This is a genomic window from Blastococcus capsensis (genome assembly GCF_030165005.1).
Lineage (GTDB): Bacteria > Actinomycetota > Actinomycetes > Mycobacteriales > Geodermatophilaceae > Blastococcus > Blastococcus capsensis.
In genome coordinates this window covers 57,187-101,641 of sequence record NZ_JASNNW010000018.1, presented here as the reverse complement: position 1 = coordinate 101,641, position 44,455 = coordinate 57,187, and the positions used below count along the sequence as shown (strand labels likewise).

The 44,455-nt window shown below is 72.6% G+C and carries 45 protein-coding genes and 1 pseudogene (1 of these 46 cut by a window edge); 15 read left to right on the top strand and 31 right to left on the bottom strand.

Annotation, left to right across the window (positions count from 1 at the left end; genetic code table 11):
* Nucleotides 1-298 precede the first annotated feature (298 nt).
* Both QOZ86_RS15525 and QOZ86_RS15520 read right to left on the bottom strand, forming a co-directional pair.
* On the bottom strand, nucleotides 299-652 hold the full coding sequence (locus QOZ86_RS15525) for a hypothetical protein (protein WP_284492885.1): 354 nt from the start codon (nucleotides 650-652) through the stop codon (nucleotides 299-301).
* Between the two features lie 178 nt (nucleotides 653-830).
* Nucleotides 831-1,463, bottom strand: a complete 633-nt coding sequence (locus QOZ86_RS15520; RefSeq protein ID WP_284492884.1) for an alpha/beta fold hydrolase — start codon at nucleotides 1,461-1,463, stop codon at nucleotides 831-833.
* Between the two features lie 121 nt (nucleotides 1,464-1,584).
* Between QOZ86_RS15520 and QOZ86_RS15515 the strand changes: the two genes are divergently transcribed.
* The 3 genes and pseudogenes from QOZ86_RS15515 (at nucleotide 1,585) to QOZ86_RS15510 (ending at nucleotide 4,183) form a co-directional block, all read left to right on the top strand.
* Nucleotides 1,585-3,012, top strand: a complete 1,428-nt coding sequence (locus tag QOZ86_RS15515) for an NAD(P)/FAD-dependent oxidoreductase (RefSeq protein ID WP_284492883.1) — start codon at nucleotides 1,585-1,587, stop codon at nucleotides 3,010-3,012.
* A gap of 123 nt (nucleotides 3,013-3,135) precedes the next feature.
* A pseudogene (locus QOZ86_RS21255) lies at nucleotides 3,136-3,366 on the top strand (DUF2254 family protein); the annotation flags it as partial.
* Nucleotides 3,367-3,379: 13 nt separating this feature from the next.
* Nucleotides 3,380-4,183, top strand: coding sequence for a DUF2254 family protein (locus tag QOZ86_RS15510; protein ID WP_431521226.1), 804 nt, complete (start codon nucleotides 3,380-3,382; stop codon nucleotides 4,181-4,183).
* 4 nt (nucleotides 4,184-4,187) lie between these two features.
* Here the strand turns inward: QOZ86_RS15510 and QOZ86_RS15505 are convergent, their stop codons facing one another.
* From QOZ86_RS15505 to QOZ86_RS15490, 4 genes are read right to left on the bottom strand one after another with little or no spacing between them, the layout of a single operon-like run.
* Entirely contained in the window at nucleotides 4,188-4,868 is a 681-nt protein-coding gene (locus QOZ86_RS15505; protein WP_284492881.1) for an alpha/beta hydrolase, read from the bottom strand.
* Nucleotides 4,865-6,148: an erythromycin esterase family protein gene (locus tag QOZ86_RS15500; RefSeq protein WP_284492880.1), complete on the bottom strand. Its 1,284-nt coding sequence runs from the start codon at nucleotides 6,146-6,148 to the stop codon at nucleotides 4,865-4,867. Before QOZ86_RS15500 ends, QOZ86_RS15505 begins: the two co-directional genes overlap by 4 nt.
* A gap of 4 nt (nucleotides 6,149-6,152) precedes the next feature.
* The gene (locus QOZ86_RS15495) at nucleotides 6,153-7,259 is read right to left on the bottom strand and encodes a carboxylate-amine ligase (RefSeq protein ID WP_284492879.1); all 1,107 of its coding nucleotides are present in this window, start codon (nucleotides 7,257-7,259) and stop codon (nucleotides 6,153-6,155) included.
* 16 nt (nucleotides 7,260-7,275) lie between these two features.
* Complete coding sequence (locus QOZ86_RS15490; protein WP_284492878.1) at nucleotides 7,276-8,079, bottom strand: SDR family oxidoreductase; 804 nt, start codon at nucleotides 8,077-8,079, stop codon at nucleotides 7,276-7,278.
* Between the two features lie 81 nt (nucleotides 8,080-8,160).
* On the opposite strand from QOZ86_RS15490, the gene QOZ86_RS15485 reads away from it, so the two are divergent.
* The gene (locus QOZ86_RS15485; RefSeq protein ID WP_284492877.1) at nucleotides 8,161-8,796 is read left to right on the top strand and encodes a CAP domain-containing protein; all 636 of its coding nucleotides are present in this window, start codon (nucleotides 8,161-8,163) and stop codon (nucleotides 8,794-8,796) included.
* A gap of 1 nt (nucleotide 8,797) precedes the next feature.
* Here QOZ86_RS15485 and QOZ86_RS15480 read toward each other — a convergent pair whose 3' ends face one another.
* Nucleotides 8,798-9,745, bottom strand: coding sequence for a coiled-coil domain-containing protein (locus QOZ86_RS15480; protein ID WP_284492876.1), 948 nt, complete (start codon nucleotides 9,743-9,745; stop codon nucleotides 8,798-8,800).
* Between the two features lie 81 nt (nucleotides 9,746-9,826).
* Nucleotides 9,827-10,306 carry an ArsI/CadI family heavy metal resistance metalloenzyme gene (locus QOZ86_RS15475; protein ID WP_284492875.1) on the bottom strand — a complete coding sequence of 160 codons (480 nt, stop codon included), beginning with the start codon at nucleotides 10,304-10,306 and terminating at the stop codon, nucleotides 9,827-9,829.
* A 104-nt stretch (nucleotides 10,307-10,410) separates the two neighbouring features.
* Between QOZ86_RS15475 and QOZ86_RS15470 the strand changes: the two genes are divergently transcribed.
* From QOZ86_RS15470 to QOZ86_RS15455, 4 genes are all read left to right on the top strand, one after another.
* Nucleotides 10,411-10,773, top strand: a complete 363-nt coding sequence (locus QOZ86_RS15470) for an ArsR/SmtB family transcription factor (protein ID WP_284492874.1) — start codon at nucleotides 10,411-10,413, stop codon at nucleotides 10,771-10,773.
* Nucleotides 10,774-10,846: 73 nt separating this feature from the next.
* Nucleotides 10,847-11,971 (top strand): ACR3 family arsenite efflux transporter, encoded by a 1,125-nt coding sequence (gene arsB / locus QOZ86_RS15465; protein ID WP_284492873.1) that lies wholly within the window; start codon nucleotides 10,847-10,849, stop codon nucleotides 11,969-11,971.
* On the top strand, nucleotides 11,968-12,384 hold the full coding sequence (locus QOZ86_RS15460) for an arsenate reductase ArsC (RefSeq protein ID WP_284492872.1): 417 nt from the start codon (nucleotides 11,968-11,970) through the stop codon (nucleotides 12,382-12,384). Before arsB ends, QOZ86_RS15460 begins: the two co-directional genes overlap by 4 nt.
* Nucleotides 12,385-12,486: 102 nt before the next feature.
* On the top strand, nucleotides 12,487-12,723 hold the full coding sequence (locus QOZ86_RS15455; protein ID WP_284492871.1) for a hypothetical protein: 237 nt from the start codon (nucleotides 12,487-12,489) through the stop codon (nucleotides 12,721-12,723).
* A 70-nt stretch (nucleotides 12,724-12,793) separates the two neighbouring features.
* Here the strand turns inward: QOZ86_RS15455 and QOZ86_RS15450 are convergent, their stop codons facing one another.
* Nucleotides 12,794-14,491 carry a hypothetical protein gene (locus QOZ86_RS15450; protein WP_284492870.1) on the bottom strand — a complete coding sequence of 566 codons (1,698 nt, stop codon included), beginning with the start codon at nucleotides 14,489-14,491 and terminating at the stop codon, nucleotides 12,794-12,796.
* Between the two features lie 172 nt (nucleotides 14,492-14,663).
* Between QOZ86_RS15450 and QOZ86_RS15445 the strand changes: the two genes are divergently transcribed.
* From QOZ86_RS15445 to QOZ86_RS15435, 3 genes are all read left to right on the top strand, one after another.
* Nucleotides 14,664-16,091, top strand: coding sequence for an MFS transporter (locus QOZ86_RS15445; RefSeq protein ID WP_284492869.1), 1,428 nt, complete (start codon nucleotides 14,664-14,666; stop codon nucleotides 16,089-16,091).
* A gap of 229 nt (nucleotides 16,092-16,320) precedes the next feature.
* Nucleotides 16,321-17,970, top strand: a complete 1,650-nt coding sequence (locus QOZ86_RS15440) for a hypothetical protein (protein ID WP_284492868.1) — start codon at nucleotides 16,321-16,323, stop codon at nucleotides 17,968-17,970.
* Nucleotides 17,967-19,337 (top strand): amidase, encoded by a 1,371-nt coding sequence (locus tag QOZ86_RS15435; protein WP_284492867.1) that lies wholly within the window; start codon nucleotides 17,967-17,969, stop codon nucleotides 19,335-19,337. The genes QOZ86_RS15440 and QOZ86_RS15435 overlap by 4 nt, the downstream gene beginning before the upstream one ends.
* A 21-nt stretch (nucleotides 19,338-19,358) precedes the next feature.
* Here the strand turns inward: QOZ86_RS15435 and QOZ86_RS15430 are convergent, their stop codons facing one another.
* The gene (locus QOZ86_RS15430) at nucleotides 19,359-21,062 is read right to left on the bottom strand and encodes a PucR family transcriptional regulator (RefSeq protein WP_284492866.1); all 1,704 of its coding nucleotides are present in this window, start codon (nucleotides 21,060-21,062) and stop codon (nucleotides 19,359-19,361) included.
* Between the two features lie 164 nt (nucleotides 21,063-21,226).
* Between QOZ86_RS15430 and QOZ86_RS15425 the strand changes: the two genes are divergently transcribed.
* Entirely contained in the window at nucleotides 21,227-21,679 is a 453-nt protein-coding gene (locus QOZ86_RS15425) for a GlcG/HbpS family heme-binding protein (protein ID WP_284492865.1), read from the top strand.
* Between the two features lie 99 nt (nucleotides 21,680-21,778).
* Here QOZ86_RS15425 and QOZ86_RS15420 read toward each other — a convergent pair whose 3' ends face one another.
* The 7 genes from QOZ86_RS15420 to QOZ86_RS15390 all read right to left on the bottom strand — a co-directional run bounded on the left by QOZ86_RS15420 (nucleotide 21,779) and on the right by QOZ86_RS15390 (nucleotide 28,279).
* Nucleotides 21,779-22,210: a RidA family protein gene (locus QOZ86_RS15420; RefSeq protein WP_284492864.1), complete on the bottom strand. Its 432-nt coding sequence runs from the start codon at nucleotides 22,208-22,210 to the stop codon at nucleotides 21,779-21,781.
* Nucleotides 22,203-23,759 (bottom strand): gamma-glutamyltransferase, encoded by a 1,557-nt coding sequence (locus QOZ86_RS15415; RefSeq protein WP_284492863.1) that lies wholly within the window; start codon nucleotides 23,757-23,759, stop codon nucleotides 22,203-22,205. Before QOZ86_RS15415 ends, QOZ86_RS15420 begins: the two co-directional genes overlap by 8 nt.
* 65 nt (nucleotides 23,760-23,824) lie before the next feature.
* The gene (locus QOZ86_RS15410) at nucleotides 23,825-24,241 is read right to left on the bottom strand and encodes a Rieske (2Fe-2S) protein (protein WP_284492862.1); all 417 of its coding nucleotides are present in this window, start codon (nucleotides 24,239-24,241) and stop codon (nucleotides 23,825-23,827) included.
* A 23-nt stretch (nucleotides 24,242-24,264) separates the two neighbouring features.
* On the bottom strand, nucleotides 24,265-25,731 hold the full coding sequence (locus tag QOZ86_RS15405; protein WP_284492861.1) for an aldehyde dehydrogenase family protein: 1,467 nt from the start codon (nucleotides 25,729-25,731) through the stop codon (nucleotides 24,265-24,267).
* Nucleotides 25,731-26,960, bottom strand: a complete 1,230-nt coding sequence (locus QOZ86_RS15400) for an NAD(P)/FAD-dependent oxidoreductase (RefSeq protein WP_284492860.1) — start codon at nucleotides 26,958-26,960, stop codon at nucleotides 25,731-25,733. Before QOZ86_RS15400 ends, QOZ86_RS15405 begins: the two co-directional genes overlap by 1 nt.
* A 5-nt stretch (nucleotides 26,961-26,965) precedes the next feature.
* Nucleotides 26,966-27,382, bottom strand: a complete 417-nt coding sequence (locus tag QOZ86_RS15395) for a Rieske (2Fe-2S) protein (RefSeq protein ID WP_284492859.1) — start codon at nucleotides 27,380-27,382, stop codon at nucleotides 26,966-26,968.
* A 150-nt stretch (nucleotides 27,383-27,532) separates the two neighbouring features.
* Nucleotides 27,533-28,279, bottom strand: a complete 747-nt coding sequence (locus tag QOZ86_RS15390) for an iron-containing redox enzyme family protein (protein WP_284492858.1) — start codon at nucleotides 28,277-28,279, stop codon at nucleotides 27,533-27,535.
* 157 nt (nucleotides 28,280-28,436) lie between these two features.
* Here QOZ86_RS15390 and QOZ86_RS15385 point away from each other — a divergent pair, with 157 nt between their 5' ends.
* A complete protein-coding gene (locus QOZ86_RS15385) occupies nucleotides 28,437-29,183 on the top strand; it encodes a DUF1275 family protein (protein WP_284492857.1) in 747 nt (248 codons plus the stop codon).
* A gap of 404 nt (nucleotides 29,184-29,587) precedes the next feature.
* On the opposite strand, the gene QOZ86_RS15380 is transcribed toward QOZ86_RS15385, so the two are convergent.
* The 8 genes from QOZ86_RS15380 to mgrA form a co-directional block, all read right to left on the bottom strand.
* A complete protein-coding gene (locus QOZ86_RS15380; protein ID WP_284492856.1) occupies nucleotides 29,588-30,130 on the bottom strand; it encodes a GXWXG domain-containing protein in 543 nt (180 codons plus the stop codon).
* A gap of 11 nt (nucleotides 30,131-30,141) precedes the next feature.
* Nucleotides 30,142-30,351, bottom strand: a complete 210-nt coding sequence (locus tag QOZ86_RS15375; RefSeq protein ID WP_284492855.1) for a DUF4177 domain-containing protein — start codon at nucleotides 30,349-30,351, stop codon at nucleotides 30,142-30,144.
* 76 nt (nucleotides 30,352-30,427) lie between these two features.
* Nucleotides 30,428-32,545: a glycosyltransferase gene (locus tag QOZ86_RS15370; protein WP_284492854.1), complete on the bottom strand. Its 2,118-nt coding sequence runs from the start codon at nucleotides 32,543-32,545 to the stop codon at nucleotides 30,428-30,430.
* 109 nt (nucleotides 32,546-32,654) lie between these two features.
* Nucleotides 32,655-33,248, bottom strand: coding sequence for a hypothetical protein (locus QOZ86_RS15365; protein ID WP_284492853.1), 594 nt, complete (start codon nucleotides 33,246-33,248; stop codon nucleotides 32,655-32,657).
* Nucleotides 33,245-33,790 (bottom strand): hypothetical protein, encoded by a 546-nt coding sequence (locus QOZ86_RS15360; RefSeq protein WP_284492852.1) that lies wholly within the window; start codon nucleotides 33,788-33,790, stop codon nucleotides 33,245-33,247. Before QOZ86_RS15360 ends, QOZ86_RS15365 begins: the two co-directional genes overlap by 4 nt.
* 121 nt (nucleotides 33,791-33,911) lie before the next feature.
* Nucleotides 33,912-35,171, bottom strand: coding sequence for a hypothetical protein (locus tag QOZ86_RS15355; protein WP_284492851.1), 1,260 nt, complete (start codon nucleotides 35,169-35,171; stop codon nucleotides 33,912-33,914).
* A complete protein-coding gene (locus QOZ86_RS15350; RefSeq protein WP_284492850.1) occupies nucleotides 35,168-35,458 on the bottom strand; it encodes a hypothetical protein in 291 nt (96 codons plus the stop codon). The genes QOZ86_RS15355 and QOZ86_RS15350 overlap by 4 nt, the downstream gene beginning before the upstream one ends.
* Before the next feature lie 54 nt (nucleotides 35,459-35,512).
* A complete protein-coding gene (gene mgrA / locus QOZ86_RS15345; protein ID WP_284492849.1) occupies nucleotides 35,513-36,547 on the bottom strand; it encodes an L-glyceraldehyde 3-phosphate reductase in 1,035 nt (344 codons plus the stop codon).
* Between mgrA and QOZ86_RS15340 the strand changes: the two genes are divergently transcribed.
* Nucleotides 36,546-36,794, top strand: a complete 249-nt coding sequence (locus QOZ86_RS15340; RefSeq protein ID WP_284492848.1) for a DUF7554 family protein — start codon at nucleotides 36,546-36,548, stop codon at nucleotides 36,792-36,794. The two genes, mgrA and QOZ86_RS15340, sit on opposite strands and share 2 nt — an antisense overlap.
* A gap of 19 nt (nucleotides 36,795-36,813) precedes the next feature.
* Here QOZ86_RS15340 and QOZ86_RS15335 read toward each other — a convergent pair whose 3' ends face one another.
* Nucleotides 36,814-36,987, bottom strand: a complete 174-nt coding sequence (locus QOZ86_RS15335; RefSeq protein ID WP_284492847.1) for a hypothetical protein — start codon at nucleotides 36,985-36,987, stop codon at nucleotides 36,814-36,816.
* A 180-nt stretch (nucleotides 36,988-37,167) separates the two neighbouring features.
* On the opposite strand from QOZ86_RS15335, the gene QOZ86_RS15330 reads away from it, so the two are divergent.
* Nucleotides 37,168-39,279: a M14 family zinc carboxypeptidase gene (locus tag QOZ86_RS15330; protein ID WP_284492846.1), complete on the top strand. Its 2,112-nt coding sequence runs from the start codon at nucleotides 37,168-37,170 to the stop codon at nucleotides 39,277-39,279.
* Nucleotides 39,280-39,338: 59 nt separating this feature from the next.
* Here the strand turns inward: QOZ86_RS15330 and QOZ86_RS15325 are convergent, their stop codons facing one another.
* The 5 genes from QOZ86_RS15325 to nrdR form a co-directional block, all read right to left on the bottom strand.
* Entirely contained in the window at nucleotides 39,339-39,761 is a 423-nt protein-coding gene (locus tag QOZ86_RS15325) for a VOC family protein (RefSeq protein WP_284492845.1), read from the bottom strand.
* Between the two features lie 127 nt (nucleotides 39,762-39,888).
* Nucleotides 39,889-40,467: an MBL fold metallo-hydrolase gene (locus QOZ86_RS15320; protein WP_284492844.1), complete on the bottom strand. Its 579-nt coding sequence runs from the start codon at nucleotides 40,465-40,467 to the stop codon at nucleotides 39,889-39,891.
* Nucleotides 40,468-40,645: 178 nt separating this feature from the next.
* Nucleotides 40,646-40,909, bottom strand: coding sequence for a hypothetical protein (locus QOZ86_RS15315; RefSeq protein ID WP_284492843.1), 264 nt, complete (start codon nucleotides 40,907-40,909; stop codon nucleotides 40,646-40,648).
* Between the two features lie 428 nt (nucleotides 40,910-41,337).
* The gene (locus QOZ86_RS15310; protein ID WP_284492842.1) at nucleotides 41,338-44,220 is read right to left on the bottom strand and encodes a vitamin B12-dependent ribonucleotide reductase; all 2,883 of its coding nucleotides are present in this window, start codon (nucleotides 44,218-44,220) and stop codon (nucleotides 41,338-41,340) included.
* A 144-nt stretch (nucleotides 44,221-44,364) separates the two neighbouring features.
* Nucleotides 44,365-44,455 carry the 3' end of a transcriptional regulator NrdR gene (nrdR, locus tag QOZ86_RS15305; RefSeq protein WP_284492841.1) on the bottom strand. 464 nt of this gene lie beyond the right edge of the window, so the window shows 91 of its 555 coding nt (coding positions 465-555); its start codon lies beyond the right edge, outside the window; its stop codon occupies nucleotides 44,365-44,367.

Genomic DNA, 44,455 nt, shown 5'->3' with positions numbered 1-44,455 from the left:
AGCCGGCCCGGCGCTTTCGTGAGTGGGCGACAGTCGCCGTGCCCTGGGTACTGCCGCGTCTGCCCTGGCGCGCAGGTGATGACCCGGGCTCGGACACGACAACGCCAGTCGCACCCGCCTGGAGATCTACGGCGGCGGTAGGGCCAACGGAACAGAGCTACCGGCCGCTGAGGAACTGCAGCTTCTGCCGCCCGACCAAGACGACTCTCCGGCGGCAGCTAGCCCGTAGCGGCCCACCAAGGGACAGGCGACCGACTCTTCCCGTCGAGTGCGTCGCGTGAGCCAGGTCTCCGCCCGCTCAGTCCCGGCGGATGTCCGCTTGCTCGGTGCGCGTCAGCGGGATCCGTGGACGACCCGCCACGACGTCAAGGTCAAGCGCCTCGTCCGGGCGGAGGAGAAATCCGGTGAACGACTGGGCGCGCAGGTCAACGCGGGCTCGAAGCGTCTCCCTCCCCCCGTCTTCGAGTTCCACATCGACGGGTGCGCTGGCCTGCCATGCCATGCCGACGCGCACTGTGTGCCGTCCTGCGCCAGCGGTGATGTCGACAGCGCTGTTGCTGCGCAGAGCGGACACCAGGGTTCCGTCTATGAACACCTTCATCCGGCCGACGAGGGGTATGCCGTACTCCCGGTAGACCGTGATGGTGCCCATAGCGATCATCACGTTAGAGCCGATGCGTCGCACACGTGTGTCGGCGTCGTCCGATCGAGGGATCGCCGCACTGCCTGTCCCATAAGCCGCCTTCAGGGCGAGTGCCGGCAGGGGCAGTAGGCCAGCTGTACGGCCGTTGACGGACAACCGAACACTCACAGGCCCTTCGACGCCGAGCTCAGAGCGACCGGACGACAGCGGCCACGTCGCGGGGGTGGGTCTGCACGGTCATGTGCGCCGCGCCCGGCAGCTCGACCAGGCGGCCGTGCGTGGCGGCCGCCGTCACCTGCTGCGCCCAGTCGGCGGGGCACAGCGCGTCGCGCGTACCCCGCACGACGACCACCGGGACCCGGAGCCCGTGCAGCCGGGCGTCGATGCGGTCGGGCGCGGCGGTACGCCACAGCGCCGTCATGGCGCGCGGCCCGGTGCGCAGCCACTGCCGCAGCACCAGCGGCACCTGCCACCACGGCTCGGCGACGGCGGTGCGCAGCCAGCGCCACGCCAGCACGCGGAACCGGCGCATCCGCGGATCCGTCGTCGGGCCGCACAGCACGATGCCGGTGACCCGGGGGTCGATGGCGGCCGCGGCGACGACCTGGCAGCTCTGCGAGTGCCCGACCAGGACGACCGGTCCGGCCGGCAGCGCGGTCATCAGCCGGGCGGCGAGCTCGTCGACCCCCGGCACCGGTTCGGCCGACCCCATGCCGGGGAGCGGGACGACCGTGGCGGAAAGTTCTTCGCGCAACCCGCGCGAGGAACGTTCATCCAGGCCCAGACCGGGCACGAGGACGACGGAGACCGAAGGTGGCACCCCGACGGGTCTACCGGCCCGGCCGGCAAGCCGCGAGCGCACGCCGCACCAGCGGGTGTGTCCTGCTTTTCACAGTCGTCGCGGACGAGCGGGCCGGGCCGAAGTGGAAGGATGAATCATCATGACGACATCACCAGCGCAGGCGCCCGCCCCGTCCGACTCCCCCGGCGGCCGGCCGCGCGTCGTCATCATCGGCTCCGGTTTCGGCGGCCTGTTCGCCGCGCAGGCGCTGAGGAAGGCCCCGGTCGAGGTCACGCTCATCGGCAAGACCGCCCAGCACCTGTTCCAGCCGCTCCTCTACCAGGTGGCCACCGGCATCCTCTCCGAGGGCGAGATCGCGCCGGCCACCCGGGAGATCCTCCGCCGGCAGAAGAACGTCCGCGTGGTGCTCGGCGAGGTCACCGAGATCGACGTGGCCGCCGGCACGGTCACCTCCGAGATCCTCGGCCGGCGCCTGGTGCACCCCTACGACGAGCTGATCGTGGCCGCCGGTGCTGGTCAGTCATACTTCGGCAACGACCAGTTCGCCGAGTTCGCGCCAGGCATGAAGAGCATCGACGACGCCCTCGAGCTGCGCGGCCGCATCTTCGGCGCCTTCGAGCTGGCCGAGATCGCCAAGGACCCGGCCGAGGTCGACCGGCTGCTCACCTTCGTCGTCGTCGGCGCCGGCCCCACCGGGGTGGAGATGGCCGGCCAGATCGCCGAGCTGGCCCGCCGCACCCTGCGCCGGGACTTCCGCAACATCAACCCCACCGGCGCCCGGATCATCCTGCTCGACGCCGCCCCGGCGGTGCTGCCCTCCTTCGGCGAGAAGCTCGGCGAGGCCGCCCGGCGGCAGCTCAACGAGATCGGTGTCGACGTGCAGCTCGGGGCGATGGTCACGGACGTCGACGCCGACGGTCTCGAGGTCAAGGACTCCGACGGCCAGGTCCGCCGCATCCAGGCGGCGACGAAGATCTGGGCTGCCGGGGTGCAGGCCAGCGAGCTCGGCCGGGTCCTGGGTGAGCAGACCGGCGCCGAGGTCGACCGGGCCGGCCGCATCTCGGTGCAGCCGGACCTCACGCTGCCGGGCCACCCGGAGATCCACGTCGTCGGCGACATGATGGCGCTGGGCAAGCTGCCCGGCGTCGCCCAGGTCGCGATCCAGGGCGGGCGCTACGCCGCCGAGGCGATCGAGCGGCGGGCCACCGGCAAGAAGCCGCAGGAGCCGTTCGAGTACTTCGACAAGGGCTCGATGGCCACCATCTCCCGGTTCTCGGCCGTCGCCGACATCTGGAAGTTCAAGTTCAGCGGTTTCATCGCCTGGCTGCTGTGGCTGGTCGTGCACCTGATGTACATCGTCGGCTTCAAGAGCCGCATCACCACGGTGCTGCACTGGGTGGTCAGCTTCCTGGGCCGTGGCCGTTCCGAGCGGGTGGCCACCCAGCAGCAGGTCTACGGCCGGCTGGCGCTGGAGCAGCTCGGGCCGCGGTGGGAGGTCTCCAAGACCGGCGGCCCCAAGGACACCGACCCCGCGGACGAGGACGTCACCAACCGCGATTCGGCCTGACCGACTGCACCCGGGGGAGGGACAAGGCGCGCCGCCGGGTGCATACGCCAGAGGGCACGGGTAGCCGCTGCCCATGGCTCGCCGTCGAGGTCAGGGCAGTGCCGCGCGCTCCCGCGGGCCGCTGTGGTGCTGGCCCGCGGTGGCCGGCGTGGTCGCGGCGGCGGCCTCGTGGGCACTCGGTCAGGTCGAACCCCGGGGGGCCTCCTGGCGGCCCTGTGGCCGGCCGACACGAACGCGGCGAGCACGCTGCTGCAGCTGGTGGCGACCGCGGCGGTCACCATCACCACCCTCACCTTCAGCATCACCATCGTGGCGCTCCAGCTGGCCTCGCAGCAGTTCTCGCCCCGGCTGCTGCGCGACTTCGGCGATCGAGCAGTTCTACCCCGGGTACGACGACCAGCGACCGCGGTCGCCCGACGAGATCGACCTGGACACTGCCGGCGCACGGCCGGTCGCCGCGTCCTGCAGCGGCTTCGTCGAGGTGGTGGACGTCGGGTCGCTGGTCGACGCCGCGCAGGAGCACGACGCCACGGTCCGCGTCGAGGTGCGGCCCGGTGACCAGGTCACCGTCGGCACACCCGTCGCCACGGTGTGGGGCTCCGCCGGCCATGCGGGCCGGCTCGACGACGTGCTCCGGTCGGCGGTGGTGCTGAACAACGAGCGCACGATCGACCAGGATGCCGCCTTCGGCTTCCGCCAGCTGGAGGACATCGCGGTGCGGGCCATGTCCCCGGCCATCAACGACCCGGTCACGGCCTCGACCGCCGTCGGGCACATGGCCGACCTGCTGGTCCGGCTCACCGACCGGCGCCTGGGCCGCACCCTGCACGAGGACGAGGACGGCATCGGTCGCGTGATCGTCCCGGACCGGGACCTGCGCTACTACCTCGACCTCGCCTGCGCACAGCTGACCCGCTTCGGCGGTCAGGAGCCGACCGTGGTGGTGGCGCTCCTGCGGATGCTCAGGGACATGGCGGTGGCCTGCCGGAACGACCAGCAGCGCGCCGAGATCGTCCGGGCCGCCGATCTGGTCGCCGGCGAGCTGTCCCCGGAGTGGAGCCCGACGGACACCGCCGGGGTGCAGGATCACCGCCGGCGCGTGCACGCCGCCCTGGCGGGGCGGACCGTGGAGGCGTTCGCCGACCGCGCCGGTGAGACCCGCTCCATGTGACGGCTCAGGTCGGGTCCAGCCACCAGTCCAGCGCCGCGACCACGCCCTCCGGCCGCACCACGTGCCCGCCGTCGAACTCGTCGTAGCTGACGTCGTAACCGGCGTCGCCGAACGCGGCGGCCAGCCGGCGGCCGCAGCGGTCCACCGGGAGCACGCGGTCGCCGGTGCCGTGCGTGATCCACAGCCGCGGCCGGCCGACCGTGGCCGGCGGGGAGGCGAACCCCGGCGAGAACGCGAGGACACCGTCGAACAGGTCGCCGTTGGCCGGGCCGAGGGACAGCGCGTAGGAGGCGCCGTCGGAGAACCCGCCGATCCCGCAGCCGCTGACCGGTACCCGTTCGGTGACCTGCGCCAGTGCGGCGTCGAGGACGGCGACGTCGCGGCCCAGCCGGCCGGCGAGCAGGTCCCAGGTCGCTGCGCCGGACTGCGGCGCCAGCACCAGCACCCCCCGGTCGGTGACCGTGCGCCCCAGCGCAGCCAGGCTCTGCGCCGGGTTCCCGCCCGCGCCGTGGAAGAACACCAGCAGCGGCCGCGGGACCGGCTCACCCGGCGGGACGGCGAGCAGCACCTCCGCTCCCCCGCCGAGATCCAGGTCGTGGACCCCGGTCGGCAGCGCCGCACCGGTCGGCGTGGCCGTCGGCCGGCTGTCGAGGCGGCCGGACGAGGCGTGCCCCCGCACGGTCACTGCCCGTATGCGTCGACGGGGACGTGTTCGTCGGCGCGCTCGAGATGGAGGGGCTGCAGTGGGGTGGTGTCCTCGAGGTACAGGAACGCGTCGTACCGCTCCCCGAGCACCGTCGGGACGTAGTTGCCCCAGCGCTCGCGCTCCGGCCGGTACACGACGCCGATGGCCCGGTGGTCCAGCCGCCGGTGCAGCCACTCCGGGCGCTCGTCCTGGGGGACGACGAACAGCGCGTCGTCGCCCACGGCCTCGTGGATGTGCGCCTCCACGCTGCCCGCGCGCGCCGGCGGTACCGGCATGCGGGCCATCTGCGCGCCCCACTCCTCCCCCGCGACCACCCCGCCGCGGTACCCGCCGAAGCCGACCAGGACGACGTCCTCGGTGCCGTACCGCTCGCGCAGCAGCTGACCGACGTTGGTCATCCCGGCGTCGGCCATGTCGGTGGCCCGGGCGTCGCCGATGTGGGTGTTGTGCTCCCAGAGGACCGCCTTGGGGCCCGCGTGGTGGAGCAGCCGGTCGAGAGTGTCCACCATGTGCTCGTCGCGGACGTTCCACGACTCCGCCGAGCCGCGGATCATCGCCCGGTAGTACCGCTCGGCATCGACCACGACGGCGGCGTTCTGCTCGGCGGAGAACCGCGCGTCGGCGTCGATACCGGCCTCCGCGCGGCCCCGCTGCTCGCACAGCGAGCGCAGCAGGTCCACCGCCGCCTGCTCGCAGGACGTGGGGGCGAACCGGCTGGCGAACGCGTATTCCGCGCCGTCCTCCCCGAAGGGCTCGAAGCAGGCCAGCGCCCGCTTGGCCTGGTCGACGTGCCCGGGCTCGTGCTCGGTGAGCCAGTCGAGCAGCGCGTGCATCGAGTCCCAGAGGCTGTACACGTCGAGGCCGTAGAAGCCGACGCGGTCGCCCTCGGGCCGGCCGGCGTTGCGGTCGCGCAGCCAGCGGCAGAAGTCGACGACGTCGTCGTTGGCCCACATCCAGGTGGGCCACCGGGAGAACGCGTCCAGGGCGTCTCGCGGGTCCTCGTCGGCTCCAGGCCGCAGCCGCACGCTGCGGTCGACCCGGTAGCAGTCGGGCCAGTCGCCCTCGACGGCGACGACGGTGAACCCCTTCTCCTCGATCAGCCGCCGGGTCAGCGCCGCCCGCCAGGCGTAGTACTCGTGAGTGCCGTGGCTCGCCTCCCCGATCGCCACGACCCGGGCGTCGCCGATCCGCTCGAGCAGCGGGTCGAGGTCGTCCGCCGTCCGCAGCGGCCGGGCCAGGTCCTGGATCTGTTCAGCCATCGAATCAGCCATGGGTGCTGCCTTCCCGGACGATCGCGGCGGCAACCTCCCGCAGGTCACCGGTGCGCTGCCAGACCGCGCGCTGGCGCGCCGCCGAGGTGCCGCGGTCGAACAGCTGCCGCACCAGGCGGCGCACCTCGTCCTCCTCGCCCCGGTCCGCGAGGTCGTCGGCGAGCTCGGCCAGCAGATGCTCGACGGCAGTGCGCGCGTCGACGAGCACCCCGGCGACGGGGTCGAACAGCCGGCCGCCGATGCCGTCGCGTGCGGCCCGCCAGCGGGCGGCGCGCAGCAGCTCGGCGCGGACCGGTGGCACGGGCCCGCCACGCTGCGCGCGGGCGGCGAGCACCCGCACCAGCGACCGGGCCAGCGCGGCGTACAGGACGGCGTCGTCCAGGTCGGTGCACAGGTCGGCCAGCCGGAACTCCAGCGTGGGCAGGTGCGACGACGGCCGCACGTCCCAGTACAGGTGCGAGGCGTCCCCGATGACGCCCGCGGTGACCAGCCCGTCGACGACCTCCCGGTAGCGGGCCGCGGTCCCGAGCGCCTCGGGCATCCCGGTGTGCGGCCAGCGCCCCCACCACAGCGTCCGGTAGCTCTCGTAGCCGGTGTCGGCGCCGTCGTGGAACGGGGAGCTGCCGGTCATCGCCAGCAGCACCGGCAGGTAGGGGCGCACGCGGTCCAGGACGGCGACCGCCGTGTCCAGGTCGGGCACGCCCACGTGCACGTGGCAGCCGCAGATGTCCTGCCGCTGCGCGAGCCCGGCCCACCGCTCGACCATCGCCACATAACGCGGGCCGGGGGTGATGACCTGCTCCCGCCAGCCGGCGGAGGGGTGCGTCGAGGCCGGCAGCAGCGTCACCCCGGCATCGGCGGCCGCGGCTCGCGCCTGCGCCCGGGTCGCCCCGAGCTCGGCACGCAGCTCGGCCATGGTGCGGCAGACGCCCGTCGCCGTCTCCAGCTGGGTGGTGGTGATCTCCGGGTGCACGCGTTCGCCCAGCTCGTGCCGCAGCGCGGCGCCGACCAGCCCGGGACTCGGGGTGAGGTCGAAGGTCTCCGGGTCGACGAGGTGGAACTCCTCCTCCACGCCGAACGTGGACCCGATGTCGGTCACGGCCGCACCGCCGGGCTCATCCGCGGCGCCAGTCGTCGCTGTCCAGGTGCGAGCCGGCCATCGGACCCATCTGCAGCATGCCGCCGTCGACCGCCCAGGACGCCCCGGTGACGTAGCCCGCCCCGGGCGAGGCGAGGAAGGCGACGACGGCGGCGACCTCGCGGGCATCCCCCGGCCGGCGGAGCGGGACACCGGGTCGCTCGTGGCCGGCCGCGGTGGGGTCCTCGTCCTCCTGGCCGGTCATCGGGGTCGCGATCTCGCCCGGAGCCACCGAGTTGACGGTGATGCCGTGCTCGGCCAGTTCCAGCGCGGCTACCTTGGTGAGCAGGCCGAGCCCGCCCTTGGCCGCGCAGTAGCCGGCGGCGCCGACGCGCGGCGCGTGCTCGTGCACGCTGGTGATGTTCACGATCCGGCCACCGTTCCCCGCGGCGACCATGCGGCGGGCCGCGCGCTGCAGGCAGAGGAGCGCCCCGTCGAGGTCGGTGGTCAGGACCTCGCGCCAGGTGGCGAAGTCCAGGTCGAGCAGCGGGGTCAGGTGCCCGGTGCCGGCGTCGTTGACCAGGACGTCGACCCCGCCGAGTGCGTCGGCCAGCTCGTCGACGACCTCCGCGGCCTCGGGGAGGCCGGTCAGGTCCAGGTGGCGCACCTCGGCGCGCCGGCCGAGGGCCCGCACCTCCTCGGCGGTGGCCTCACCGGCGTCGTGATCGCGGTACCAGGTGATGCCGATGTCGCAGCCCTGCTCGGCCAGGGCGACGGCGGTCGCCCGGCCGATGCCCGACTCGGAGCCGGTGACGATCGCGATCCGCGAAGTGCCCGCCATGACGCCACGCTAGGTCTGCTGGGCGGTCCCCGCAGCTTCGCGACGTGTCGGCTGCCCGGCCCGAACGGGTACGGGACCGTCATGACCACCCATCGACATGCCCGGCACCGCACGCTCCTGGGGGTGCTCTACGCCCTGGCCCTGACCACGACGGGCTGCGTGGTCGTGGACACCACCGACGGCTCGATCGGCGCGGCCACGGGGCCGGCCCCCCAGACCCCTCCCGCGGCGGGCAGCGAGGCGGCACCCGAGGAGAGGATGGCCCGCGAGATCTTCGACCGGGTGAACGACGAGCGCCGGGAGCGAGGGATCGAGCCGGTCGAGTGGAACGAGGAACTCGCCGGCGTCGCCCGCGACTGGAGCGCCGCCATGGCCGAGCGCGGCGTGCTCGAGCACCAGGACGTGCAGGAGGTGCTCTCCCGCGACGCGCTGTCCGGCTTCGCCGGCATGGGCGAGAACATCTTCACCGCCTCGGGCCCGGTGCCGGCCGGCTTCGCGCACGTGGGCTGGATGCGGTCGGACGGTCACCGGGTGAACGTGCTGAACCCGGGCTGGAACCGGCTCGGGGTGGGGATCTACTGCGCGCCGGACGGGTCGGTGTGGGCGGCGCAGGAGTTCGGCCGGACGGTGGACGCCGACCGCCCCGAGGTGAGCCGGGAGACCCCGCCGGTCGAGCCGATCGCCCGGCCGCAGGAAGACGGCCCGTCGTGCGCCTGAGTCAGTCGCCGGCGGCGAGCTCCGCCACGCGCGCCACGGCGGCGGCGTGGGCTGTTGCCGCGTCCGCGGCCTCCCGCTCGGCCGCCGTCCGGCGCCGCTCCTCGCGCTTGAGCGCCGCCGCCACGTCGCCGGCCTCCCGCTCGGCCTCGGCCAGCTGGTCGGCCAGCTCCTCGACACGTACCTGCAGCTCCGCCCGGCGGGCGGCCAGCTGCTCCGAGGCGCGCCGGTGCTCCTCGAGCGCGACCTGCGCCTCCTCCGCCACCGCCCTCGTCTCGTCGGCCGCCTGCTGCGCCGCCGCCAGCTCGCGGCGGCGTTTCTCCTCGGCGACCCGTCGGCGCTCCTCCTGCTCGCGGCGACGACGGTCGGCCGCCGCTTCCGGATCCGGCCCCTTCCGGACCGCGGGCTCCGACGGCGCCCGGGCGGGTCTCGCGGCCGGCTCGGCCGGCGGGACGAGACGGAGCTCCGGGCGGGCGGTTACCCCGCCCAGCCCGCTGTAGGACATCGCCGAGGTGAGCCGGCCGCCGAGCAGCGCCTCTCCCGCCGCCGGGTCGCTCATCGCGGCACGCAGCGTCTCCTCCACCTGCCCGGCGATGGCCGTGCTCACCGCGTGCCCGCGAACGCGTGCGAGCGCGGCGGCCTGCCGGGTGAGGGCGGTGAGCAGCTGGGCCCGCTGCCGGTTCAACGCCTTGAGCGCGTCGCCGGCCAGGTTCTGCTGGGCATCGCGCAGCAGGTCCCCGAGCTCGACCAGGCCCTCGATCTCCGCGCGGTGGGCGCGCACCAGCAGGTTGCACACCCAGGCGGCGGTGGACGGCTTGGGCAGCGCGCCGATCGCCTTGGCCAGCGCCCTGTCCCCCGCCGCCTTCGCCTCGTCCTGCCGGGCGGCGCGGACGGCGACGAACTCCTCGGGCGGGACCTCGTACAGCTCGCCGGCCACCTCGTCGAGATCCATCCCGCACCTCCGCGACTGCGACGAACTCGGGGTGATCAGTGGCTGATCACCCCGAGTTCGTAGCACTCGCGCTGAGGCGGTTCAGCAGCAGACGCCGACGCGCGCGTCAGTGCCGGACCCCTCCGGCGTGCAGCACGCGCCGTCCCCGGCGACGGCGGAGAGTTCGGCCGCCGTCTCGCCCTCGAGGTCGGGGCGGGCGTCACCGGTGACGGTGTACACCTCCCACGGCTCACCGCCCGGGCCGGAGACCCACACCTTGTCCTGGACGGCGTAGCAGCAGGTGGTGCCGTCCTCGACGCGCGTCGCCAGCCCGGCATCGGTCAGCCGGCCGGTCGCGGCGGTGACCTCGTCGGTGGAGCCGACCTCGACGCCCAGGTGGTCCATGCGGGTGGGTTCGCCGGCTGTGCCCTCCAGCAGCACCAGCTTCAGCGGCGGCTCGGCGATGGCGAAGTTGGCGTAGCCGGGACGCCGCTTGGCCGGCGGGGTGTCGAACAGCCGGGAGTAGAAGTCGACGGCGGCATCGAGGTCGGCGACGCGGAGCGCGAGCTGGACACGGGACACGGGATCCTCCTGAGGGCAGACATCGACGGTTGTCGATGCCTTCGGACCGTTCCACTAGGCATAGATGCTTGTCAATACGATGCCCGTCGTTATGATCGGCGGCGATGTCCACGAACGAGGAGACGACGATGAGCGAGCCCGGCCTGGCGTGCTGCACGCCGCTGTCCGGCACGGCGATGTCCGCCGAGCAGGCCGAGCAGGTGGCCCCACTGCTCAAGGCGCTGGCCGACCCGGTGCGGCTGCGCCTGGTCAGCCTGATCGCCTCGAGCGCGAGCGGTGAGGCCTGCGTCTGCGACCTGAACGACGCCTTCGACCTGACCCAGGCCACGATCAGCCACCACCTCAAGGTGCTGCACTCGGCCGGGCTGCTGGACCGGGAGAAGCGCGGGGTGTGGGTCTACTACGCCCTCCGCCCGGCCGCGCTCAGCGCTGTCGCCAACCTCTTCGGCACGGCGGTGCCGGCGTGAGCGAGCTTGCGAGCTCACGCATGGGCACAGCAGCGCCGCGAACGCGGCCGACGAGCGCCAGCGAGGAGGACTCGTGAGCGACGCCGTCCGCGAGACCGCGCGCGCGGGCGTCCCGGCCGACGCCCCCGTGCTGCAGAAGCTCTCGACGCTCGACCGGTTCCTCCCGGTCTGGATCATCGCCGCCATGGCGCTCGGCCTGGCCCTGGGCCGCTGGATCCCCGGCCTGGACGACGCGCTGGGAGCGGTCGAGGTCGGCGGCATCAGCCTGCCTATCGCCATCGGGCTGCTGCTGATGATGTACCCGGTGCTGGCCAAGGTGCGGTACTCCGAGCTCGACCGGGTGACCGGCGACCGGAAGCTGCTCGCTGCCAGCCTGGTGCTCAACTGGCTGGTCGGCCCCGCGCTGATGTTCGCCCTGGCCTGGTTGCTGCTGCCCGACCTGCCCGAGTACCGCACCGGCCTGGTCATCGTGGGGCTGGCCCGCTGCATCGCGATGGTGCTGATCTGGAACGACCTCTCCTGCGGCGACCGGGAGGCCGCCGCCGTCCTCGTGGCGATCAACTCGGTGTTCCAGATCGCCGCCTTCGCCGCCCTGGGCTGGTTCTACCTGCAGGTGCTGCCCGGCTGGCTGGGTCTGTCTACGACGTCGGCGGAGTTCAGCGTCTGGGCGATCGTGGCCTCGGTGCTGGTGTTCCTCGGCATCCCGCTGCTGGCGGGCTTCCTCACCCGCACGCTGGGCGAGCGCCGCAACGGCCGCGCCTGGTACGAGCAGCGGTTCCTCCCCCGCATCGGCCCCATCGCCCTCTACGGGCTGCTGTTCACCATCGTCATGCTCTTCGCGCTGCAGGGTGCGGCGATCACCTCTCAGCCGTGGGACGTCGCCCGGATCGCACTGCCGCTGCTGGCCTACTTCGCGCTGATGTTCGGCAGTTCCTTCCTGCTCGGCATGCGACTCGGTCTCGGTTACGCCAAGACGGCGACGCTGGCCTTCACCGCGGCCGGCAACAACTTCGAACTCGCCATCGCCGTCGCCATCGGGACCTTCGGCGTCACCAGCGGACAGGCCCTGGCCGGCGTCGTCGGGCCGCTGATCGAGGTGCCCGTGCTGGTCGCCCTGGTCTACGTCTCGCTGTGGGCCGCGCGCCGCTGGTTCCCCGGCGATCCCACCGTCCCCGCCACGATCCGGAGCGCCCGATGAACCCGTCCGTCCTGTTCGTCTGCGTGCACAACGCCGGCCGCTCGCAGATGGCCGCCGGCTGGCTGCGGCACCTGGCGGGCGACGCCGTCGAGGTGCGCTCGGCCGGGTCACTACCCGGCGACCGGGTGAACCCGGCCGCGGTGGAGGTCATGGCCGAGGTGGGCATCGACATCTCCGACCAGCGGCCGAAGGTGCTCACGACCGACGCCGTCGAGAGCTCCGACGTGGTCATCACCATGGGCTGCGGTGACGCGTGCCCCGTCTTCCCCGGCAAGCGCTACCTGGACTGGGCGCTGGACGACCCGGCCGGCAAGGGCGTCGAGTCGGTCCGGCCGATCCGCGACGAGATCGAGCGGCGCATCCGCGGGCTGTTGACCGAGCTCGTCCCGCCGACGAAGCCCTCTAGCGGGTGACTGAGAGCGCCGTCACGCGATGGCAGTGAAGCTGCTCTCATCCGTTCCCTAGAACGCTCCGAGACCGTGGAGCCGGCCGCCCGGCGCGGTATTACTGAAGACATGCCTGCTCGGACCGCGCCGCACGGCTCTGTCGCCCGCAACAGCCTCGGGGACCGAGTCCTCGTCACCGCCGTGATCGCGGTGACCCTGGGCGTTCTTCCTGTCGCCTGGGATGCGCCGGTGGTCTGGCAGGTGCTCGGCCCGCTCGTCGCTCTCGTGTACGTGGTGCGCACCGCGCTGGTCGTGTGGCAGGAGATCTTCAGCACCGACCCCAGGCACCTGCGCGCCCGCCCCTAGCCGGACGACGGACAGCAGCCCCGGACCGCCGTCGCGATCCGGGGCTGCTGCGCCTCCTGAGCCAGGCCGGTCAGCCGAAGATGAGCACCCCGGCCACCGTGGCCACCGCCAGCCCGGCGATGACCGGGATGAACAACCGCCGGGCCAACTCCACCGCCGGCACCCGGACGAAGCCGGCCACCGCGAGCAAGGACGACCAGGCGACGAGCGTGCCACCGCCGGACCAGATGTTGCCCATCTGGCCGATCGCCGCGAGCGTCGGGCTGCTGACCCCGGAGCCCTCCGCCAGCGAGCCGGCCAGCGAGCCGGTGAGGGGCAGGCCCGAGAAGCCGGACCCGTCGAGGCCCGCCACGATGCCGACGACCATGATCCCGAAAGCGGTGATCAGGGCGTTGGCAGGCAACTGCTCCTGTCCCGCGACGACCAGGTCGAAGAGCAGGTTGGGGGCCGTCACACCCTCCGGGACGGAGAGGATCGTCGCGGCGAACTCGCCGTTGCCGATGAAGAAGAACCCGGCGATCGGCAGAACCACACCCATCGCCTTGAAGGCGAACACCAGGCCGTCGATGATGTGGTCGGCCGCCGTCTCCAGGAACGTGGGGCCGCTGCGGGCGAAGGCAGCTCCGAACATGACCAGGAGCGCGATGCCGCCGACGAGCGCCGCGGCGTCACCGCCCGCCAGGTCCGGGACGGTCTCCGAGACGCTCGCCACGACCAGGTACACGATCAGCGCAAGGTAGGCCAGCGGCACCAGCACCGCGAAGGCCTTGGAGGCGAGCGGCTTCTCCACCGGCGTGATCGTGTGCTGCTCCGCTGGGACGATCCCGCCGGCCGGCGTACCGATCAGCGCGCGGCCCTTGCCGAGCCGCGTGGCGATCGCCTCGGCATCCTCGCGCGACCGCCCCGCCGGCCCGCTCCCGACACCGACCAGCTCGCGCTGCCCCTCCACGGAGGGACCCCCGCCGCCGGTTCCGTCGATCGGCAGGTCGTCGCCGGATCCCCCGGCTGCCGACGCCCCCGCCGAGCGGGGCGGCCCACCGAGGTGCGCGGCCTCCTGCCGGGCCTCGGCGTCGGCGCTCCCGGTCCGGCGGTCGGCGCTGCCCTCCCACTCCGCCAGCAGGTCGTCCGATGGCCGGCGCATCTTGCGGAACTCCATAGCGTAGCCGATCGCCAGCGCGACGCCACCGACGATCCACGAGAGCACGAGGGCCCGGTCGGCCACGACCGAGGCGTCGACACCCGCGGTCGTCGCCGACAGCTGGGGCGCGACCCCGATGATGTAGTCCGAGGACAGGGCCATCCCCTGACCGGCGACCGCGATCGTGAAGCCGACGGCGAGCGGTCGGAGCCCGGCACGGATCGCCACCGGAACCAGCACCGCACCCACCAGCGGCACCGCCGGCGTGGGCCAGAAGAACAGCGAGATGAAGTAGGTGACGATCACCAACGTCCACCAGGACAGGTGGGCGTTCCGCATGACCTTCCGGAACGGCGCCACCATCCGCTTGTCCGACCCGAGGCCCTCCAAAGACCTGAGCATCGCGGTGACCATGGCGATGATCAGGAAGATGTTGAACAGGCTGGTCGCGGCCACGAGGCTGGCGTTGAAGACCGACGAGAGCCCGGTGGCGAGGTTGCCGGACCACACCAGCGCGGTGAGGAACGTGGCCACGACAGCGGGAACCACGATGTTCTTGCGCATGATCATCGTGGCGAGGATGACGACCACCCCGGCCAGGAAGACCCAGTGCGCTGCTGTGAGTTGCATCGATGCCCCTACGTGTGAGCCCAACGTGATGGACGCAAAAGGTCTCGGACCGGCGGGGGTGAGTCCATGAACGAAGTGCACACTCGGCCCTCTTCCGAATGTGCATCGTGCCGTAGGAACGTTCGCTGAGGGTTGGCACGCTGTCCCGCACATGGCAACCGGGAGGACGACTGTGGCGGGCACGTCGATCGACCGGGCGACGTCCGCACAGCCGTCCGAGAGCTCGGAGCCCCTCGCTGCACCACCCGGCGCCTGGCTCCTGGCCGCCCTCCTCGGGGCCACCTTCCTCGGGACCGTCAGCAACAACATCGTCAACGTCCCCCTGCGGCAGATCACCGACGACTTCGCCGCACCGGTCGCGCAGGGGGTCCTGGTCGCGGCGGCCTCCGTGCTCGTCCTGGCCGTCGCCATGCCGGTCACCGGTTGGATCACCGACCGGTTCGGGCGGCGCCGCACCCTGGTGGTCGCCCTCGTCGTCCTCCTGGCCGGCACGGTGGGTTCCGCCGTCTCACCGACCCTGGACCTGCTGGTGGCCGGGCGGGCGGTGCAGGGACTGGGCTGCGCCCTCGTGCCGACCGCGGTCATGGGCACCCTGGCGCGGCGGTGGCCGGCGCACCGGCGCAACCGGGTCATGGGGGCGTGGGGCGCGGCCAACGGGATCGGCCAGGCCGTCGGCCCGCCGATCGGTGGCCTTCTGGCGGACGCCCTCGGGTGGCGGTCGATCTTCTGGCTGCTGGTGCCGGTAACCGTGGCCGTACTGCTCCTGACGATCTGGCGCATGCCCCGCGACCAACCTCAGCCCGCGCCGATCGATCTCCCCGGAGTCGCCTCCCTGACCCTCGGGGTGGCTGCGCTCATGGCGGCGATCACCCTCGCCCCTCAGGTCGGCGTGCCTCCGTGGGCGGCGCCGCTCGGCGTGCTCGTCGGGGTGGTCGCGCTGACCGTGTTCGTCGTCTCGGGGCTCCGCCGGCCGAAGGCCTTCATCGACCCGCGGCTGCTGATCGAGATCCGCTGGTTGCGCAGCGCGGTCGGCGTCTTCGTCCAGCAGGTGACGCTCTTCTCGGTGCTCGTCGCCGTACCCCTGCACCTCACCGGTGTCGTCCAGCTGTCGGGGACGGCGACCGGTCTGCTGGTCTTCCTGCTCCCCGCCGTCTGGGCCACGTCGGCCCCCCTGGTGGGGCTGCTCGCCGATCGGATCGGGCCACGGTCGGTGCTCCGCACCGGGCTCGGCGTCCTGTTCACCGTGGACGTCGGCCTCGGCGTCCTGCTCGGATCCCGCTCCACGGCGGTCGGCGCGGTCGCGGTGCTGCTCGTGGTCGCCGGCCTCGGTGTCGCGCTCGTCCAGACGCCGTCGCTGACCGGGGCGACCCGCTCACCGGCCGGGCAGAAGGGCGCCGGACTGGGCCTGTTCAACATGATGCGGTTCATCGGCGCATCGGTCGGTGCCGCCGGGGTGGCCGCGACCTTCCCCGAGCACCTCGCCTGGCTCTTCGGCGGCTGCGCCGCTGTGGCGGTGCTGGGCCTGGCACTGAGCTTCGCCGGGCGGGAGATGCTCGACGCTCCGGCCGCCGCTGCGCCACCGGAGCTGCGGGCCGACTGACCGCACCACCGGCCGGGGCGGTGGCGGGCCGGAAGGCCCCGATGTCTGGGCAGGGTGCACAACCAGCGAGGTCAAGGCTGAGCACAGTGCCGGTGATCTGCGTCACCCGCGTCGCTACCTTCTGCAAACGATCACCACCGCATCCCGGTGATCAGCAGGCTGTTCCGCTCGGCTCTCCGCAGTACCACGGACGGACCGCCGGGCCCGGCGCACGGACCTCGGAGGCACCATGGAGTTGACGGTTGCACATTGGGTGTACATGGCGGGCGTGGCATCGCTGCTCGTCGTGATGGTCATGCGGAAGAACGTGATCGTGCCCGCGATCATCGCCACGTTCGTCACGACGTGGCTCTACACCGGGGACTTCCTCAACGGCCTCGGCTCGGTGTTCAGCGCGAGCATGGTGGCGACCACACAGTTCCTGAACATCTTCCTGGTCCTCGCCGTCGTGACCGCCCTGCTGGGTGCGCTGCGCACGATCGATGCCGATCGGCGGATGATCGCGCCGATCGCCAAGCTGATGAAGAACGGCCCGATCTCCTACGCCGTGCTCTTCGTCGGCACCTACCTGCTCTCCCTGGTGTTCTGGCCGACGCCGACCCTGGCGCTGCTCGCCGCGATCCTGCTGCCCGCCGCCATCCGTGCCGGGCTCTCCCCGCTCGCGGCCGCCATGGCCATCGCCATCGCCGGCCAGGGCATGGCACTGGCCTCCGACTACGTCCTCGGGGTGGCCCCGAGCCTGTCGGCCGCCGGGGCCGGCGTTCCCGCCGGTGACATCGCCGACCGCGCGCTGATCCTCAGCTGGGTGGTCGGTGCGGTCGCCATCACCCTGACCTACTTCTTCCACGTCCGGAACGGCTCGCTGGCCCGGGTGCGCCCTGGTTCGCCGAGCCGGACCAGCCGCCGTACGGTCGTGGCGAGCGGTGCCTCCACGTCGACCATCGAGGTCGAGAACATCTCCGCCACGGTCGGGGACGCGCTGATCACGAAGGAGCGGCCGGCACGAACCACGGCGCGGCCGGGTCAGCCTGCCGGCTCGACCGGGAACGGCGGTGGTGGCGACAGCGGCGGCAACGGCCTGCCTGGTGCCGACGGCCGCGACGGCCTCTCCGGTACCGGCATCACCGAGGGCTTCGACGGTGCGGATGGCGACCCAGGCGCCCGGCCCGGAGGCAACCAGCGGGCGCGGCTGTTCGCGACCGCCGTTCCGCTCGGTTTCGGCGCGCTGGTGCTCTACATGATCCTCGGCAAGGTCACGGACTGGGTGCCCGAGGTCGAGGCCGGCTGGGGAGCCGCCCTGGTCGGCGGGCTGGCGCTGCTGCTCATGCTGTGCGTGACGCTCTCGTCCGGTGGGGACGGCCTGGAGCGGGCCGGCGAGCACTTCGTCGACGGCCTGCTGTTCGCCTTCCGTGCGATGGGCGTGGTGATCCCGGTGGCCGGGTTCGTGCTCATCGGCATCTCCGACTTCTCCGGTGAGATCATGCTGCTACCGGAAGACGCCGCGGCTCCTGGCTTCCTGTTCGATGTCATCGCCAGCGGCCAGGGCTTCATCCCCGACAACGGGATCGTGGTCATGTTCGCCATGCTGCTGGCCGGCATGCTGATCGGCCTGGACGGCTCGGGCTGGGCCGGGCTGCCGTTCACCGGCGAGCTCGCCCAGGCCTTCGCCTCCTCCGGCGGCGGCGACACCGCGACCCTGGCGGCCATCGCACAGAACGCGGCGGGCTGGACCGGCGGCGGCACGCTGGTCATCTGGTCCTCGCTCATCGCCGTCGCCGGCCTGACCGGGGTGCCGGTCACCACCCTCGCCCGCAAGCTGTTCCTGCCCGTCGTCAGCGGTCTGATACTCAGCGTCGTGGTCGCCGGGGTGATCTGGTGACCACGGTGACCCGACGGACCGTGCGTTCGATCGCGCGGGACGTCCGCGACGGGGTGCGCTCCCCGCTCGAGGTGCTCGAGGAATCGCTGTCCCGTATGAGCCGCGTCGAGTCCGCCGTGCGCGCCTTCGTCTCCGTCGACGAGGAAGGCCTTCGGGCCGAGGCCATCGCGCTGGGCGAGGAGACGGCGGCCGGCCGGGTGCGCGGGCCGCTGCACGGGGTGCCGATCGCGGTCAAGGACGTGATCGACGTCCGGGGGCACGCTACCCGGGGCGGCTCCCAGGTGACCGATGACCGACCCGCCACCAGCGACGCCCCGGCGGTCCGGCGGCTGCGGGACGCCGGCGCGCTGATCCTCGGCAAGACGGCGACCCACGAGTTCGCCCACGGGGTCACCACCCCGCCCACCAGGAATCCGTGGGACGTCACACGCATCCCGGGCGGTTCCAGCGGCGGTTCGGCTGCGGCAGTCGCCGCAGGCGAGTGCACGGGGGCACTGGGCAGCGACACGGGCGGATCCGTCCGGGTTCCGGCGGCGCTCTGCGGGGTGTCGGGCCTGCGGCCCCGACCGTCGGACATCCCGCCCGGGGGTTGCCTGCCGTTCTCCCCCAAGCTCGACACCTGCGGCCCGATCGCCGGGGACGCCGAGGACCTCGCGCTGCTCTTCGGAGTGCTCTCCGCAACTCGCTGCCGGCTGGACGCAACGATCGCCGGTCTGCGCGTGGGCGTCGTCCCTGCGGCGGACCTCGGGGATGTCCACCCCGAGGTCCTGCTGGCGGTCGAGGCAGCGGTACGCGAGCTGGCCGCGGCCGGTGCGACGACCACGGCGGTGAGCGTTCCGCCGTTCGCGGCCTGGAGCGGCCCTCGGACGGTGTACGTACTGCACGACTTCCTCGCCGTCCACCGGGCGGCGGGCTGGTATCCCGACCGCGTGGCCCGCTACGGGGAGGAGGTGGCCAGCTACCTCGCCCTGGCCGAGAAGATCACCGCGCACGAACGGGAGAGTGCCGTCCGGGAACTGCACCGCCTCGAGGGCTTGCTGCGCGCCGGGCTGGAAGGGGTCGACGTCGTGGTGCTCCCGACGACGGCGATACCGGGACCGGCCGTCGAGGAGTGCGCGTTCGCCTCGGACGGCGGCGGGCGCTCACCGGTCGTGGCCACGCTGATGCGCCTCTGCGGTCCGTTCAGCTGGTGCGGCCTGGCCGCGGTCACGGTGCCCTGCGGGTTCACCACGGGCGGCCTGCCCATCGGCCTGCAGGTCGTGGGCCGCGACGTCCCGACCGTGCTGGGCGTCGCAGCCCGGTACCAGGCGCGGACCGAGCATCACCACATGGTCCCGGCCATCGGCCTGGCCGCGGTACCCGATTGATCCGGCCTGGAGGCCGGGTCGTCAGCCAGGACTGACCACCCGGTCCACCTCGGCGGTGGTCGTCGCCAGCAGGTCCAGGGTGTGCGCCAGCCACACGGCGAATTGGTTCTCCGCTTGGCGCAGATCCATCCCCAGGAGCCGGGATGCGCGGTCGAGCTTGTAGAGCATCGTGTTCCGGTGGATGTGCAGGTCGCGCGAGGCCGCGTTCACGTTGCCGCCTGCGGCGATGTACGCCAGCACCGTCGCCTCCAGCTCACCGGTGGCCGGGTCCCGCAGGGGTGCCAGGAGGTCGGTGGCGTAGGAGCGGCCGGTCCGGCTGCCGGCCACGTCCTCCAGCACCGCATGCACACGCAGTTCCTGGAAGCCGCAGACGGCGGGCAGGCCGAGTCGCTGCTGCAGGCCGTGGGCCATGCGGGCCTCGCGGTAGCTGTCCGGGATCGCCAGGGCGCCGACGACCGGCCGGCCGTACGTCACCCGGACCGGACGGCCTCCCTGGTCCTTGCGCCGGGAGAGGTACTGGTGCAGGGCCGCCGCGTAGTCGCCGATGGCGGCGACGGCGGCCTCGGGCGTCCCCATCGTCCCGCGGCGGGCCGCCTCGCGGACGACCACGAGCACGTCGCCGACCATCGCCGCCTGCGTGTGCCGCCCCTGCTCGGGCAGCAGCCGCGCCGCCTGCACCCCGACCTGCTGCAGCCGGGCTGGTGAATCGACGTCCGCGGGCACGGCCATCCCGGAGGCGACCGCGACCCCGAACCACGACCGCACCGGGAACTCGTAGTGGGCCGCCCGGGCGCTGATGTCCTCCGCGGTCGCGAACCGCCCGTGCAGCAGTCCGTGGACGAAATCACCGCGCGCCTGCTCCTTCGCCCGCTGGACGCTGCGCAGCCGCAGCATCTCGGTGCCCACGATGGGCGCGGCCTGCTCGACGAGGACCCTGTGCTCGGCCAGGTCGTGCGGATGGGGGTCGTCGGACTCCTCGAGCAGCAGGATCCAACCGTCGTGCCGCCCACCCAGCACGATCGGCGTGATGATGCAGGCCAGCTCGCGTCCGGCCAGCCGGATCCCCACCGTTCTGGGGTGCAGCTCCTCGGGCGCCTGCCGGGTGCCGAGAGCGTCGCCCTGCTCGGCGAACGCCGTCACCAGATCGGCGGGCTCCACCGTGCGCGGCTGACCCTGTTCCAGGGCGGCGAGCTGGCCCTGGTTGTCGAAGACGGCCACCGGCCGCTGCGACATCCGGTTCATCTGGCTGCAGAGGGCGGAGAGCTCCGCGCCGCGGTAGAGCAGCTCGGCCAGGGCACGGTGGACGGTGAGGCCGTAGCGGAGGACGTGCGTCTCGCGGGCGAGCGTCAGGTCGGCCACGAGCCGGTTGAGGACGGCGAAGGGCACCGTGTCGGCCATGGTGACCAGCGGGAGCTGACAGGCGGCGACGGCGTCCGCGGCCTCGGGCTGGTGGCCGTCCACGAGGAGCGCCGCGGCGCCGCGGGCCGCCAGCCGCTCCGCTGCTCGGGTGACGGTGACCTGGTCCCGTGCCAGCTCGCCGGGATGGGCGTGGACCAGGACGCCCGTGAGCGGATCGTCCTGCTCGGTGGCGACCGACCACGGCACCACCCACTCCACCCGGGTCACCGCGCCCGCGCGCCCGGCGTGGATGCGGGCCCGGCGCAGCGCCGGCTCCTGGAGCAGCCGGGCCAGGGTCAGCGCGTCATCCGAGTAGGCGTGCGGCATGGCCCTCCTCAGTCACTGTGCACAACCACGGGCGAGGTCGAGGCTGCAGTCTCACCATTGTTGCCCTGAGCCGCCAGCCCCCATGGTGATATCTCCGCCGGCTTCCACCCCGAGGAGTCCGGCAGCCATCTGACCCGGCCCACGCGCCGGAGGAGGAGAACCCCGTGCATCAGGTCTTCCGCATCACTCTCGACGACGCCCTGCCGGTGCTCCAGGCGGCGCGGGCGAAGGCCGAGGAGCTCGGCGTCAAGCAGACGATCTGCGTGTGCGACGACGGCGGGAACGTCATCGCGTTGCACCGGCTGCCCGGCGCCCGGCTGACGGGCGTGGAGATCTCGATCGCGAAGGCGTTCACCGCGGCGGGGCACGAGCGCGCCACCCACCTGTTCAACGAGCCGCCCAACGGCCCGGCCCTGCCGGGCAACGAGGCCTTCGGCATCTCGCACATGCTGCCGGGCAAGTTCGCGATCTTCGTCGGTGGCTTCCCGATCATGCACGAGGGGCAGATCGTGGGCGCCGTCGGTGTGAGCGGCGGGAACGGCGCGCAGGACAAGGCTGTCGGCGCCGCGGCGCTGCAGGCCTTCGCCGACCACGTGGCGGCCGCCTTCGCCGGCTGACCCCCGGCACGATGCGCTCGGTGGCCACCGGGCCTGCGCCCCGGTGGCCACCAGGCAGCACCACCGCCGTTGACCGCCACGCCGCGCAGCTGCCACGCGTCAGTGGCGGACGGCGGCGACGAGCTCGACCTCGACGGGCGCTCCCGAGGGGAGCGTGCGGACGCCGACGGCGCTGCGGGCGACCGCGCCCCGGTCCCCCAGGCGTTCCCGCAGCACCCTCGATGCGCCGTCGGCCACGGCCGAGTGTGCGGTGAACCCGTCGACGGCGGCGATGAATACGGTCATCTTCAGCGCTCGCTCGATGCCCGGTAGACCGACGGCCTCCACCAGCGCGGTGACGGCGTTGTCCGCGGCGAGTCCGGCCGCCTCCCGGGCGGCGGGGATGTCCAGGTCGCGGCCTACGACGCCGTGGACCACGAGCTCCCCGTACCGGCGGGGTGTCATCCCCGCGGTCCAGGCCAGGCCGCCGTGCACGACGGCAGGCACGTAGGCCCCCTGCGGCGGGACCGACGTCCCCGATGCCTCAGACACCGAGCGCCACGCCGTCCTGCCGCGGGTCCGCGGCACCGGCCAGCACGCCGCGCTCGTGGTCCATCGACACGATCAATGCGCTGCCGCCGGCCCCCCACGCCCCCATGTCACGGACGTCGTGCCCGCGCTCGACGAGGCCGGCGAGCACGTCGGCGCCCAGCCGGCTCTCGCACTGCAGCGTCTCCGGGGTGCCGAGCGCGTCGGCGTCACTGCCGGGGTGCACTGTCGTCCGCGGCGCCGACACCGCCTCCTGCGGATCGAGGCCGCCGTCGACGAGGTGCGAGAGCAGCTGCATGTTCCACTGCACCTGACCGTCGCCCCCGGGCGTGTTCCCGACGTGCCGCAGCCGGCCGGCACCGTCGGTGGCGATCCAGGCATTCAAGGTGTGCAGCGGCTTGCGGCGTGGCGCCAGCGCGTTGGGGTGCCCGGGGATCAGGTAGGCGCCCCGGGCGAGCCGGTTGTTGAGTGCGATGGCGGTGCCCGGGATCGAGATCCGCGCACCGAAGGTGAAGGCCAGCGAGGAAATCGCACTGACCGCCCGCCCGTCGCCGTCCACGGCGACGCAACTGGTGGTGTCGCCGGCGATCCCGGTCGGGGGTCCGACGCTCACCGGTTCACCCAGGAGCTCCCCCCGTCCCCGTGCCAGCTCGTCGGCGCCCAGGAGATCGCGCCAGGCGTCGTTGTCGGCGGCGCACCGCTCGTACCGGTCCCGGAACGTGCGGCGGGCCGCCAGGGAGAGCAGATGCACCGACTCGGCGCCCGACGTGGGCAGGCCGGCCAGCAGCCCGTCGAGCAGGCCGGCCTGCTGCAGCAGCATCCAGCCCGGCGTCGGCGGCGGCGTCTGGTGGACGGTGACGTCGGCGTAGGGCGCGCTGATCGCGGCTTCCACGAGCACGTCTCCGGCCAGGAGCCACTCATCGCCGGAGAACGGCGCCCCGCCGGCGCGCAGCAGGCCCACCGCGCGCTGCGCGACCGACCCCTCGTAGAGCGCCGACGGGCGGCGGGCCAGGAGTTCGATGCTCTCGGCGAGTTCCGGCGAGGACAGCCGGTCGCCCACGTCGGGGATCCGGCCGGCCGGCATCAACCAGCGGGTGAGGTCGTCGTCCCGGGCCAGCGAGTCGGCGTGCTCGGTGATGTCGCGGCGGTTCTTCGCGGTGCACGGCGTACCGGCGCGGGCCGCGGCCGCCGCCGGAGCCCAGAGGTCGGCTAGCTCCCGCGTTCCGCCGTGGCCGTGCAGGGTCGCCAGCGCGCCGATGGCCCCCGGCGCGGCCACGGCCTGCGGTCCCGTGAGCGGCACGGCCGACAGACCGCGCTCCAGGTATCCCTCGGCCGATGCGCCGTCGGGCCCGAACCCGCTGCCGTTGACGGTCCACACGCGACCGTCCGGCTCGCGGACGATGGCGAAGAAGTCACCGCCGATCCCGCACTGACCGGGCAGTGCGAGCCACGACATCGCAGTCATCGCCAGCGCCGCGTCGACCGCCGTCCCGCTCTCGGCGAGCACACGGGCGCCGGCCTGGCTGACCGACGGGGAGCTGCTGCTGACCATCCCGCCGGTGGCGAGCGTCGAGGTCCGGACAGGCCCCCAGGACGCCGGCCACTCCCCCGGCGCGGTCACACCGACGGCGGCTTGCGCCGGCGTGGTCCGCCCTCCAGGACGTCGCGCTGGGAGAGCCCGACCAGCACCTGGCCCTCCTCCTCGCGCACCGGGTAGGTGCGGATCGCCTCGGTGGCCGGCGGCTGGATCGGCTCGCCGGTCTCGAGGTCGAACACGCTGTTGTGGCACGAGCAGCGGATCCCGTCGTCCTGTAGCTTGCCGGAGCTGAGCAGGCAGTCCAGGTGGGTGCAGTAGTTCGACGTCGCATAGGCCTTGCCGTCCAGCCGCGCCACCGCGAGCTCCATCTGCCCGTGCTCGGTCTCGGCGTAGAAGCGGCGCACGTACCCGTCGGGCACCTGCCCCGCGCGGCAGATGCGGACGAACGCGCACTCGGTGCTCGCCGTGGCGAGTTCCTCGTCGGACGCGGGATCCACGGACACGGTCTCCTCCGGGGCGGTCATGCGCTCAGGTAGACGGTCTTGTCGACCGTGTAGAAGCTCATCATCGAATCTCCAGCCTGTTCCTTCGACGTCTGGGTGCTGCTGTCCTTGAGGCCACCGAACGGGGCGTTCATGGCCTGCCCCGTGGTCGGCTGGTTCACCTTGACCAGGCCGGCGCCGACCCGACGGGCGAAGCTCATCGCCCGGCCGATGTCGCGCGTGACGATGCCGGCCGACAAGCCGAAGCGGGTGGCGTCGGCCACCTGGAGAGCCTCGTCGAAGGACTGCACGCGCAGCACCGCCAGCACCGGTCCGAAGACCTCCTGGGTGGCCAGCTCGGACGTCGGGTCCACGTCGGTGAAGACGGTCGGCCGCACGTAGATGCCGTGCGCGAGGTCGCCCGCGGTGAGGTCCTGGTCGTCGTCGTCGGGACCGCCGGCGACGAGCGTGGCGCCCGTATCGAGGGCCCGGGCGACGTAGCCCAGCACGGACTGCTGCTGGCGCTCGGTCGCCTGCGGCCCCAGGTCCACGCCGTCGGCCAGACCGGGGCCGACCCGCAGGGCCCGCGCCTTGGCCGCGATGCGCTCCACGAGCTCGTCGTGGACAGCGTCGTGGACGATGACGCGGCTGGTTCCGGTGCATGCCTGGCCGGCGAGCCCGAACGCTCCCTTGGCGATCAGTGTCGCCGCGCGGTCGAGGTCGGCGTCCTCGAGCACGAGGACGGGGTTCTTGCCGCCCATCTCGAGCTGGGTGCGCTGGCTGGCGCGCGATACCCGGTGGATCGCCTCGCCGACGTTGGTGGACCCGGTGAAGGTGACGGCGTCGACCCGCTCGTCGGTCACGAGAGCCGACGCCGCCTCCGCCCCGCCGTGCAGGACGGCGATCGCGCCGGCCGGGAGACCGCCCTCGAGCAGGGCGTCCACCAGGCGCTGACCGAGCAGCGGTGTGACCTCGCTCGGCTTGAAGACCACCCCGTTGCCCGCCGCCAACGCCGGCCCGAGCTTGCGGGAGGGGATGTTGAGCGGGAAGTTCCAGGGAGTGATCGCGGCGACGACGCCGACCGGGGCCCGCAGGGTGAACACCAGGCTGCCGTCGCCCGTCGGCAGGGTGACCCCGGCCGTGCGCATCGCCTCGCCCGCGTAGTACCTCAAGTTCATCGGCGTGCGGGAGACCTCCATGGTGGCCTCTGCCCTGGTCTTGCCCTCCTCACGGACGAGCTCGACGATCAGCTCGTCCCGCTGCCGCTCCAGGGCGGCGGCGGCGCTCTCCAGCACCTTCGCCCGCTGCTCGGGGCTGGTGTCGGCCCACTCCTGCCAGCCCGCGGCGACGGCGGAGACCGCGGCCTCGGCGTCCTTGGCGTCGGACTCGGGGAAGGTGCTGACGACCTCCCGGACGTCGGCGGGGTTGCGCCGTTCCAGGGTGCGGCCGGTGATCGACTCCACCCATGCGCCATCGATCAGGTTGCGTACCGTACGAGCGGTCATCAGACCGTCACCTCTTCCTGCTCCAGGAGGTCCTCCAGCTCGACCGACTCGTCGGCCAGCTGCTCGGCGCTGACGTGGATCTCCAAATCCATCAGCTCGCGGGCGACCGAGAGGTCCTCGCCGCGCTCGATCGAGGCGCCGCCGACCAGGAGTCCGTCGCGGAGCCAGAACGCCGTGCCGTCGAGGTCGGCGAGGCTGCCGCGGGTGACCACCGTGTCGGTCGGCCGGAGCCCGGTCAGCCCGAGGCCCTGCACGTTGACGTCGTACTGGTCGGTCCAGAACCAGTGCGCGTCGCCGGCCGTGGAGGGTCGCCCGGCCACGGTGGCCGCGATGGCGGCGGCCTGCCGCTGCGCGACGTCGACGTGTTCCACCCGGACCCGCCCGTAGAGCGGGTGGTCGTGGGCGGCGACGTCGCCGGCGGCGAACACGTTCGGCAGCGACGTCCGGCCCTGGGCGTCGACCTCGACGCCGTTGCCGACCACCAGCCCGGAGCTGACGGCGACCTCGGTGTTGGGCTGGATCCCGATGCAGACCACCAGGTCGTCGACGGTCTCCCTGCCGCTCTCGGTGACGACGGTGACGCCGTCGGCGCTGGGACGGATCTCGCTGATCGCCTGGCCGAGGCGCAGGTCGATCCCGCGCCGCTGGTGCAGGCCGGTGAGCGCGGCGCCGATATCGGCACCCATGGCGCGGGCGAGCAGCACCGGGTCGCGGTCGAAGACGACGACCTCCGCGCCCCGGCCCAGGGCCGCGGCCGCGATCTCGCTGCCGAGGAAGCCGCCGCCCAGGACGCCGATCCGGCGCCCGGTCGACAGCCGCTCGCGCAGCCGGTCGCTGTCGGCCAGCGTGCGGATGTAGTGCACCCGCTCCCCCTCGACGCCGGGGAGCCTGCGGGGGCGTCCGCCGGTGGCAAGGACGACGACGTCGGCGGGGATGGACGAGCCGTCCGCCAGGAGCACCGAGCCGGTGTCGGCGGCGATCCGCTCCACCGTGCTGTTCGTGCACAGGGTGACGTCGTTGGCTTCGCACCAGGCCGGGGTCAGCAGCCAGAGACCGTCGTCCCCACCCGCGGAGAGGCGTTCCTTGGACAGGTGTGGCCGCTGGTAGGGGCCCACGGGCTCGTCCCCGATGAGGACGACGGGGCCGGCGAAGCCGCGGCGCCGCAGGGCCCGGGCAGCGGACGCTGCGACGTGGCCGGCGCCGACGACGACGAGGGTCTGCTCGCTCACCGGGTTCACCGCCCGGCCGGGTGCGTCGCGGAGTCGGAGGTGGTGGCCTCCCGGGGGGTGACCGGCTGAGGCGCGACCAGGACCGCACCTTCCTCGGTGACCTGCACCGCGTAGGTGGCCAGGCGGCCGTCCTGGTCCTCGGCTTCCCCGGTGCGGGGATCGAACTTCCACTGGTGGCCGGGGCAGATCACCTGGCCGTTGAGGAGTGTCCCCTTCGCCAGCGACCGCTCCTGGTGGATGCAGGTGTCGTCCACGGCGAGCACCTCGTCGTCGACGAGGAAGAGCGCGACGGGGCAGCTGCCGACGGTGACCTGCTTGCGCTTGCGGCGGGCGAGGTCCTTCAACTCGGCGACGTGCACCCAGGAGTCCGTGTCCGGCTGGTCGACGACGGGCGCCGGGGAAATGGCAGTGGGCTCGCTCACGAGGAATCTCCGGTCGTGGTCGTGCGGAGGTGCCGGCGGGGGCCGGTGAGGGATCAGGGGTGGAAGCGGCGCGATGGCCGCCGGGAACGGACCGGGGGGGGGGGGGGGGGGGGGCGGGGCCCCCCCCCCCCCCCGGTCCGTTCGCCGCGGTCAGGCCTGCGCCGCAGCCTCGAGGTCGGGAGCGACGTACGTGTCGTACAGCGAGCGGGTGTAGGAGTACCGCATCTCCGCACCCCACCGGACGAACTGCAGGCAGCGCTGCTGCAGCTCCGGGGTGTTCGCGTTCTCGAGCACGATCTGGTAGCCGCGCTCGCCGTGCACCACGTCGGAGGTGATGTGGAGGTCGAAGAACTCGATCTCGTCCTCGGTGAAGCCGTACGTCTCGCGCAGCGGGACGATCTGCTTCTTGTAGATCTCGGGCACCTGGGACTCCAGGCCGACGACGAGGGCCGCCGTGGCGACGACGAAGTGCTCCCGGAGCGCCGTCGCGTAGCACCAGGCCTGCAGGCCACGGGTCACCGCGTTGGCGTTGTTCGGGTCCTCGATCCGCTCCCTGGTCGTCCCGCAGGCCTCGCCGAAGCGGATCAGCAGGTCGGTGTGACGGATGTCGGCCAGCTCCTCCTCGTACATGTTCTGGAGCAGGAAGTCCTTGGCCTCGGTGATGGTGTCCGGGGTGTTGGCGTAGACGATGCCCAGGTAGTCGGCGAAGGGGCCGACGTACTGGTAGTGGTTCTCGGCCCACCGGGCGAAGTGGTGCCGCTCGAGCTTGCCGTCGGCCCACGCCTTGCTGAAGGAGGCGTTCTTGGCCTCGCGGCCCTTGATCGCGTCCTGCAGAGCGGCGCGGAACTCGTCGTGGTCGAGCAGTTCGGTGCTGGGGCGGTTGAGCGTGGCGGTCATGGAATGCCTTCCCTGGTGGAGCGTGGGCTCGGGCTTGTGTCGTCCAAGTTAGGTGCGTCACTCCCCCGGACCGAGGGTCATCCTGCACAGGCCTCCGCCAATTCGGTGTGCACATGGACCAGGGCTTCCGGGAACGGCCGACAGGGACCATGCATGGGTGTCCGGGCCTTCAGCGACCTCCCCCACCGCGACGACCACACCCACCATCGGGTCGGCTGCAGCGGAAGACGGGCGCCGCCGCGCGCTGCGCCTGCGCCAGACGCTGGTGGTCACCCTCGCCGTCGTCAGCGGCGCGACCGATGCGATCGGGCTGATGACTCTCGGGGGCGCCTTCACCAGCGTCATGACAGGCAACCTGGTGATCCTGGGCGCCTCCGTGAGCACGGCGGACGGGGGGCTGGCCCTCGCGTCGGGCGGCGCCATCATCGCCTTCTGCGCCGGCGCGGCGCTGGGTGCGCGCCTGGCCGGCAGCCCGAGCCCCGGGGACCGGATCTGGCCGCGGCCGGTGACGGTGGCCCTCGCCGTGGAACTGGTCCTCCTCGTCGGCTACGCCGTCGGCTGGTGGATCACCGGCGCAGAGCCCGGGACGGCGCTGACCCTGGCACTGCTCTTCGCCATGTCCGCCGCGCTGGGGATCCAGAGCAGCACCGTCCAGCGGTTCGGCGTCAGCGGCATGTCGACGACCTACCTGACCGGCACGCTCACCACCGTGGTGATGCGGCTGGCCACCGGCCGCGGCGTGCGGGAGGTCTGGCACAGCATCGAGATCCTCGTGGGGCTCGTCGTCGGTGCGGCGGCCGGCGCGGGGCTCCTCATCGTCGCGCCCCTGTCCGCGCCGGTGCTGCAATTGGCCGCGCTGGGCGCCGTCGTCCTGGTCGGCGCGACGGCGTTTCGCCGCAGCTGACCGCCTGCCGACGGGGCAGAAGCAGCCACCGGCCTCGGCCGACGCCGCCGGCCGCGCATGGGCTCGCACGGGCAGGCCGCACAGAAGCGGTCGCCTGGTCTGTGGTCCGTCCGTGCCACCGTTCGGCGGCCGTTCACTACCGTCGGCCTGCCGCCCGACCGGAGCGTCGACTGGAAGGTATGGACGACATGACCCCAGGACCTCTCTGAGGATCAGTACACGAAGGCTGCCGACGAACTCGTGCGGGCCGTCCGTCACTACCGCGAGTCCGCGAGCCACTCCGGACTGGGCGAACACGTCCAGGCCGCTCACCACGCGCACATCGCGCGGGGGCACTTTCTCAACGCCCAGGGTATGGCGCACGCCGCCGCCCGCAGAACCGTCGAGACGCCGCCGCGCGCGGATCAACCGGCCGGGCTGTCGCGGTGCAGGAGAAAAAAGAACGAGGACAGGCCGCGCAGGTCCATCAGCCCGAGCCGGACGTCCGGGGAGACCTGCTTGAAGACGTCGATGATCGGCAGCGCGTCGTAGACCATCGCCGCGGTGACGACGCCGGAGTGCTGGACCGCGCGCAGCCGTGCCTTCGGCTTCGTGGTGGTGAGCAGCGGGCGGACCGTCCGGAACGCCAGCCGGGCGGCCCGCGAGTGCGCCAGCCCCGGGCGGTCCCGCAGCACGCTCACCGGGATGAGCGCCGGGTCGACCGGCCGCGGCCCGGACCGGGTGTCGAACAGCAGCGGGTGCACGGTCTCGGCGTCGACGAACTCCTTGCCGTACCAGCCGTAGGCCTCGAGCAGCCCGTCCAGTGGGGAGCCGGTGGGCAGCCCACTCCCCCGCCAGCGCCCGAGCATCTGATCGGGTGTGACCGGCTGGAGGGCGCGGAACCGGGCCAGCGCCTCGCCCCGCTCGACGCCGTCCCGGTGCTCGGCCAGCCAGCGGTCGGCGCTCATGGAGCGCAGCGTCACACCACCGGGCGCTCGAAGGTGACCAGGACGCCGTCGACACCGCCGGGGCCGATCCGGCCCTTCACCTCGACCGAGGTGATCGCCTTCAGCTGCCAGCCCTCGCGGGCGTGCTGGTTGAGCACCTTCTCCAGCTTGCCGCCGGACATCTTGCCGCCGATCAGCCCCTCGCGGAGCTCCTCGACCTCGTACTTGTAGCGCGCCACCATGTGCCGGCCGTCCTCTCCGTCGGAATGGTCGCTACCAGCGTGCCGCGTGCTGCCGACCGCGGCGAGGCGAGCGGCGTCAGACCTGGGCGTCGGCCAGCGCGCGTTCCAGCTCGGGGGTCATCCGCGGGATCGGCTGCGTGTCGTCGCTCGCGGCAGGACGTCGGGCCGGGGAGACGACCGGGCTGTGCACGGCGGCCGCGACCGCCTCCGGGTGTAGGTTCGCTGCCCGGACGCGGGTAGCGGGTGCCGGTGCCGCCGGCAGGGTGAACGGGGTGACCTCGGTGGCCGCCCAGCGAGCGGCACCGGCGCCGAACGCCGTCGCCGACAGGGCGGCCAGCTCGGCCCACTGCCGCCCGGTGAACTGCAGGCGGTGGATGTCGCCGCGCCGGGAGCGGACCGTGGCCCGGAAGACCACGTGCGCCGCCCGGTCGGGCACGCGGATGGCGAGCTCGACCTCCGCCCCGACGGTGGCGCCGACTCCCCGGACCCGCGCCTGCGCCCCACCGAGGGAGACGTCGACCAGCCGGGCGGGGGCGCCGTCGACGATCGCCTGCATGGTGGCGGGGAACCGGTGCCCGTCCCGTCGCTCGGCGGAAAACCGGGGGTCGCGGATCCGCCGGATCCCGGTCGCCACGAACCAGAGCGTCATCGCGACCCAGACGATCGGGATCAGCGTGGTGCCGTTCAGCCCGTGCCGGGTCGGGGTCCAGCCGGCGATGCTCGCCGCCGTGTAGACCAGGCTGCCGCCGAGCACGGCGGCCAGCGCGACAAGGACGGACGGCACCCTGGCCCGGGTGCGCGCGTCGCCGGTGCGGCCCTTGGCGGTGACCGCGAACCGGCCGGTGCCGCGCCGGACGAGAGAGAGGGTGGCGGCCAGGTTGGAGGGCAACCGCACCACCTCGAACAGCAGCGAGAAGCGCGCCGGGGCGAACCCGCGGGCCAGCAGGGTGAGCGCGACCTGCTGCAGCACGAACGGGACGCCGGCCATGAGGGCGAACCGCGCGGGCGATGCCGCCACCGGGAACAAGCCGGTCACCAGCACCGCCACCGGCACCAGCGCCAGGCCGAGCGTCCGCCACGAGTCGAACCACGCCGACAGCGAGTAGAGGTAGCCCAGCCTCTGGCGCAGGGTCAGCCCCGTGGCGGTGAACGGGTTGTCGTGCCGCAGAGCCTGCATCGCGCCCCGGCCCCACCGGCGGCGCTGGGCGTAGAAGGCGTCCGGGCTGCCGGCCGCCAGCCCCCGCGCGAGCACCTCGTTGTGGTAGGCGCTGCGCCAGCCGGCGCGGTGCAGCTTCATGGTGGTGTGGAAGTCCTCGGTGAGCGACTCCGTCGCCACGCCGCCGATGGCACGGAGCGCACCGGCCCGCAGGACGGCGTTGGTGCCGCACCAGAAGGCCGCGCCCGCGTGGTGCTTGCCCGGCTGGATGACCCGGTAGAACAGCGACTCCTCGTGCAGGTCGCCGCCCGGGTGCAGGTGCTCGAAGGAGGTCGTGTTGTAGAAGTCCTGCGGCGTCTGCACCAGCGCCAGCCGCTCGTCGGCGAAGTAGGGCACCGTCCGGGTGAGGAACTCGGGATCGGGCACGTGGTCGGCGTCGAACACCGCGACGAGCTCGGTCCGCACCAGCGCCAGCGCGTGGTTGAGGTTGCCGGCCTTGGCGTGGTCGTGCTCCGGGCGGCTGACGTAGCGGGCGCCCAGTGCGGTGACCATCTCCTCCACCTCGAGCCGGTCACCGTCGTCCAGCACCCAGGTCTCGTGGTCGCCCTCCATGGCCAGGCACGCGGCGACCGTGGGCAACAGCACGTCCAGGTGCTCGTCGTAGGTGGCGACGAGCACGGTGACCGACGGCGCCGGGCCCGGTCGCGGAAGCGGGACGGTGGCCGGTGCGACGTTCCACGTCGTCATCACGAACAGCACGAGCCCGATGCCGCCGTAGAGCTCCAGCGCCAGGAAGGGCACGCCGATCCACAGCGCCGGGCCGTCCGGCAGGGTGGTGAGCAGGCGCCAGGTCAGGTAGCCGCCGGTGGCCAGGACGGCGGCCACGGCCGCGGTCCGGACGACGGCCAGCCGCAGGGCGCTCTCCGGCACCGGGACGGCGTCCCGCGCCCCGGCCGGCCGCCCGAGGCCCGCTGCGGCGTAGCCACCGGCGGGCGCGGGCAGGGCGCTGCCCTGGCGGGCGGTCGCGGAAGTGCTCACGCCGCAGGCATCGACACGCCCGGTCCCGCGGCACATCCCCCGTCGGGGTGGGACGCGGGGGCGCGCGGGCGGATCGGCCCAGCACCGGCAGCTCGGGCCGCGGCCGTGATCAGCCGGCCGTGATGCGGAGGAGACCGGCCGCCTCGTCGGCCATCTCCGCGAACTCGTCGCCTTCCTGCAGGAGCGTCCACGTCACGACGAGCTCGATGGCGGTCGGGACGTCGTCGGCGTCCACGATCCCCGGCGGCAGCACCAGGTGCGTCACCGTCTCGATCAGCTGCTCCGCACCCAGGCCGTTGGCTACGGTCTCCAGGCGACGGACCCGCACCGCGGGCCCGGCCGGCAGCTCGACGACCGCCACCTGGGGCGGCGCCAGCCCCGGATCGGCCGCAGTCCGGTACTCCGCGGCCAGTTCCTCCGGCGTCCCCGAAGCCCTGATGCGGTCGGTGACCAGGGTGGCGAGCACCCCGTACACCGGGTCGGGGATCCACAGCGCGCCGGTGTCGAGGTCCCGCTCCCGCAGCCGGCGCGCGACGGAGCGCAGCTGGTCGGCGAGTTCGACCTCCGCCGGTCCGGTGACGAACAGGCCCGCGCACGTCGCCTGCGCCCAGGCCGCGATGTCGTCCTCCGGGCCGGGCGCCCAGATCCAGCCGTCGTCCGGTGGCTCGACGTCGTAGGCCCAGTTCCGGATCGGCCCGGTCACGGGAGCCACCGGAAGGAGCCGGCCACCGCGTCGAAGAGGGCCGTGAGCGGTTCCAGCAGCTGCAGCTGGGGCGTGGCGAACGTCAGCAGCACGAACCCTCCACCGGCGATCGGATAGCGGTACTGCACCACTTCGCTCTCCACGGCCTCGGCCGTACCGGGAACGGTCGCGGTGCGCCGGCGCCGCACCCGCGGCACGAAACCGGACATCAGTTCCACCATCTCGGCGTCGCCCGCGCCGGCCGTCGCGAGGAACGCGGCCGGCCCGCTGTCGGGGTCCGCCCCGGCCACCTGCGGGGAAACCACGTCGACCACCATCGAACAGGCGATCGGCAGTCCCCCGCTCTGCAGCAGGGACAGGTAGATCTCGACCGCGTACTCCCGCGTGTGGGACTCCACGGTGTCGTGCAGGAGACGGACCACCTGCGGGTAGAGGGAGTTCCGGTCGGGCCGGCCCCTGGTCACCACCCGGGCGATCTGCCGGACGTCGTCCTCGCGGTGGGCCCGGTCGTCCACCCGCACCCGCGCCCAGTCGTTCGGCACGAGGAACGTGAAGTCCCTCGGGGCAGCCCCCGCGGCCGCCGGCGACACGTGCGCCGTCACAGCGCAGCCCGCCGCAGGGCCCGCCTGCCGGCCGGGAGCACGAGCCGCGGATCGGAGCCGTTCACCGGTCGCGGGAGACCGGCGGACGCGGCGGCCCCTCCGGGATGGGCAGCTGCAGGCCGCTCGCGACCAGCCCGGCGGCGTCGGACACACCGGCGCCGGTGTCCGCGTACCGCGCCCGCCGCAGAGCCGCCGCGATCTCGGGGATGCGGTCGGTGCCGGCCGGGAACTCCGGCGGCCGGCCGGTCGCGGGGGGCGTGTGGATCGACGACGGGCGGTACGCCGAGGCCCACTCCGACCGGGTGGGCCAGAAGCCCGAGCCGCTGGCAGCGCGGTCGACGGTCGCCTTCGCCGGCCGGCCTCCTCCGGTGACGCGGTGCTCGCGGGCCATCCTCTCCGCCTGCCGCGGGCTCGCGCCCCGGGCGCGCATCGACCGGATGAACGCCGGCCTGGCGAGGCCTCGGGCGCCCTGTCGCACGGCGTGCCCGGCGAGCACGAAGGCACGCCCGGCGCCGAAGGTCACCACGCTCACGACGCCCAGCAGGACGTCGCGGGGCGAGGCCCGGCCGTGGACGAGCAGCACCGAGTTGCCGGCGAGGGACACCAGGCCCAGGACCAGGGCGGCGGCCGCCAGGAAAGCGGCGGACGGCTGCAGTACGGGGATGAGGCTCATGAAGGCCGAGAGCACGCCCAGCGCGGCCGACAGACCGCCCGCCCACTCGGTGATGACGCCCACGGCGTCGAGGAGGTCGTCCCAGACGTCGTCCTGCAGCCCGTCCCCGCTGGTGATCTGCTCGATGGCATCGGCCGCGGCGTTCCCGGCCGACCGCCAGTCGTCCTCCAGCTCCCGGAGGGCCTCGCCGGCCGCGTGGATGTCGGCCGTGGCCGCCGCGGCGTCGTCGTGCGCCCGGCCGTCGGCCGCGGGATCGGGCTCGCTCAGCGCGGCGTTGCGCTCCCGCGCCCGCCACGCGGCATCGCGGGCCTCCTCGGCCCGCTTCGCCCTCGCCAGCACGAGGTCGGCCTCCGCCTGGATGCCGTCCAGCGTCGTGGCGTAGCCGGCCAGGGCCGTCGCCGTCCGGTCGTAGCGCTCCCTGGCCTGGACGATCGTGTCGCCGACCTCGGTGGTGCGGTCGCGGAAGGCCGAGCCCGCCTCCGACTCCCAGACGGTGGCGCTGTCGTGGATCTCGCGCAGCGCGCTGGCCGCCGTGCTGATCGCGGCAGCGGTGGCCGCGTACCGCTGGGCCAGGCGCGCGATCGCCGCGGGATCGCCGCCGACCGGGTCCGACGGGCGCAGCGGCGTCCAGTCCCGCGGGCGGCTCACTTCTCCCCCGCCATCGCCGCCACCAGCTCGGACTCGATCCGCTCGTAGGTGGTCGCGGCGTCCTTCGCGGCCTGCCCGAGCCCCTCGATCATGGTGGCCATCTCGATCCGCCTGCTGTCCCAGCTGGTCGCGAACTCGTGCAGCCGGTCCCGCAGCCGGTCGTGCGCGATCACGTCGCCACCGACGTCGGCGACGTCCCGTGCCTCCACGAACTCCCGGTGGACGACCAGCAGGGACCGGCCCGCGTCGTGCAGCACGGATGTCTCGACTTCCAGACGGTGGCTCACCCGGCGGATGCTAGGCAGAAGCGAGCCGGATCCGCTGCCGTCATCCACAGGCGGTCAGCCGGCGGTGCGCGGGCCCTCCCACAGATCGATACCGCTGTCTACGGCGTGCTGGTCGATCGCGGCCAGCTCGTCGTCGGAGAAGCCGAGGTTCGCCAGCGCCCCGACGTTCTGCTCCAGCTGCCCCACGCTGCTGGCGCCGACGAGCACCGTCGTCACCCGCTCGTCGCGCAATGCCCAGGCCAGCGCCATCTGCGCCAGGCTCTGCCCGCGCCGCTGCGCCACCTCGTCCAGCGCGCGGACGTGACCGAGCGCCTCGTCGGTGAGGAAGTCCGGCGACAGCGACTTCCCCTGGCTGGCCCGCGACCCCGCGGGCACGCCGCCCAGGTACTTGTCCGTGAGCATCCCCTGCGCCAGCGGGGAGAACGCGATGCAGCCGGCGCCGACGTCGGCGAGGGTGTCCAGCAGCCCGTCGCGCTCGATCCAGCGGTTGAGCATCGAGTACGAGGGCTGGTGGATCAGCAGCGGCGTCCCCAGATCGGCCAGGATCGCCGCGGCCTCGGCGGTGTCCTCGGGCGAGTACGAGGAGATGCCCGCGTACAGCGCCTTCCCGGAGCGGACGGCGGTGTCCAAGGCGCCCATCGTCTCCTCGAGCGGCGTGGTCGGGTCGGGCCGGTGCGAGTAGAAGATGTCGACGTGGTCCAGGCGCATGCGGCGCAGCGACTGGTCCAGGCTGGCGGTCAGGTACTTCCGCGACCCGCCGCCCTGGCCGTACGGGCCGGGCCACATGTCGTAGCCGGCCTTGGTGCTGAGGACCAGCTCGTCCCGGTAGGGCCGGAAGTCGTCGTCGAGGTGCCGGCCGAAGTTGGTCTCCGCGGCGCCGTAGGGCGGTCCGTAGTTGTTGGCCAGGTCGAAGTGGGTGATGCCCAGGTCGAAGGCCCGGCGCAGGATGTCGCGCTGCCGGTCGAACGGCACGTCGTCCCCGAAGTTGTGCCACAGCCCCAGGCTGATCACCGGCAGGTCCAGCCCGCTGCGGCCGGTGCGCCGGTAGGCCATGGAGTCGTAGCGGTCGTCGGCTGCGGAGAAGGGCATGGCCCCATCCTTTCCGACGTCCGGCCCGCCCGCCCGGTCACCTAGGCTGGCCGACGCCCGCCTCGCCGACCCCCTCCCGGAGTGCTCTGTGCTGCTGCGCCTGCTCGGACTGCTGCTGGTCGTCTGGCTGGCGCTCGCCATCATCGGCGCGGTGGTCGAGGGCCTGTTCTGGCTGCTGATGGTCGGCGTGCTGCTGTTCCTGGCCACGGCCGCGTTCGGCTGGCTGAAGCGGAACGACCGGGTCTGACCCCCGGGGCGTCGAGCGGTCAGTCGCCGTCGGCGTCGCCCGCAGCGCCATCGGCATACGGCTGCGGATCGGTGCGCCAGCAGCCGGCCGGCGGTGACTCGCGCTCCGGGTGCTCGGCCACCTGGTCGGCCGGCGCCACCCGGACACCGTCCTCCAGCTGGTCCAGCGCGATGGCGTAGCGGTTCTCCGGCATGCGGTCACTCTTCCGCGCCCTCACCGGGCCGTCCAGTGCCCCTGGCACGCGCTGCGGCGCATGGCGGGACATCCTTTCCGGCCCTCCACCCCACCGGTGGTGCCGGCAGACCGTGACCTCCCGGGCGGGTGCTCGTTGGCTCAGACCACGACGCATTCCTGCTCGCACCGGAGAGGCGCCATGAACCCCCGATCCCCCCGCAGACGTGCCGCGCTGTGCGCGGTGGGCACCGCCGTCCTCGTCGCCGTCACCACGGCGAACGCACCCGCCACCCCCGCAGCCGCGACGGGAGAGGAGTCGACGGCTGAGGAGTTCCGGCCGCAGCTGGTCACCGTCGACACCCCGACCCGCGAGGACAAGCGGCTGCTGCAGACCCTCGGTCTCGACCTGACCGAGCACGCCGGGCACGACTACGTCGAGGTGGTGCTGCACACCCCCGCCGACGTCACCACGCTGCTCTCCGCCGGGCTCACCTACGCCGTCCGCATCCCCGACCTGCTGGCCCGCGAGGCGCAGAACAACCAGGTCAACGCGGCCTACGCCGCCGCCACGACCACCTCCCCGCTGCCGTCGGGCCGGGACGCCTACCGCACGCTGACCGACTACGACGCCGACATGGCCACACTCGAGCGCGACCACCCGGAGCTGGTCGAGCTGATCACGTTGCCGCACCGGTCGCTGGACGGCCGGGAGATCCACGGGGTCGAGATCGGCGCGGACGTCCGCGGCCCCGACCGCGGGCTGCCGACGTTCGTGATGCTCGGCGTGCACCACGCGCGCGAGTGGCCCTCGGGCGAGCACGCGATGGAGTTCGCCGTCGACCTGGTCGAGAACTACGGCACCGATCCGCGGATCACCGACCTGGTGAATCGGTCCCGGGTCGTCGTCGTCCCGGTGGTGAACGTCGACGGCTTCGAGCTCTCCCGCACCGACGGTGGCCTGATCGACCTCCGCGAGGTCGACCAGGGCGGCACCGGCACGATCCTCGGCACGCCCGGCAACGCCTACAAGCGGAAGAACTGCCGCCTGGCCGACGGCCAGGACACCCCGGACGGCACCTGCCGGGCCGGCAGCGCGACGAGCCCGGGCGGCTTCGGGACCGGCATCGACCTCAACCGCAACTACGGCGGCTACTGGGGTGGCCCGGGCGCCTCCGACCTGTTCGCCGACCCCACCTACCGGGGCGCCGAGGCGTTCTCCGAGCCCGAAACGCAGAACATCCGCGAGCTGGTCAGCGGTCGGCACGTGACGACGCTGATCACCAACCACACGTTCTCGAATCTGGTACTGCGGCCGAACGGGGCGGCGCCGGACCTGGTGCCGCCGAGCGAGGGCATCCCGCTGGGTGACCCGTTCGACGAGCCGGCCCTCAAGGCACTCGGCGACGCGATGGCCGCGCAGAACGGCTACACCAGCCAGCACGCGTGGGAGCTCTACGACACCACCGGCTCCACCGAGGACTGGTCGTACAACGCCACCGGCGGGTTCGGTTACACCTTCGAGATCGGGCCCGACGAGTTCCACCCGCCGTTCCCCGAGGTCATCGACGAGTACCTCGGCGCCGGCGAGTACGCGGGCAAGGGGAACCGGGAGGCCTACCTCCTGGCGCTGGAGAACGCGGTGAACCCGGTGACGCACTCGGTGCTCACCGGGAAGGCGCCGGCGGGGGCGACCCTGCGGCTGAGGAAGACCTTCGCCACCCCGACCTGGGCAGGGGCGGTCCAGGACACCCTCGACACAACCATGACCGTCGGGTCCGACGGCCGGTACACCTGGCACGTCAACCCGTCGACCCGCCCGGTGATCAAGGACCGGCAGGTCGAGACGGTGTCGTCCGAGCCCGTGGCGCAGCAGACGTACACCGGGACGACGCTGCCGTTGCAGTCGACCGACTCCGAGTTCACCGTCGACCGGGACGCCGACCTGCTCGAGATCGTGCTCGACTGGCCGACGCCGGACGACATGGACCTCGAGGTGTACCGGAAGGACGCCGACGGCTCGCTGGAACAGGTGGGCAGCTCCGGCAACTTCGTCGGGGAGAAGGAGCGGGTGCTACTGCAGGACCCGGCCCAAGGCACCTACGTGCTCCGCGCGATCAACTTCGCCTCCGTGACGCCGACGTGGACGCTCACCGCATCGCTGTTCGAGGGGGAGTCCTCGACCGTGCCGGGGCTGGTGGAGAACTGGACGCTGACCTGCGAGGTCGCCGGCCAGGTCCGGGAGACGGTCCCGGTGGTCGTCGACCGGGGCCAGCAGCTGCGGGTCGACCTCAAGGCCTGCGGCCGGCGCTGAGCGGTACCGGCCCGGTGGGGAACGCCGGAGATCCGGCGTTCCCCACCCGAGCGCGTCGGTCAGCCGCCGGCGGCCGGACCGGAGACGTTCACCAGCCAGTTGACGCCGAACCGGTCGACGCACATCCCGAAGGTGTCCCCCCACGGGGCCTTCTCCAGCGGCATGGCGACGGCGCCGCCGTCGGAGAGCTGCTCGAACCAGCGCCGGAGGAGCGCCTGGTCGTCGCCGCTGAGCGACATGTTCATGTCCGTACCGCGCCGGAACTCCATGCTGCGCGGCGTGTCCGAGGCCATGAAGACGACGCCGTGGTCACCCCGCAGCTGGGCGTGCATGACCAGGTCCTTCTCCGCAGGGTCCTGCGCGGCCCCCAACTCCTCGAACGTCGAGACGTCGAGGGTGCCGCCGAATACGGAGTGGTAGAACTCCATCGCCTGGCGGGCGTCGTCCCGGAAGTTCAGGTAGGGGTTGAGCTGGACGGACATCGTCGGTCTCCTCGGGTCGTCGCTGGATGCAGGTGGACGGGCAGGACGTCGATCTGTCCCGTCCGGGGCAAGACCGCAGATCGCCGCGGAACTCATCGTCCACCGGTCCGCCCGGGGGCCGGCCGGCTCAGCGAGGCGTGACGGAGCTCGGGCGGAAGGGCGCGCCGTGGGCGCAGACCACCAGGGTGGCCAGGTCGAGCACCCGCTCGCGCTGCTGCCGGAGCTCGTCCCGGTCGTGGCTGTAGGGGTCGTCGGACGGCCCGTCCTCGGTCCACCACAGATGCGTCAGGGCGACGACGTCGTCCGGGGTGCCGACGAGCGTGGTGATGTCCTGCGGCGTGTGCCCCGGCGTGGCGAGCAGCTGGATGCCGGGTGTGAGCTGCACGCCGTCGGCGGCCCGACGGGTGAACGTGTCGCCCTCGATGACGGACTGGAAGTCGTGCACGGGCACCACGGGGAAGAGCGCGACGTTGAGCGTGTGGTCGAGGTGGTGGTGGCTGACGACGACGTCGGTGACGTCCTCGGGTCGCACACCGAGTTCCCGCAGCGGGCGGAGGATGAGGTCCCGGTCGGCCACCATGCCCGGGTCGACGATGACCACCCGGTCGGCATCGCGGACGAGGCTGACCGTGCCGGCTACGTGCGGCATGCGCACGTACCCCTCGACCAGGACGTCCACGCGGGCGGTTCTCGACAGGTCGGCCATGGGCGGACGCTAGCAACAGGACCGCGTTGCCGCGGGCCGTCCCGCCGCCGCCCGGAAGGGCGGCGCCCTGCCGTGGCGGGCATGCCCTCGGCGTCGACCCAGGCGTATCCACCGCGAGCGCTGCGCACCTACGTCCGCACGCGACCGGCCGCCCGGCAACCTCGCAGGAGCGGTACGGCTACGCCACGGCGGACAGCGCGTCGCCCTTGCGCAGGTCGCTGTAGGCCTCGTCGATGGTGGTCTGGCTGAGGATGAACTCCCGCACGGATTTGCCGCGCACGAGGTATCTCCGGCCAGCACACTCGGACAGATCGGCGTCGAACACCGCCGCATCCCGGAACCGGAATGCGTTCCAGAGGGGGACGACTCCGCCCAGATCCGCCGCGACGTCCCGGCCCAGCCACCGACTCAGGACGGCGACCTCGTCAACGAACTCACGCACGTCTGGCTCCTCTCGTTCCCGTGGCTCCGCTGGGCAGATCATCGACGGCGGGAGGCGCTACCGGAATACGCCACGGCCTCGTTCATGAACTCGTCATGTACTCGAAACAGACCGCGCGTACGGACGCACCATCGTGATCGTCGTCGGCAGCGTCCGTGATCACCGGCTTCGTGCACCTCGTCGGAATTCTCGACGTAGGAGCCTGACCCGATCGACTCTGTCGGGGACAGAGCGCCGCCCTTCTCGCCCCGAACCACGTGTCCCTCAGGCCGCGTTCAGGCAAGCCCATCGCGGACGCGGCACTGGTCGACTGCAAGCACGAGAGGGATGCGGAGATCTGTTTTCCGCACCCCTCTCGCTTGCCGCCCATAGGTGAGAATCCGGCGCCTATTCGCGAGAAGTCTGTCGCCTACTCGCGAGACACGACGTCAGCTGCAGCCGCTGGTAGAGCCGCAGCCCTCGCAGACGTAGCAGCTACCGGCCGGGCGCATCTTCGTGCCGCAGGTCATGCACAGCGGTGCGTCGGTGGCGGTGCCGGTGACCAGCTCGAGCAGCTCGGCCGAGGAGTGCGCCTCCTTGACCGACTTCGGGCCCCCGGGGGTGACCTTCTCCGCGACCTTGGCGGTCTCGATCGGCGCGGAGTTGCGCAGCTGCTCCAGGTCGACCTCTTCCTCGTCGGTGACCGCGGGGGTCGAGGCGGAGGTGCCGTAGCCGGAGACCTGCGCGGCCCGCTCCTCGGCGGTGAAGATGCCGAGACCGGCCCGCTTCTCGACGGGCAGGTGGTCCAGCGCCAGGCGGCGGAAGATGTAGTCCATCACCGACTGGGCGATCCGGATGTCCGGGTCGTCGGTCATTCCGGCGGGCTCGAACCGCATGTTGGTGAACTTCTGGATGTAGGTCTCCAGCGGCACACCGTGCTGCAGCGCGATGGAGAGTGAGATGGAGAAGGCGTCCATCACACCGGCAAGGGTCGAGCCCTGCTTGCCGAGCTTGAGGAAGACCTCACCGAGGCTGCCGTCCTCGTACATGCCCGCGGTCATGTAGCCCTCGGCGCCGGCGACGCTGAACGAGGTGGTGACGCTCGTCCGCTTCTTCGGCAGTCGCTTGCGCACCGGGTGCGACAGCGCAGCGGGCGCCTCGGCCTCGGCCTTGACCTCGTCCGTGGTGCCGTCGTTCTTGCCCTTGCCGCCGGAGAGCGGCTGGCCGACCTTGCAGTTGTCGCGGTAGATCGCCAGCGCCTTGAGGCCCAGCTTCCAGCCCTCGAAGTAGATCTTCTCGACGTCCTCGATGGTCGCCGACTCCGGCATGTTGACCGTCTTGCTGATCGCGCCGGAGATGAAGGGCTGGACCGCGGCCATCATGCGGACGTGGCCCATCGGCGAGATGGCCCGCTCACCCATGGCGCAGTCGAACACCTCGTAGTGCTCCGGGCGCAGGGTCGGGGCGTCCACGACGTGGCCGTGCTCGGCGACGTACTCGACGATCGCCTCGATCTGCTCCTCCTGGTAGCCCAGGCTGCGCAGCGCCCGGGGCACCGTCTGGTTGACGATCTGCATGGAGCCGCCACCGACCAGCTTCTTGAACTTGACCAGCGAGAAGTCCGGCTCGATGCCGGTCGTGTCGCAGTCCATCATGAAGCCGATGGTGCCGGTGGGGGCCAGCACCGAGGCCTGGGCGTTGCGCCAGCCGTTCTCGCCGCCGACCTCCAGGCACTCCTGCCACTGGGCGGTGGCGGCCTTGAGCACGTCGGCGTCGTCGGCCCCGACCGGGCGGATCGCGTCGTTCGCCGCGGCGTGCTTGCGCATGACCCTGGCGTGGGCGTCGGCGTTGCGGGCGAAGCCCTCGTAGGCGCCGACGATGCCGGCGAGCTCCGCCGAGCGGCGGTAGGCGGTGCCGGTCATCAGCGAGGTGATCGCCGCGGCCAGGCTCTGGCCGCCCCGTGAGTCGTAGGCGTGGCCGGTGGCCATGAGCAGTGCGCCGAGGTTGGCGTAGCCGATGCCCAGCTGACGGTAGGCCCGGGTGGTCTCACCGATCGGCTCGGTCGGGAAGTCGGCGAAGCAGATCGAGATGTCCATCGCGGTGATGACCAGTTCGACGGCCTTCACGAAGTTCTTGCTGTCGAACGTGCCGTCGTCCTTCAGGAACTTCATGAGGTTCAGCGACGCCAGGTTGCACGAGCTGTTGTCCAGGCTCATGTACTCCGAGCAGGGGTTGGACGCGTTGATCCGGCCGGTCTCGGGGTTGGTGTGCCAGTCGTTGATCGTGTCGTCGTACTGGATGCCGGGGTCGGCGCACTCCCACGCGGCCTGCGTGACCTTGCGGAACAGCGTCTTGGCGTCGAGGGTCTCGATGACCGAGCCGTCGATGCGGGCGCGGAGACCGAAGTCGGCGCCTTCCTCGACCGCACGCATGAACTCGTCGGAGACGCGCACGGAGTTGTTGGCGTTCTGGTACTGGACGCTGGTGATGTCCTTGCCACCGAGGTCCATGTCGTACCCGGCGTCACGCAGCGCGCGGATCTTGTTCTCCTCGCGGGCCTTGGTCTCGATGAACTCCTCGATGTCGGGGTGGTCGATGTCGAGGACGACCATCTTGGCCGCGCGGCGGGTGGCGCCACCGGACTTGATGGTGCCTGCGGAGGCGTCGGCGCCGCGCATGAAGCTGACCGGGCCGGACGCGGTGCCACCGGAGGAGAGCAGCTCCTTCGACGAGCGGATGCGGGACAGGTTCAGGCCGGCACCGGAGCCGCCCTTGAAGATCAGGCCCTCCTCGCGGTACCAGTTGAGGATCGAGTCCATCTCGTCGTCGACCGCGAGGATGAAGCAGGCACTGACCTGCTGCGGCGCACTCGTGCCGACGTTGAACCAGACGGGGCTGTTGAAGCTGAAGTACTGGTGCAGCAGCATCCAGGTGAGTTCGTGCTCGAAGATCTCGGCGTCGCCCTCGCCCGCGAAGTAGCCGTGCTCGCGACCGGCCTCGGTGTAGGCGAGCACCACCCGGTCGATGAGTTGGCGCAGGCTGGTCTCCCGCTGCGAGGTGCCGACGGCGCCCCGGAAGTACTTCGTGGTGACGATGTTGGTGGCGTTGATGCTCCACTCCGCCGGGAACTCCACACCCCGCTGCTCGAAGTTGATCGAGCCGTCCCGCCAGTTGGTCATCACGACGTCGCGGCGCTCCCAGGCAACCTCGTCGTACGGGTGCACACCGGCGGTGGTGAAGACACGCTTGATCTTCAGGCCCTTGCCCCGGCTGGGCGCCTTCGCGCTGCGGCGGGTGCGGGTGCCGGCCATGCGGTCGTCGGTCTCGGTCATGGTGTGGAGCTCTCCCTGGTCGTGTGTCGCATGGTGCTTCGCGGGGCTGCGCGGTGGTGCTGCGCGGTGGTGGATCGGGGGCTGGGGAAGAGCCGCGATCGGTAACTGCTCGAACTGGTGTCTATCGGTGGGCACTGACAGTTCTCAGGTGCCGGCGGCGCCGGCGTCGGCCGTGGGCTGACTGCGCCCGCCACCCCGCCGGCGGACCGGCGGGTCGGTCTGCATGCCGGGCAGC

What these genes read in the sequence shown, in the direction of transcription:
- QOZ86_RS15515 (WP_284492883.1), top strand. Translation starts at nt 1,585, where the DNA reads ATGACGACATCACCAGCGCAGGCGCCCGCCCCGTCCGACTCCCCCGGC.
- QOZ86_RS15485 (WP_284492877.1), top strand. Translation starts at nt 8,161, where the DNA reads ATGACCACCCATCGACATGCCCGGCACCGCACGCTCCTGGGGGTGCTC.
- QOZ86_RS15390 (WP_284492858.1), bottom strand. Translation starts at nt 28,279, where the DNA reads ATGACCGCCACGCTCAACCGCCCCAGCACCGAACTGCTCGACCACGAC.
- QOZ86_RS15380 (WP_284492856.1), bottom strand. Translation starts at nt 30,130, where the DNA reads ATGAGCGCCGACCGCTGGCTGGCCGAGCACCGGGACGGCGTCGAGCGG.
- QOZ86_RS15335 (WP_284492847.1), bottom strand. Translation starts at nt 36,987, where the DNA reads ATGCCGGAGAACCGCTACGCCATCGCGCTGGACCAGCTGGAGGACGGT.
- QOZ86_RS15310 (WP_284492842.1), bottom strand. Translation starts at nt 44,220, where the DNA reads ATGACCGAGACCGACGACCGCATGGCCGGCACCCGCACCCGCCGCAGC.
- QOZ86_RS15460 (WP_284492872.1), top strand. Translation starts at nt 11,968, where the DNA reads ATGAACCCGTCCGTCCTGTTCGTCTGCGTGCACAACGCCGGCCGCTCG.
- QOZ86_RS15405 (WP_284492861.1), bottom strand. Translation starts at nt 25,731, where the DNA reads ATGACCGCTCGTACGGTACGCAACCTGATCGATGGCGCATGGGTGGAG.
- QOZ86_RS15525 (WP_284492885.1), bottom strand. Translation starts at nt 652, where the DNA reads ATGGGCACCATCACGGTCTACCGGGAGTACGGCATACCCCTCGTCGGC.
- QOZ86_RS15490 (WP_284492878.1), bottom strand. Translation starts at nt 8,079, where the DNA reads ATGGCGGGCACTTCGCGGATCGCGATCGTCACCGGCTCCGAGTCGGGC.
- QOZ86_RS15340 (WP_284492848.1), top strand. Translation starts at nt 36,546, where the DNA reads ATGGCCCCATCCTTTCCGACGTCCGGCCCGCCCGCCCGGTCACCTAGG.
- QOZ86_RS15450 (WP_284492870.1), bottom strand. Translation starts at nt 14,491, where the DNA reads ATGCAACTCACAGCAGCGCACTGGGTCTTCCTGGCCGGGGTGGTCGTC.
- QOZ86_RS15430 (WP_284492866.1), bottom strand. Translation starts at nt 21,062, where the DNA reads ATGCCGCACGCCTACTCGGATGACGCGCTGACCCTGGCCCGGCTGCTC.
- QOZ86_RS15325 (WP_284492845.1), bottom strand. Translation starts at nt 39,761, where the DNA reads ATGTCCGTCCAGCTCAACCCCTACCTGAACTTCCGGGACGACGCCCGC.
- QOZ86_RS15440 (WP_284492868.1), top strand. Translation starts at nt 16,321, where the DNA reads ATGGAGTTGACGGTTGCACATTGGGTGTACATGGCGGGCGTGGCATCG.
- mgrA (WP_284492849.1), bottom strand. Translation starts at nt 36,547, where the DNA reads ATGCCCTTCTCCGCAGCCGACGACCGCTACGACTCCATGGCCTACCGG.
- QOZ86_RS15375 (WP_284492855.1), bottom strand. Translation starts at nt 30,351, where the DNA reads ATGGTGGCGCGCTACAAGTACGAGGTCGAGGAGCTCCGCGAGGGGCTG.
- QOZ86_RS15500 (WP_284492880.1), bottom strand. Translation starts at nt 6,148, where the DNA reads ATGGCTGAACAGATCCAGGACCTGGCCCGGCCGCTGCGGACGGCGGAC.
- QOZ86_RS15455 (WP_284492871.1), top strand. Translation starts at nt 12,487, where the DNA reads ATGCCTGCTCGGACCGCGCCGCACGGCTCTGTCGCCCGCAACAGCCTC.
- QOZ86_RS15330 (WP_284492846.1), top strand. Translation starts at nt 37,168, where the DNA reads ATGAACCCCCGATCCCCCCGCAGACGTGCCGCGCTGTGCGCGGTGGGC.
- QOZ86_RS15415 (WP_284492863.1), bottom strand. Translation starts at nt 23,759, where the DNA reads ATGGTCAGCAGCAGCTCCCCGTCGGTCAGCCAGGCCGGCGCCCGTGTG.
- QOZ86_RS15480 (WP_284492876.1), bottom strand. Translation starts at nt 9,745, where the DNA reads ATGGATCTCGACGAGGTGGCCGGCGAGCTGTACGAGGTCCCGCCCGAG.
- QOZ86_RS15470 (WP_284492874.1), top strand. Translation starts at nt 10,411, where the DNA reads ATGTCCACGAACGAGGAGACGACGATGAGCGAGCCCGGCCTGGCGTGC.
- QOZ86_RS15320 (WP_284492844.1), bottom strand. Translation starts at nt 40,467, where the DNA reads ATGGCCGACCTGTCGAGAACCGCCCGCGTGGACGTCCTGGTCGAGGGG.